Origin of the sequence: Variovorax sp. IB41 (assembly GCF_016405905.1) — a bacterium.
Taxonomy (GTDB): domain Bacteria; phylum Pseudomonadota; class Gammaproteobacteria; order Burkholderiales; family Burkholderiaceae_C; genus Variovorax.
Map to the genome: position 1 here is coordinate 111707 of NZ_JAEFCB010000015.1, position 49623 is coordinate 161329.

General features: G+C 68.2%; 50 protein-coding genes and 1 pseudogene (1 of these 51 running past the window's edge). 19 read left to right on the forward strand and 32 right to left on the reverse strand.

Features of this window, described 5'->3' with window-relative positions; all coding sequences use genetic code 11:
• The 7 genes from hisC to rpsP all read right to left on the reverse strand — a co-directional run.
• A protein-coding gene (gene hisC / locus JC881_RS23695; RefSeq protein ID WP_198788174.1) for a histidinol-phosphate transaminase crosses the window boundary here: on the reverse strand, window positions 1–551 show its 5' portion. It extends 535 nt beyond the left edge of the window; the window shows 551 of its 1086 coding nt (coding positions 1–551); it begins with the start codon at window positions 549–551; the stop codon falls past the left edge of the window.
• 10 nt (window positions 552–561) lie between these two features.
• Window positions 562–1563: a CobD/CbiB family protein gene (locus JC881_RS23700; protein WP_198788175.1), complete on the reverse strand. Its 1002-nt coding sequence runs from the start codon at window positions 1561–1563 to the stop codon at window positions 562–564.
• A gap of 41 nt (window positions 1564–1604) precedes the next feature.
• Window positions 1605–2345 (reverse strand): CoA pyrophosphatase, encoded by a 741-nt coding sequence (locus tag JC881_RS23705; protein WP_198788176.1) that lies wholly within the window; start codon window positions 2343–2345, stop codon window positions 1605–1607.
• 124 nt (window positions 2346–2469) lie between these two features.
• Window positions 2470–2853 (reverse strand): 50S ribosomal protein L19, encoded by a 384-nt coding sequence (gene rplS, locus JC881_RS23710; protein WP_042582524.1) that lies wholly within the window; start codon window positions 2851–2853, stop codon window positions 2470–2472.
• 113 nt (window positions 2854–2966) lie between these two features.
• Window positions 2967–3713, reverse strand: a complete 747-nt coding sequence (trmD, locus tag JC881_RS23715; protein ID WP_198788177.1) for a tRNA (guanosine(37)-N1)-methyltransferase TrmD — start codon at window positions 3711–3713, stop codon at window positions 2967–2969.
• Window positions 3714–3738: 25 nt separating this feature from the next.
• Window positions 3739–4293 (reverse strand): ribosome maturation factor RimM, encoded by a 555-nt coding sequence (rimM, locus tag JC881_RS23720; protein WP_198788178.1) that lies wholly within the window; start codon window positions 4291–4293, stop codon window positions 3739–3741.
• 16 nt (window positions 4294–4309) lie between these two features.
• Complete coding sequence (gene rpsP, locus JC881_RS23725; RefSeq protein WP_013540078.1) at window positions 4310–4573, reverse strand: 30S ribosomal protein S16; 264 nt, start codon at window positions 4571–4573, stop codon at window positions 4310–4312.
• Window positions 4574–4753: 180 nt separating this feature from the next.
• On the opposite strand from rpsP, the gene JC881_RS23730 reads away from it, so the two are divergent.
• Window positions 4754–5278 (forward strand): GNAT family N-acetyltransferase, encoded by a 525-nt coding sequence (locus JC881_RS23730; protein WP_198788179.1) that lies wholly within the window; start codon window positions 4754–4756, stop codon window positions 5276–5278.
• Entirely contained in the window at window positions 5275–5721 is a 447-nt protein-coding gene (locus tag JC881_RS23735; protein ID WP_013540076.1) for a hypothetical protein, read from the forward strand. Before JC881_RS23730 ends, JC881_RS23735 begins: the two co-directional genes overlap by 4 nt.
• A gap of 7 nt (window positions 5722–5728) precedes the next feature.
• On the opposite strand, the gene JC881_RS23740 is transcribed toward JC881_RS23735, so the two are convergent.
• From JC881_RS23740 to hda, 5 genes are all read right to left on the reverse strand, one after another.
• Window positions 5729–6739, reverse strand: a complete 1011-nt coding sequence (locus JC881_RS23740) for an inorganic phosphate transporter (protein WP_198788180.1) — start codon at window positions 6737–6739, stop codon at window positions 5729–5731.
• Between the two features lie 14 nt (window positions 6740–6753).
• Window positions 6754–7398, reverse strand: a complete 645-nt coding sequence (locus tag JC881_RS23745) for a DUF47 domain-containing protein (RefSeq protein ID WP_124463399.1) — start codon at window positions 7396–7398, stop codon at window positions 6754–6756.
• 182 nt (window positions 7399–7580) lie between these two features.
• The gene (folK, locus tag JC881_RS32485) at window positions 7581–8240 is read right to left on the reverse strand and encodes a 2-amino-4-hydroxy-6-hydroxymethyldihydropteridine diphosphokinase (protein ID WP_198788181.1); all 660 of its coding nucleotides are present in this window, start codon (window positions 8238–8240) and stop codon (window positions 7581–7583) included.
• Entirely contained in the window at window positions 8237–9880 is a 1644-nt protein-coding gene (gene pcnB / locus JC881_RS23755; RefSeq protein WP_198788182.1) for a polynucleotide adenylyltransferase PcnB, read from the reverse strand. The genes folK and pcnB overlap by 4 nt, the downstream gene beginning before the upstream one ends.
• Before the next feature lie 18 nt (window positions 9881–9898).
• Complete coding sequence (gene hda / locus JC881_RS23760; protein WP_332875280.1) at window positions 9899–10585, reverse strand: DnaA regulatory inactivator Hda; 687 nt, start codon at window positions 10583–10585, stop codon at window positions 9899–9901.
• 133 nt (window positions 10586–10718) lie between these two features.
• On the opposite strand from hda, the gene purM reads away from it, so the two are divergent.
• From purM to JC881_RS23785, 5 genes are all read left to right on the forward strand, one after another.
• Complete coding sequence (gene purM / locus JC881_RS23765; protein ID WP_198788184.1) at window positions 10719–11759, forward strand: phosphoribosylformylglycinamidine cyclo-ligase; 1041 nt, start codon at window positions 10719–10721, stop codon at window positions 11757–11759.
• Between the two features lie 49 nt (window positions 11760–11808).
• On the forward strand, window positions 11809–12894 hold the full coding sequence (locus JC881_RS23770) for an AI-2E family transporter (RefSeq protein ID WP_198788185.1): 1086 nt from the start codon (window positions 11809–11811) through the stop codon (window positions 12892–12894).
• A 115-nt stretch (window positions 12895–13009) separates the two neighbouring features.
• Window positions 13010–13576 carry a cysteine hydrolase family protein gene (locus JC881_RS23775; RefSeq protein ID WP_198788186.1) on the forward strand — a complete coding sequence of 189 codons (567 nt, stop codon included), beginning with the start codon at window positions 13010–13012 and terminating at the stop codon, window positions 13574–13576.
• Window positions 13573–14202, forward strand: coding sequence for a DJ-1/PfpI family protein (locus JC881_RS23780; RefSeq protein WP_198788187.1), 630 nt, complete (start codon window positions 13573–13575; stop codon window positions 14200–14202). The genes JC881_RS23775 and JC881_RS23780 overlap by 4 nt, the downstream gene beginning before the upstream one ends.
• Window positions 14169–15167, forward strand: coding sequence for a GlxA family transcriptional regulator (locus JC881_RS23785; RefSeq protein ID WP_198788188.1), 999 nt, complete (start codon window positions 14169–14171; stop codon window positions 15165–15167). The genes JC881_RS23780 and JC881_RS23785 overlap by 34 nt, the downstream gene beginning before the upstream one ends.
• On the opposite strand, the gene JC881_RS23790 is transcribed toward JC881_RS23785, so the two are convergent.
• A complete protein-coding gene (locus tag JC881_RS23790; protein ID WP_198788222.1) occupies window positions 15164–16390 on the reverse strand; it encodes an RNA polymerase sigma factor in 1227 nt (408 codons plus the stop codon). The two genes, JC881_RS23785 and JC881_RS23790, sit on opposite strands and share 4 nt — an antisense overlap.
• 89 nt (window positions 16391–16479) lie before the next feature.
• Between JC881_RS23790 and JC881_RS23795 the strand changes: the two genes are divergently transcribed.
• The gene (locus tag JC881_RS23795; protein ID WP_198788189.1) at window positions 16480–17460 is read left to right on the forward strand and encodes a formylglycine-generating enzyme family protein; all 981 of its coding nucleotides are present in this window, start codon (window positions 16480–16482) and stop codon (window positions 17458–17460) included.
• Between the two features lie 9 nt (window positions 17461–17469).
• On the opposite strand, the gene JC881_RS23800 is transcribed toward JC881_RS23795, so the two are convergent.
• From JC881_RS23800 to murJ, 5 genes are all read right to left on the reverse strand, one after another.
• A complete protein-coding gene (locus JC881_RS23800; RefSeq protein ID WP_198788190.1) occupies window positions 17470–17886 on the reverse strand; it encodes a YciI family protein in 417 nt (138 codons plus the stop codon).
• A gap of 28 nt (window positions 17887–17914) precedes the next feature.
• Window positions 17915–18343 (reverse strand): YciI family protein, encoded by a 429-nt coding sequence (locus JC881_RS23805; RefSeq protein ID WP_198788191.1) that lies wholly within the window; start codon window positions 18341–18343, stop codon window positions 17915–17917.
• A 129-nt stretch (window positions 18344–18472) separates the two neighbouring features.
• Entirely contained in the window at window positions 18473–18913 is a 441-nt protein-coding gene (locus JC881_RS23810) for a bleomycin resistance protein (protein ID WP_198788192.1), read from the reverse strand.
• Entirely contained in the window at window positions 18910–19764 is an 855-nt protein-coding gene (locus JC881_RS23815; protein WP_198788193.1) for a SirB1 family protein, read from the reverse strand. Before JC881_RS23815 ends, JC881_RS23810 begins: the two co-directional genes overlap by 4 nt.
• A 71-nt stretch (window positions 19765–19835) precedes the next feature.
• Window positions 19836–21389 (reverse strand): murein biosynthesis integral membrane protein MurJ, encoded by a 1554-nt coding sequence (gene murJ, locus JC881_RS23820; RefSeq protein ID WP_198788194.1) that lies wholly within the window; start codon window positions 21387–21389, stop codon window positions 19836–19838.
• A 117-nt stretch (window positions 21390–21506) separates the two neighbouring features.
• Here murJ and rpsT point away from each other — a divergent pair, with 117 nt between their 5' ends.
• Window positions 21507–21821 carry a 30S ribosomal protein S20 gene (gene rpsT / locus JC881_RS23825; RefSeq protein WP_007831346.1) on the forward strand — a complete coding sequence of 105 codons (315 nt, stop codon included), beginning with the start codon at window positions 21507–21509 and terminating at the stop codon, window positions 21819–21821.
• A gap of 133 nt (window positions 21822–21954) precedes the next feature.
• On the opposite strand, the gene JC881_RS23830 is transcribed toward rpsT, so the two are convergent.
• On the reverse strand, window positions 21955–22359 hold the full coding sequence (locus JC881_RS23830; RefSeq protein ID WP_198788195.1) for a DUF3579 domain-containing protein: 405 nt from the start codon (window positions 22357–22359) through the stop codon (window positions 21955–21957).
• Between the two features lie 171 nt (window positions 22360–22530).
• On the opposite strand from JC881_RS23830, the gene JC881_RS23835 reads away from it, so the two are divergent.
• The 9 genes from JC881_RS23835 to JC881_RS23875 all read left to right on the forward strand — a co-directional run bounded on the left by JC881_RS23835 (window position 22531) and on the right by JC881_RS23875 (window position 31454).
• A complete protein-coding gene (locus tag JC881_RS23835; RefSeq protein WP_198788196.1) occupies window positions 22531–23739 on the forward strand; it encodes an aspartate aminotransferase family protein in 1209 nt (402 codons plus the stop codon).
• Entirely contained in the window at window positions 23736–24671 is a 936-nt protein-coding gene (argF, locus tag JC881_RS23840) for an ornithine carbamoyltransferase (RefSeq protein ID WP_198788197.1), read from the forward strand. The genes JC881_RS23835 and argF overlap by 4 nt, the downstream gene beginning before the upstream one ends.
• A gap of 26 nt (window positions 24672–24697) precedes the next feature.
• Complete coding sequence (locus JC881_RS23845; protein ID WP_198788198.1) at window positions 24698–25051, forward strand: YkgJ family cysteine cluster protein; 354 nt, start codon at window positions 24698–24700, stop codon at window positions 25049–25051.
• 39 nt (window positions 25052–25090) lie between these two features.
• Complete coding sequence (kynB, locus tag JC881_RS23850) at window positions 25091–25738, forward strand: arylformamidase (RefSeq protein ID WP_198788199.1); 648 nt, start codon at window positions 25091–25093, stop codon at window positions 25736–25738.
• A gap of 133 nt (window positions 25739–25871) precedes the next feature.
• Window positions 25872–27149 carry a kynureninase gene (gene kynU, locus JC881_RS23855; RefSeq protein ID WP_198788223.1) on the forward strand — a complete coding sequence of 426 codons (1278 nt, stop codon included), beginning with the start codon at window positions 25872–25874 and terminating at the stop codon, window positions 27147–27149.
• Between the two features lie 14 nt (window positions 27150–27163).
• Window positions 27164–27661, forward strand: coding sequence for a hypothetical protein (locus JC881_RS23860; RefSeq protein ID WP_198788200.1), 498 nt, complete (start codon window positions 27164–27166; stop codon window positions 27659–27661).
• A gap of 16 nt (window positions 27662–27677) precedes the next feature.
• The gene (gene kynA / locus JC881_RS23865) at window positions 27678–28526 is read left to right on the forward strand and encodes a tryptophan 2,3-dioxygenase (protein ID WP_198788201.1); all 849 of its coding nucleotides are present in this window, start codon (window positions 27678–27680) and stop codon (window positions 28524–28526) included.
• A gap of 947 nt (window positions 28527–29473) precedes the next feature.
• Window positions 29474–30130 carry a reverse transcriptase domain-containing protein gene (locus tag JC881_RS23870; RefSeq protein WP_332875277.1) on the forward strand — a complete coding sequence of 219 codons (657 nt, stop codon included), beginning with the start codon at window positions 29474–29476 and terminating at the stop codon, window positions 30128–30130.
• A 73-nt stretch (window positions 30131–30203) separates the two neighbouring features.
• On the forward strand, window positions 30204–31454 hold the full coding sequence (locus JC881_RS23875) for an SMI1/KNR4 family protein (RefSeq protein ID WP_198788203.1): 1251 nt from the start codon (window positions 30204–30206) through the stop codon (window positions 31452–31454).
• 23 nt (window positions 31455–31477) lie between these two features.
• Here JC881_RS23875 and JC881_RS23880 read toward each other — a convergent pair whose 3' ends face one another.
• From JC881_RS23880 to JC881_RS23910, 7 genes are all read right to left on the reverse strand, one after another.
• Window positions 31478–32662 (reverse strand): FAD-dependent monooxygenase, encoded by a 1185-nt coding sequence (locus JC881_RS23880; protein WP_198788204.1) that lies wholly within the window; start codon window positions 32660–32662, stop codon window positions 31478–31480.
• 4 nt (window positions 32663–32666) lie between these two features.
• Entirely contained in the window at window positions 32667–32948 is a 282-nt protein-coding gene (locus tag JC881_RS23885) for a DUF6587 family protein (RefSeq protein ID WP_198788205.1), read from the reverse strand.
• A gap of 34 nt (window positions 32949–32982) precedes the next feature.
• A complete protein-coding gene (gene feoB, locus JC881_RS23890) occupies window positions 32983–34878 on the reverse strand; it encodes a ferrous iron transporter B (RefSeq protein ID WP_198788206.1) in 1896 nt (631 codons plus the stop codon).
• Window positions 34871–35176: a FeoA family protein gene (locus tag JC881_RS23895; protein WP_198788207.1), complete on the reverse strand. Its 306-nt coding sequence runs from the start codon at window positions 35174–35176 to the stop codon at window positions 34871–34873. The genes feoB and JC881_RS23895 overlap by 8 nt, the downstream gene beginning before the upstream one ends.
• Before the next feature lie 122 nt (window positions 35177–35298).
• Entirely contained in the window at window positions 35299–35763 is a 465-nt protein-coding gene (locus JC881_RS23900; protein ID WP_198788208.1) for a metallophosphoesterase family protein, read from the reverse strand.
• Window positions 35764–35778: 15 nt separating this feature from the next.
• Window positions 35779–38646: an aconitate hydratase gene (locus JC881_RS23905; protein WP_198788209.1), complete on the reverse strand. Its 2868-nt coding sequence runs from the start codon at window positions 38644–38646 to the stop codon at window positions 35779–35781.
• Window positions 38647–38808: 162 nt separating this feature from the next.
• Window positions 38809–39231: a hypothetical protein gene (locus tag JC881_RS23910; protein ID WP_198788210.1), complete on the reverse strand. Its 423-nt coding sequence runs from the start codon at window positions 39229–39231 to the stop codon at window positions 38809–38811.
• A gap of 154 nt (window positions 39232–39385) precedes the next feature.
• Here JC881_RS23910 and JC881_RS23915 point away from each other — a divergent pair, with 154 nt between their 5' ends.
• Window positions 39386–40237, forward strand: coding sequence for a helix-turn-helix domain-containing protein (locus JC881_RS23915; RefSeq protein ID WP_198788211.1), 852 nt, complete (start codon window positions 39386–39388; stop codon window positions 40235–40237).
• Here JC881_RS23915 and JC881_RS23920 read toward each other — a convergent pair.
• The 6 genes and pseudogenes from JC881_RS23920 to JC881_RS32880 all read right to left on the reverse strand — a co-directional run.
• The gene (locus JC881_RS23920) at window positions 40140–42434 is read right to left on the reverse strand and encodes an acyl-CoA dehydrogenase (RefSeq protein ID WP_198788212.1); all 2295 of its coding nucleotides are present in this window, start codon (window positions 42432–42434) and stop codon (window positions 40140–40142) included. The genes JC881_RS23915 and JC881_RS23920 overlap by 98 nt on opposite strands.
• Before the next feature lie 132 nt (window positions 42435–42566).
• On the reverse strand, window positions 42567–43184 hold the full coding sequence (locus tag JC881_RS23925) for a hypothetical protein (protein ID WP_198788213.1): 618 nt from the start codon (window positions 43182–43184) through the stop codon (window positions 42567–42569).
• A gap of 13 nt (window positions 43185–43197) precedes the next feature.
• Window positions 43198–44367: a DUF2827 domain-containing protein gene (locus JC881_RS23930; RefSeq protein ID WP_198788214.1), complete on the reverse strand. Its 1170-nt coding sequence runs from the start codon at window positions 44365–44367 to the stop codon at window positions 43198–43200.
• The gene (locus tag JC881_RS23935) at window positions 44364–45512 is read right to left on the reverse strand and encodes a DUF2827 domain-containing protein (RefSeq protein ID WP_198788215.1); all 1149 of its coding nucleotides are present in this window, start codon (window positions 45510–45512) and stop codon (window positions 44364–44366) included. The genes JC881_RS23930 and JC881_RS23935 overlap by 4 nt, the downstream gene beginning before the upstream one ends.
• A gap of 83 nt (window positions 45513–45595) precedes the next feature.
• On the reverse strand, window positions 45596–46483 hold the full coding sequence (locus JC881_RS32735; RefSeq protein ID WP_332875278.1) for a YadA-like family protein: 888 nt from the start codon (window positions 46481–46483) through the stop codon (window positions 45596–45598).
• Window positions 46484–47008: 525 nt separating this feature from the next.
• A pseudogene (locus tag JC881_RS32880) lies at window positions 47009–49623 on the reverse strand (hypothetical protein); the annotation flags it as partial.

Consider the following 49623-nt stretch of genomic DNA (forward strand, 5'->3'; position numbering starts at 1 on the left):
ACGCGATCGGGGCATGCTGCGAGCAGTCGTTCGATCTGCGACAGCGGCAGCCCGACGCCCGTGGGCGCGTTCGGATTGGCGATCACGATGCCTGCGCATCCACCGCGTGCACGGGCGGCAATCGCCTCGACGTCGATGCGCAGGCCCTCATCGACCGGCTGCAGCTCGCAGGCGATGCCGTAGAGCTGGGCATAGACCTTGTAGAAGCTGTAGCTCACATCGGGCATCAGCAAGGGCTCGGCCTGCTGGAAGAAAGCGAAGAAGGCGTGCGCGAGCACTTCGTCCGAACCGTTGCCCGCGAACACCTGGTCGACGGCGAGGCCGTGCCGCCGCGCCACCGCTTCGCGCAATGCAAGCGAAGTGGGATCGGGGTAGCGCTCCAGCCCGCTCGCAGCCGCCTGCTGGATCGCATCGACGGCCAGCGGCGAGGGCGGATACGGGTTCTCGTTGGTGTTGAGCTTGACGAGGTTCGCGATGCGCGGCTGCTCGCCCGGCACGTAGGGCTCGAGCGCGCCGATGCGCGGACTCCAGAAAGCCGGCACGGTGGTCATGTCGCGACCCTCAGCCAAGAAGGCGGGCGAGCGTCAACAGCGCCAGCAGCACCATCCACATCACGACCGAGCGCCAGACGAGGCCGACCACGCTGCGCAGATGGCCGGGCTCGGGCTCGCGCCCCGGCGTGCTGCCGCTGTCGGGCCTGCGCCCGTCGATCACGGACTCGCCGGCCTGCGCGCGCGGCAGCGGATCGGTGACTGGAATGGGGCTCAGCGAGCCGCCGCCCAGGCGCACATTCACTGCGCCGGAAGTGGCCGCGAGGATCACGCCGTCGTTCTCGTTGGGGAAACGGCGCGCATCGTTGCGCCAGCAATCGATGGCCTCCTCGAAGCTGCCGACCACCGCGAAACCCAGCGCCGTGATGCGCGCCGGCAGCCAGTCGATGCCGTGCCAGGCGCTCTCGGCGGCCTGCTGCACGGAGACGCTCGACGGTTGCACCGCGGCGCCGTTCTTGTGGGCCCAATAGCGCGCGACGAATTCGCTCATGCGGTAGAACACCGCGCCGGCCGGTCCGAGGCCGATGGCGGCGAGCACCGAGAACCAGGCCAGCACGCCGAACACGTGGCGGTGCGCGGCGATGACCGAATGCTCGATCACGTGGCGCACGATCTCGCTGCGCTTGAGTTCGGCGGCATCGACGCCCTGCCAGTGCGCGAGCAGCGAACGCGCGAGCGGCTCGTCGCCCTCGTCGAGCGCGTCGCGGATGTCGGTGAAGTGGTGGCTGAACTGCCGGAAGCCCAGCGTGACATAGAGCACCGCGATGCTCCAGAGCACCGCGAATGGCAGGCCCAGCGTGAGCACCAGCAGCCAATGCACGCCGAGCGCCACGAAGGTGGGCACGAAGACGGCGAGCCCCCAGGCGATCCATCCGTGGTGGGGCTTGCCCGCATCGAAATTGCGGCTGGTCCAGCGCGTCCACGCGAGAACGGTGCCGTACACGGGGTTGTGAGGGCCCAGCGGCCTCACTTGCTCGATCAGCAACGCGCACAGGATGGCAAAGAAGCTCATCCTTCGATGATAGCGAGAGAGCCCGCGGGTTCAGCCGGCATTCAGGCGCTGAGGAAACGGTAAAGATTGCGCAGCATGCCGGCGGTGGCGCCCCAGACGAAGCGCTCGTCGGCACCGTCCTGGTAAGGCATCGAGTACCACTGGCGCTTCGTCCCGTCGGGGGCGGGCACGGTGTGGTGGCGGTGGTTGGCCGGGTCCATCAGCCACGCGAGCGGCACTTCGAAGGCATCGGCGACTTCGTAGGGATTGAGGGTGAGTTCGAAGCCGGGCTGCACCAGCGCGACCACCGGCGTCACGATGAAGGAGGTGACCGTCGTGTAGGTCGGCAGGTTGCCGAGCACCTCGATGTATTGCGCCGAGAGGCCGACCTCTTCCCAGGCCTCGCGCAAGGCGGCTGCGGCGACGTTCGCGTCCTCCGGGTCGACGCGGCCACCGGGAAACGCCACCTGACCCGAATGGGTCGAGAGGTGCGCGGTGCGCTCGGTCAGCAGCACGGTCGCGCCTTGCGGGCGTTGCACGATCGGCACGAGCACCGCGGCCTGGGCGGGGGTGCGCTCGGTCATTCGCGGCTCGCGGCGCAGCTCGGGGGTCCAGACCGGCGGTGTCTCGAAACGCGCCCGCAGGGCCTGCGCCGTCAACTGGTCGTGCGGCACTGCCGGCAGCCCATCGTTCCTCACAGCGAAAGGCGCCTTGCGCGGATCGAACGGCGGCAGCGTGGACGGCGCCACGGCGTTGACGGGTTCGAGCGAGGGGTCCTGCGGGGAAGTGGATGAGGAGGTCAAGAGATGAAAAGTACCGGAGCCGGAATGAAGAAGTAGAGCGGAAAAACGAAAAGTTGTCTTTGGGCGGGAGCAACAACGCAAAAAGCCGCCAGAGCGGCGGCTTTTTGCACTGCAGGAAAACGGCTTACTTGGCGGCCGCTGCTGCTTGCGACTTGCCCGGCAGCTTTTCCTTGATACGTGCCGAACGGCCGCTGCGATCGCGCAGGTAGTACAGCTTGGCGCGGCGCACATCGCCACGACGCTTGACTTCGATGCCGGCGATCAGCGGGCTGTAGGTCTGGAACGTACGTTCCACGCCTTCGCCGCTGGAGATCTTGCGCACGGTGAAGCCGCTGTTGAGGCCGCGATTGCGCTTGGCGATCACGACGCCTTCGTAGGCCTGCACGCGCTTGCGGGTGCCTTCGACGACGCTCACGCTGACGATGACCGTGTCACCGGGCATGAAATCGGGGATCTTCTTGCCGAGGCGGGCGATTTCTTCCTGCTCGAGGGTTTCGATGAGGTTCATGATTTCCTGATATTCGATCGTGTCGGGCTACACAAAAGGCGCCGTTGGTATCTGTCACCCTGGGATGAGCAGAAGGCCAGGCGCGGCCGGGCAGAGGATCGGGGAGCCCGAGATTATAGCTTTTTTTTCAGCGCCGTCTCATCGGCCTTGTCCAGGCGGCCGGCAGCGCGAGCGGCGTTGATCAGGTCGGGGCGCCGGGCGGCCGTCATGGCCAGCCGCTGGTCCCGGCGCCAGCGCTCGATCTGCGCGTGGTGACCCGAGAGCAACGGTGCCGGAACGCCCTGCCCGTTCCACTGCTCGGGCCGGGTGTAGTGCGGGCAGTCGAGCAGGCCGTCGAGCGCGGGGTTGAAGCTGTCCTGAACGTGGCTGGCCTCGTCGCCGAGCACGCCGGGTTGCAGCCGCGCCACGGCGTCGAGCAGCGCCATGGCCGCGATCTCGCCGCCCGAAAGGACGAAGTCGCCCAGGCTGATCTGGTGGGTGACGCGCGCATCGATGAACCGCTGGTCGATGCCTTCGTAGCGGCCACAGACCAGCACCGCGCCCTCGCTGGCCGACCACTTCTCGACCGCCTCATGGCGCAGCGCCTCGCCGATGGGAGAAAACAGCACGATCGGCGCATCCGCCCCGCGCGCGGTCAGCGCCGCATCGAGGCAGGCCGAGAGCGGCTCGGCCATCATCACCATGCCGGGGCCGCCGCCGAAGGGCCGGTCGTCCACGCGCTTGTAGTTGCCCTGCGCGAAATCGCGCGGATTCCAGAGCACGACCTCGACCTGCTTGGATTCGTAGGCGCGACGCGTCACGCCGCTGGCCATGAAGGGCGCGAACAGTTCGGGAAAGAGCGTGAGGACGTCGAAGCGCATGCGCGCAATGCCGGTATCGGCGGGATCAGAAATCGGGTTGCCAGTCGACCGTGATGAGACGGCCATGCAGGTCGACCTTGTCGACGAAGACAGCGACGAAAGGCACCATCCGCTCGACGGCCTTGCCGTCTTCTTGAGCGGCAAGCACCAGCGTGGTCTGCGGGCCGGTGGCGAGCAGTTCACGCACCGTGCCGAGCGCGACGCCTTCGCGGTTGACGACCGACAGGCCGATCAGGTCGACCCAGTAGTACTCGTCGTCGCCGGCCGTGGGAAAGCTGGAGCGCGGCACGAACACGCGCGCGCCGCGCAGGGCCTCGGCCGCATTGCGGTCAGGCACCTCTTCGGACGAGGCGACGATGCAGTCGGAATGTTCTTTGGCTTCGCGGATCGCGAGCCGGAAAGCGGCGTTCGCCGAGGCTCCGGGAGCCTGCAGGAACCAGCGCTTGGAAGAAAAAAGCGCCTCGGGCTGGGCGCTGTGGGGCAGGACCTTGAACCAGCCCTTGATGCCCCATGCATCGGCGATGCGTCCTACCTCGATCGCATCCGCCGGCAATTCGGCGGTTTCGAGTGCGGGCAACATCGCCGTGCGTGACGGCTTAGGCTGCCGCCTTGGGGGCTGCGGCTGCAGCTTGCTTGATCAGGCGCAGGACCGTGGGCGAGGCTTGGGCGCCAACGCTCTTCCAGTAGGTCAGGCGATCCTGGGCAATGCGGATGCTTTCTTCGTTTTCCTTGGCGGTCGGGTTGTAGAAACCCAGGCGCTCGATGAAACGGCCATCGCGGCGAACGCGCTTGTCCGACACGACGATGTTGAAGAACGGACGGCCTTTGGAGCCGCCGCGGGAGAGTCGAATGACGACCATGATTTATCCTTGGGTGGTCAGCGAGCCAGTTGGATGAGAAAGAGGCCCGCTCACAATGTTCTTCCAGCGTCGAGACACGCGACATGGCCACCCGGCCAGCGACACGCTGAAAAGCCTGCGATTATAGCCCGCTACGCGTTTTCTCCGAATTTTCGGCCCCGCGCCGTCTCTTTTTCACCCATGACCCTCTCCATCCGCCCCAGCCGCGACGACGACGTCGCGGCCATCACGGCCATCTATGCCCACCACGTGCTGCGCGGCACGGGCACCTTCGAGACCGAGGCGCCCTCGGCCGCCGACATGGCCGCGCGCCGCGCCGACGTGCTGGGCAAGAACCTGCCCTACCTGGTCGCCGAGGAAGACGGCCAGGTGCTGGGTTTTGCCTACTGCAACTGGTTCAAGCCGCGCCCGGCCTACCGCTTCTCCGCGGAAGACTCGATCTACATGGCCGAGTCAGCACGCGGCAAGGGTCTGGGCGCCAAGCTGCTGTCCGCGCTCTCGCAGGCCGCCGAAGCCGTCGGCGTGCGCAAGCTGATCGCGGTGATCGGCGACTCGGCCAACGCCGGCTCCGTCGGCGTGCACCGCACCCAGGGCTTCACGCACGTGGGCGTGCTGAAGGACTGCGGCTGGAAATTCGGCGAATGGCGCGACGTGGTCCTGATGGAAAAGGTGCTCGGCGAAGGCAGCACGACAAAACCCGAATGAAAAACAAAACTACCGCAGCGTGGCTCTCCTTCCTCGGTGGCCCCCTGGGCCTGCACCGCTTCTACCTGCGCGGCATGGGCGATTTGCTGGGCTGGCTGCTGCCCATTCCGACGGCGCTTGGCATTTATGGCATCGAGCGCGTGCGCATGTACGGCGTGGACGACGGCCTGAGCTGGGCGCTGATTCCGCTGCTGGGTTTCACCATCGCAGGCTGCGCGCTCACAGCCATCGTCTACGGCCTGATGGCGCCCGAGAAGTGGAATGCCCGCTTCAACACCAGCGCCCCTGAAGACGCCGCGCCGGGCCAGACGAACTGGTTCACGATCGGCGCCGTGGTGCTGTCGCTCTTCTTCGGCAGCACGATCCTGATGGCCAGCATCGTGTTCAGCTTTCAGCGTTACTTCGAGCACCAGATCGAAGAAGGCCGAAAGATTTCGCAGTAGCCGCCGGTCAGAACAGCTGGATGCTGAGCCAATAGGCCATCGCGGCCACGAAGGCCGAGGCCGGGATCGTGAAGATCCACGCCCACACGATGTTCCCCGCCACGCCCCAACGCACCGCGCTCGCGCGCTGCGTGGAGCCCACGCCGACGATGGCGCCGGTGATGGTGTGGGTGGTCGACACCGGAATGCCCAGCGCCGTCGCCAGGAACAGCGTCAGCGCGCCGCCGGTCTCGGCGCAGAAGCCGCCCACGGGCTTCAACTTGGTGATCTTCTGGCCCATCGTCTTGACGATGCGCCAGCCGCCGAACATGGTGCCCAGCGCGATGGCGGTGTAGCAGCTCACGATGACCCAGGTGGGCGGCGCCGCGTCGCCGGACGACGCGTAGCCGGTCGCGATCAACAGCATCCAGATGATGCCGATGGTCTTTTGCGCGTCGTTGCCGCCGTGGCCCAGGCTGTAGGCGCCGGCGGATACGAGCTGCAGCCGCCTGAACCACCTGTCCACCCGCGAGGGCGTGGCGCGCCGGAAGCCCCAGGCCACCGCGATCATCATCATCGAGCCCAGGAGAAAGCCCAGGAGCGGCGACACGAAGATGAACGCCACCGTCTTCCAGATGCCCGAGGCGACCAGGCCCGTGGTGCCGGTCTTGGCGATCACCGCGCCCACGATGCCGCCGATCAGCGCGTGCGACGAGCTGCTCGGAATGCCGTAGTACCAGGTCACCAGGTTCCAGCTGATGGCGCCAATCAGCGCGCCGAACACCACGTGCACGTCGACCACACCGGGCTGGGCGATGCCCTTGCCCACCGTGGCCGCCACGCTCAGGTGGAAGATGAAGATCGCGATCAGGTTGAAGAAGGCCGCGAACACCACGGCCTGCCCCGGCTTGAGAACCCCGGTGGAGACCACCGTCGCGATCGAATTGGCGGCGTCGTGGAACCCGTTCATGAAGTCGAACAGGATCGCGAGCACGACCAGCACTATCACCACCCAGAGGGCGACCTGAACCGTTGCCATCGGTTGCTACCCGCTCAGGAATTCTCGAGGACGATGCCCTCGATCACGTTGGCCACGTCCTCGCACTTGTCGGTGATCGTCTCCAGGAGCTCGTAGATCGCCTTGAGCTTGATCACCTCGCGCACATCGGGCTCCTCGCGGAACAGCTTGCTCATGGCGCTGCGCATCACGCGGTCGGCGTCCGATTCGAGGCGGTCGATTTCCTCGCAGGTCTTGAGCACGGCCTCGGCCACGGCCGGATCGGCGATCTTGCCGAGGAACTTGACGGCGTCCTTCAGGCGGTCGCAGCACTTCACGCTCAGGGCCGTCAGGCGCACGATCTCGTCGGTCATGTGGCGCACGTCGTACAGCGCCATCGTCTCGGCCGAGTCCTGGATCAGGTCGGCCACATCGTCCATCGTGTTGATGAGCTTGTGGATCTGCTCGCGGTCGATGGGCGTGATGAAGGTCTTGTGGATCAGCCGGTTGACGTCGTGCGTCACGCGGTCGGCCGCGCGCTCGGCGTTGTCGACGTCGCGGTTGTACTGCTCCCGCAGGTGCACGTCGCTGTAGTTGGCAACGAGTTGCTCGAAAGCCCTCGCCGCCTCCACGATGCGCTCGGCGTGCTGGTTGAACATCTCGAAGAAATTGCCCTCGCGGGGCAGCAGCTTGCCGAACATGGAAACTCCTGGGGTGTGCCAACCACAACTGGATGACACCTTCATGAAAAACCGGCGAAGTTTAACGGGCGCGGCGATTGTGTCCGGCCCGGCGCGCTTTTCGGGGCCGCTGAATGGCGGAAATCAGTCCGCGAGCCCCGACACGGCGCAAGGCCAAGCGCGCCCCTTGCCGCGCGGCTCTTTCAGACGATGCGCTTGACCACCTGGCCCGTGACGCGTGCCAGCGCCGCGCGCGGCACCTTGTCGGGGGCGATCTCGGCGAGCGGCTTCAGCACGAAGGCGCGCTCGCGCATGCGGGGATGCGGCAGGGTCAGCGTGGGCGTGTCGATCACCGAGTTGCCGTGCATCAGCAGATCGAGGTCGAGCGTGCGCGGCGCATTGGGAAACGGCCTTTCGCGGCCGGCCTGCGTCTCCAGGCGCTGCAATGCCACGAGAAACTGCTCGGCATCCAGCCCGGTGCGCACGGCCACCACGGCGTTGACGAAATCGGGGCCTTCGGCATCCACCGGCTCGCTGCGATAGAGCGACGAACGGGCGGTCACCGTGGTGCGCTGCAGCGCGCCGATGGCAGCCATGGCGGCCTTCACGGAGGCCTCGGCATCGCCCAGGTTGGCGCCGATGGCGACGAAGGCCTGCACGGTCGGGTAGTCCTCGCGCGGGCCGCGGGGGCGGCTCGTGGGGGCACGGGCGGGCGCACGGCGTGCGGGCGAACCGCTGGGCGGCCCTTTTCTGGCGCCGGCCGGCGCGGGCCTGGCACCGCCCGCGCGCGGCGGTGCGGCCTTGGCCTTGTCACTGGACCTGGGGGGCTTCTTGCCGTCCTTCGGCTGGTCGGACGCGCTCATGCGCCCTCGGCGCTCCCGCCGCCCTCATCACCACCGCCACCACCGGTGCGGGGCTTGCGGCGGCGCCGGCGCTTGCGCGCCGCGGGCGCCTCGCCATCGGGCGGCACGGCACCGGCCTCGACTTCGACTTCCTCGTCCTGCTCCGAATCCTCGGCCTGCTGGGCCGGGGCCTCGCCATGACGCTGCCGGCCGCCCGGCTCGCTGCGGGGCTTCGGCGGCGGGGGCGTCTCGCGCACCCGCACGCGCTGACGGGTCTTCTGCTCGTCGCGCACCTGCTCGAGCAGGTCCTGGCGGCGCACGTCGTCGGCGGTGCTGAATTCCTGCCACCACTCGGCAATCGCCTCATTGACTTCGCCCACATCGGCGCGCAGCCGCATGAAGTCGAAGGCCGCGCGAAAGCGCGCCTGCTCGACCAGGCTGTAGGGCGTGGAGCCGGTCCGCTTGTCGAAGCGCGGCTGCATCATCCAGATCTCGCGCATGTCGGCGGCCAGCTTGCCGCGGCCCGACACGTCGCCGATGCGCGAATTGAACACGTCGTCGATCGCGTCCTGCAGCGCCGGGAACGGCGGCTGCGGGCGCTGGCCGTGGCGGCCTTCCTGGCGCTGGGCCCAGCCGTCGCGCACGTCGGCCCACAGCACGCAGGCCAGGAGGAAACTGGGCGCCACGGGCTTGCCTTCGCCCACGCGGCGGTCGGTGTCCTGCAGGGCCGCTTTCACGAACGGCTGGTCGGCGCGCTCGACCACCACGTCCAGCAGCGGATAGATGCCGGTGGCCAGCCCGAGCTTGCGCAGCTGCTCGATCGTGGCGATGGCATGGCCCGTCTGCAGCAGCTTGAGCATCTCGTCGAACATGCGGCTTTGCGGCACGTCGGCCAAAAGCTTGCTCGACTCGATCAGCGGCGCGGCCGTCTTGGCTTCCATCTTGAAGCCCAGCGCCGCGAGCTTGGCCGAGAAGCGGATCGCGCGAATGATGCGCACCGGGTCTTCGCGGTAGCGCGTGACCGGGTCGCCGATCATGCGCAGCGTGAGCTTCTGGGCGTCCTTGATGCCGTTGTGATAGTCCACCACCACCTGGTTGGCCGGGTCGTAGTACATGGCGTTGACGGTGAAGTCGCGGCGCGCCGCGTCTTCCTCCTGCGGACCCCAGACGTTGTCGCGCAGCACGCGGCCGCTGGCGTCCACGGCGTGCTTCATGCTCGCGAGCTCGCCCTTGCTGGTGCGCTCGTTGCCGGCCACCTGCTCGGCGGCGGCGCTGTCCATGTAGGCGCGGAAGGTCGAGACCTCGATCACTTCATGTTCGCGGCCCCGGCCGTACACCACGTGCACGATGCGAAAGCGCCGCCCGATGATGAAGGCGCGGCGGAACAGCGACTTGACCTGCTCGGGCGTGGCGTTGGTGGCCACGTCGAAGTCCTTGGGGCGCAGGCCCAGCAGCAGGTCGCGCACCGCGCCGCCCACCACGTACGCCTCGTAGCCCGCCTGCTGGAGCGTGGTGACCACGTTCTTGGCGCGTTCGTCGACCAGGGCCGGATCGATCTTGTGAACCTCTGCCGGCACCTCCTGGCGCTTGCCGAAGCGGCTCTTGCCCTGTGTGCCGCCGGCGGATTTGCCCAGCAGCTTGTCGATGAATGTCTTGATCATTGGTTGTGAAAGCTCTTCTTATTCGTTTTCGAGCATGGATCGGATGAGCGGGATGGTGATCGCGCGTTGTGTCTGGAGCGCGTAGCCGTCGAGCTGCGTGAGCAGTTCCATCAGGCTTCCGAGGTCGCGGCTGAAGCGGTGCAGCATGAAGTCGAGCACGTCGTCCGACAGCATCACGCCGCGCGCATCGGCCGCCTGGCGCAGCACCGCGCGGCGCTCGGTTTCGCTCAGCACATGCAGGTGGAAGACGTGGCCCCAGCCCAGGCGGGTGCGAAGGTCTTCCCGCAGCGGCAGGTCGGCCGGCGGCAGCGCGCCGGCGGCGACCACGCCGCGCTGCAGCGTCTGGGCGTTGACGAACCAGTTGAAGGCCGCGTGCTGCTGCACGGCGGTGTAGAGGTGCACGTCATCGAGCAGCACGGCGCCCCAGCGCTCGTCGAACTCGGGCGGCTCCAGGAGGCCCGCGTGCAGCCAGCCCACGCTGGCGCCCTGCTCGCGCAGTGCGACGCGCACCGATTCGAGCAGATGGGTCTTGCCACTGCCGCCTTCGCCCCACAGATAGGTAGGCACCGGCGAGTGCAGCGCAGGGCTGCCGGCGCTGCCCACCCACACTTGCAGGTGGCGCAGCGCCGCCTCGTTGGGGCCGGCAAAAAAGGCGTCGAAGCTGGGGCCCGTCGCAATGCCGATATCGAGCGCGAGCTGTTTCATCCCGGGAAGGTTCATGGAGGGGGCCGCTGGGGCCCTTAAAATCAACAGGAATTCTATCGGCCCGGCCGCTGCGGTTGCCGGCGCCTCTACCACCCCGCCTCTTGTGGGCTCTCTTGTTGGCTTTCGCACACCCATGACTTCCCCTACGCCCACCCCGCTCAGCTACAAGGATGCCGGTGTCGATATCGATGCCGGCGACGCGCTGGTCGACCGCATCAAGCCCCTGGCCAAGAAGACCATGCGCGAGGGCGTGCTGGCCGGCATCGGCGGTTTCGGCGCCCTGTTCGAGGTGCCCAAGCGCTACAAGGAGCCGGTGCTGGTGAGCGGCACCGACGGCGTGGGCACCAAGCTCAAGCTGGCCTTCGAGTGGAACATGCACGACACCGTGGGCATCGACCTGGTGGCCATGAGCGTCAACGACGTGCTGGTGCAGGGCGCCGAGCCCCTCTTCTTCCTGGATTACTTCGCCTGCGGCAAGCTGGACGTGGACACGGCCGCCGCGGTGGTCGGCGGCATCGCCCGCGGCTGCGAGCTCTCGGGCTGCGCGCTCATCGGCGGCGAAACCGCCGAAATGCCCGGCATGTACCCGGCCGGCGAGTACGACCTGGCGGGCTTCGCGGTCGGCGCGGTCGAAAAATCGAAGATCCTTACCGGCCAGGACTTGAAGCCCGGCGACGTGGTGCTGGGCCTCGCCTCGGCCGGCGTGCATTCCAACGGTTTCAGCCTGGTGCGCAAGGTGATCGAGCGCGCAGGCGCCGAGCTCCCCGCCACGCTCGACGGCAAGCCCTTCCGCGAAGCCGTGATGGAGCCCACCCACCTCTACGTGAAGCCGGTGCTCCAGGCGCTGGCCAAGCACCCGATCAAGGCGCTCGCCCACATCACCGGCGGCGGCCTGCTGGAGAACATTCCGCGCGTGCTGCCCGAAGGCACCGCAGCGCACCTGAAGAAGGGCAGCTGGCCGCAGACCGAGCTCTTCGCCTGGCTGCAGAAGGTCGCGGGCATCGACGACATCGAGATGAACCGCACCTTCAACAACGGCATCGGCATGGTCGTGGTCATCGACGCGGCCGAAGCCGCCGCCTGCGCCGCCACGCTGCGCGCCTCGGGCGAGCAGGTGCACGAGATCGGCGTCATCGCCGAGCGCGGCGAAGGCGCCGCGGTGGTCGTGGGCTGATCGCCCCAGGCTCCGCACTCGCTCCCGAGCAGCCGCACCCGCATCCCGGATGGCCAAGAAGCCGCAACCCACCTTCACCGCCGCTGCACCCGCGGCGCCCATCGTCCGGCCGACGGCCTCGCGCGGCGTCATGCTCGCCAGCTACCTGCTGATGCTGGGCGCGCTGATGCTGGTGATGTGGGAGCACCTGCTGCCCGGCCTCATCTGCGTGTGCATCGGCTTCCTGGTCACGCGCTGGCTCGCCCGCCTGCTCGAAAGGGGCCTGCTGCGCATCCCCGCCATGCGCTCCGGCGCCGCTGGCTGGGCCGGCGTGCTGGCGGTGATCGTGGTGCTGCTCGCGCCGATCGCGCTGGTCACGCTCGGGCTGTCGCAGGCACGCGAGTACATCGTCGATGCGCCCGACCAGTACCGCGAACTGCTCGACTACACCGCCCGCACCGTGCTCGAACTGCGCTCCAAGCTGCCGCCCGACATCGCGACCTACCTGCCCGAAGGCGCCGCCGAAATCCAGCGCGTGATCGCCAATTACCTGCGCGCGCAGGCCGGCGCGCTCGCGATGGCCGGACGCGCCTGGCTGCACGGGCTGCTCTTTTCCTATGTGGGGCTGATCGTCGGGAGCCTCGCCGCCGTCGCGGCCGCGCCGCTGCGGCGCAAGCCCCTGGCCGAGCAGTTGCACCAGCGCGTGGAGACTTTCGGCGAGGCCTTCGCCCAGATCGTCGCGGCCCAGTTCTGGATCGCCGCCTTCAACACGCTCTTGACCGCCATCTTCCTGCTGTTCCTGATGCCGCTCTGGGGCGCGCACCTGCCCTACACGCCGGCGCTCATCACGCTCACCTTCCTGGCCGGACTGGTGCCGATCGTGGGCAACCTGGTCTGCAATTCGGTGATCACGCTGGTGGGGCTGTCGGTTTCGCCGGTCACGGCGGCGGCCTGCCTGATCTTCCTGATCGTGATCCACAAGGCCGAGTACGTGATCAACGCCAAGGTGGTCGGCGCGCGCACGCAGATGAGCGTGTGGGAGCTGCTGGCGGTGATGTTCGTGGCCGAGGCGGTGTTCGGGCCGGCCGGGCTGGTGGCGGCGCCGCTGTACTACGCGTACCTCAAGAAAGAGCTGCAGGCCGCATCGCTGGTCTGACGGCTTGGCAGGACAACGATGTCCTGATCTGATCGGTTCTGGTCCGCATCGGCGCGGACCGGGGGCCGGGGTCGCAGAAGAATAGGCGGCATCATTCACTATGCCTTTCACCGCGATGAAAACCTGTCTGATTGTGATCGACGCCCAGGAATCGTTCCGCCAGCGCGCCTACTGGAACGAAGGCGTTGCGGCGCCCTATTTCGCCGCCCAGAACGCGCTCGTCGAAGGCGCGGGCGCGGCCGGCCTGCCGATCGTGCGCATCTTCCACGTCGACGAACCCAGCGATTCGAGCAACCCGTTCGCCATGGAATCGGGCCATGTCCACCCCATCGAGGGGCTCGCGCCCTTCAAGGCGGCGGCCACGTTCACCAAGCACCGCCACAGCGCGCTGGTCAACAGCGGCCTGGATATCTGGCTCACCGAGAACGGCGTGCGCCGGCTGATCGTGAGCGGCATCCGCACCGAGCAATGCTGCGAAACCACCACCCGCCACGCCTCCGACCTGGGCTGGGAGGTCGACTACGTGACCGACGCCACGCTGACCTTCGACATGGTGCAGCCCGACGGCCGGCCGCTGCTGGCGGCCGACATCAAGTCGCGCACCGCCGCCGTGCTGGCCGGGCGCTTCGCGACGATCTGCAGCGTGGCGCAGGCGCTGGAACGCGCGGGCGCGGCGGCATGACCGCTTTGCGCGTGCTGATCCTGGCCTACGACGGCGTCGAGGCGCTGGATTTCGCCGGCCCCTTCGAGGTGTTCACCACGGCGAGCCGGGTCAGCCAGCGCATGCAGCCGGGCACGGCGGCGCCGTTCGACGTCGCTTCGGTCGCGCTCGCGCCGAGCGGCCAGCCCGTGCAGGCGCGCGCCGGCCTGCAACTGCTCGCCGACCGCACCATCGCAAGCGACCCGGCCGCCGACGTGCTGATCGTCCCCGGCGGCGTGGTCGATGCGCCGATGGCGAGCCGCGAAACCCTGCGCTGGATCGCCGATTGCGCGACCGGCGCGCAGCTCGTCGCGTCGGTCTGCACCGGTGTCTTCCTGCTCGCGAAGAGCGGCGTGGTCACGCGCGAGGCCGTCACGACGCACTGGGAAGACATCGCCGACCTGCGCGCGCAGTTCCCGAAACTGGACGTGCGCGACGACGTGCGCTGGGTCGACACCGGCCGCATCGTGAGTTCCGCCGGCATCAGCGCGGGCATCGACATGAGCCTGCACCTCGTGGAGCGCCTGGCCGGACGCGCGCTGGCGGAACGCACCGCACGCCAGATGGACTACGCATGGACCCACAACACCAGCCACCCATCCGCGTAGTCTTCGTGCTGCTCCCCGGCAGCCTCGTGCTCGACTGGGCCGGGCCGGCCGAGGCGCTGCGCATCGCGAACCAGCGGCTGGTGGCGTCGGGCCAGCCCGAGCGTTTCGCGATCGAATTCGCGAGCCCGCGGCCGACGTCCATCGCCTCGGTCGGCGTCGCGCTCGCGGGGCTCTCCCCCCTGCCCACGCAGTGGCACGGGCCGGCCTGGGTGGTGCTGGTCGGCCTGCCCGGCGACACCATCGCCATCGACAACCCCGAGACGCAGGACCTGCTGCACTGGCTGCGCGGCCAGCGCTTCGAGCGCGGCCGCGTCGAGTTGGTCACGGTCTGTGCGGGCGCCGTGCTGGCGGCGCACGCCGGCGCGCTCGCGGGACGGCGCGCCACCACGCACCACCACCACCTGGACGAACTGCGCGCGGTGGAGCCGCGCTGCGACGTGGTGAACAACCGCGTGTTCGTGATCGATCCGCCGCTCTACAGCAGCGCGGGCGTCACGACCGGCGTGGACCTCGTGCTGCACCGCATCGCCGAGACCTGCGGCGAAGCGCTCGCCGCCCAGGTGGCGCAGACGATGGTGGTGGCGCTGCGGCGCGGCCCCCACGACCCGGAGCTCTCGCCCTTTCTCGCCTACCGCAACCACCTGCATGCCGCGCTGCACCGCGTGCAGGACGCGGTCAGCGAACAGCCGCAGGCCGACTGGAGCGTGCCGCGCATGGCCCAGGTCGCCCACACCTCGGCGCGGCACCTCACGCGGCTCTTCGTGGAGCATGCGGGCGTGGCGCCGCTGGCGTATCTGCGGCGGCTGCGGCTCGCGGCGGCGCAGCTGGCGCTCTCGTCGGGCGCGAGCGTCACACGGGCGGCGGAGCTCTCGGGCTTCGGCTCCGACACGCAGCTGCGCCGGGCGTGGCACCAGTTCGGGTTGCCCGGTTCGCCGTCGGAAGCGAACACCGCACTGAAGACTTAGGCCGTGCAGGCCCGTGCGCGCGCCCGCAGCAACGCCTGCTCGCGCGTGTTGCGCGTGAGCGCGGCGGCGCGGTCGAACTCCCTGCGGGCCTCGTCGCGGCGGCCGAGCTTGAACAGCAGGTCGCCGCGCACCGTCGGCAACAGGTGATAGCCCTTGAGCGCCGGCTCGTCCATGAGCGCATCGACCACCTCCAGCCCCGCCGCCGGCCCGAAGGCCATCGACAGCGCGACCGCGCGGTTGAGCTCGACGATGGGCGACGGCGCGAGCTCGGCCAGCGCGTCGTAGAGCGCGGCGATGCGCGGCCAGTCGGTTTCCTCGGCGGTGCGCGCGCGGCCGTGGCACGCGGCGATGGCGGCCTGCAGCGCGTAGGGTCCGAGCACGCCGAGCGCCTCGGCACGCGCCAGGCCCGCAAGGCCACGGCGGATCAGCAGCTGGTCCCAGCGCGCGCGGTTCTGCTCGAGCAGTAGCACCGGCTCGCCCGAGGCACCGACGCGCGCGGCGGTGCGGGAGGCCTGGATTTCCATCAGCGCCACGAGGCCGTGCACTTCCGACGCATCGGGCACGAGCCCGGCCACGATGCGGCCCAGGCGCATCGCCTCGTCGCAGAGCGCGGGGCGCATCCAGTCGTCGCCGGCGGTGGCCGCGTAGCCCTCGTTGAAGATCAGGTAGAGCACTTCCAGCACCGAGGCCAGGCGCGCTGCGAGCTCGTGCCGGCGCGGCACTTCGAAGGGCACGCGCGCTTCGAGCAGCGTGCGCTTGGCGCGCACGATGCGCTGCGCCACGGTGGCTTCGGGCACGAGGAAGGCGCGGGCGATCTCGTCGGTCGTGAGGCCACCCATCAGCCGCAGCGTGAGCGCCACGCGCGCCTCGGTCGAGAGCACCGGGTGGCAGGCGGTGAAGACGAGACGCAAGAGGTCGTCGCCGATGTCGTCGTCCAGCGCCGCATCGACCGCTTCGGCGAAATCGACCTGCGCCATCTCGTGCTGCGCGTCGAGCTCGCGGCCGATCTCGGGCGCCTTGCGCTCGGCCAGTTGGCCGTGGCGCAGGCGGTCGAGCGCGCGGTGCTTGGCCACTTGCGTGAGCCAGGCGGCGGGGTTGTCGGGCACGCCGGCGCCGGGCCATTGCTCCAGGGCGGCAACCAGCGCGTCCTGCGCCAGTTCTTCGGCCAGGCCCACGTCGCGCACCATGCGCGCGACGGTGGCGATGATCTTGGCCGATTCCATGCGCCAGACGGCGTCGATGGCGCGGTGGATGGCGGCTTGGTGGCCGGCGCTCACTCGACCGCTCCTTTCCCGCTCGCTAGCATGCGGCCATGACACGATGTCTCCTGATCCTGTGCCTCATCGCGGGCTGCGCCCAGGCTGCCGCCGAGATCGAGGTCGAACGCAACAGCCTGGGCATGGCCTTCGTCAAGGTGCCGGCCGGCGAATTCACGATGGGGAGCGACGAGGCGCCCGAGACGCTGGCCGCTGCGTATCCCGAATTGCCGAAGGAGCGTTTCACCCAGCTGAGTGACGAGGGGCCGGCGCACCGCGTGCGCATCACGCATTCGTTCTGGATGGGCCAGCACGAGGTGACGGTCGGCCAGTTCCGCCGCTTCGTCGAGGCCTCGGGCTACGTGCCCGAATCGGTGGCCGACGGCACCGGCGGCTACGGCTGGCGCGCCGACTACGACCCCGCCACGACGAAACGCGGCGATGCCTTCGAGGGGCGCGACGTGCGCTACTCCTGGCGCAACCCGGGCTTTGCGCAGGGCGACGACCACCCGGTCGTCAACGTCACCTGGAACGACGCACAGGCGCTGGCCGCGTGGCTGAGCAAATCCGAGGGCCAGCGCTACCGGCTGCCGACCGAGGCCGAGTGGGAATACGCCTGCCGCGCCGGCACCCGCACGCGCTACAGCGCGGCGGACGATCCGCAATCGCTGCTGCGCACGGCCAACGTGTTCGATGCGCGTACCGCAGGCTATTGGCCGCGCTGGGCGCCAATGGCGCTCAAGGGCGACGACGGCTTTGCGTTCACCGCGCCGGTCGGCAGCTTCGCGCCGAACGCCTGGGGCCTCTACGACATGCATGGCAATGCCTGGGAATGGGTGGCCGATTGGCATGGCGAGGAATACTACGCGCGCTCCCCGGTGGACGACCCGCAGGGCCCGGCCGAAGGCACGGTGCGGGTGCGCCGCGGGGGCTCCTGGCACACCTGGCCGTTCTATGCGCGCGCCGCCTACCGCAACTGGAATGCGCCGGACACGCGCTACACGCTGGTGGGCATCCGGCTCGTGCGCGAACAATGAATCAGGCTGTTATTTCTTCACCGTCTGCATCGACGGGAAGCCCTCGGCCACGGCCTGCAGGTCGGGCGAGAAATCCTCCAGCTCCTGGATCTGGCGCACCTCGATGACCTCGTTCTCGCCGCCCGGGCAACGCGTGGCCCATTCGATGGCCTCGGCGCGCGAGGCGACCTCGATGACCCAGTAGCCGCCGAGCACTTCCTTGACCTCGGCGAAGGGGCCGTCGACCACCTTTGCCTTCTTTCCCGGAAAGCTCACGCGCGCGCCCATCGAGGGCGGGTGCAGGCCGTCGCAGCTGATCAGCACGCCGGCTTTCTGCAGGGATTCGTTGTAGGCCATCATCGCGGCCATCGCCTCGCGGTCCTCGGGCATCGTGCCGGGCGCGGCCGTCTCGTAGCCGTGGGGAATCATCAGCATCATGAATCGCATGGTGTTTTCTCCTTGGGATGCGGTGGGCTCAGCCGGCGGCGCCGGTGCGCTTGGCGGATTCGGCGCGCAGGCGGTCTTCCTGGGCGAGCAGTTCGGGCGTCATCGAATCGCCGAAATCGGTGGCTTCGAACACCTGGCGAATCTCGATCTCGCCTTCCTGGAAGGGGCTGCGCTTGATCCACTCGATGGCCTCTTCCTTGGACTTGACCTGCAGCAGCCAGAAGCCGGCCAGCAGCTCCTTGGTTTCGGCGAAGGGACCGTCGATGACGGTGCGCTTCAAGCCTTCGCAGCGCACGCGCGCGCCCTTGGCGCTGGGGTGCAGGCCTTCGCCCGCCAGCATCACGCCGGCCTTGACCAGCTCTTCGTTGAACTTGCCCATTTCCGTGAGAATTTCGGTGCTGGGCATCACGCCCGCTTCGGAATCCTTGTTCGCCTTGACCAGAATCATGAATCGCATGTCGTTTCTCCTGAAGGTTGATGAAATCGGGAGCCGCTGAATTGGCGTGCTCCTGTACTCACGTCGGACGAACGGAAGCGGGATCGACACGTTCGCATCGGTCCAGATGTAATTTTGTGTTTCAGAAATTCAGGGCAGGTAGCCGCAGAAGCGCAGCACGTGGCCATCGGGCTCGCGGATCGCGAATTCGCGCAGGCCCCAGGGCTGGGAGATGGGCGGCTCGATCACCGTCACGCCGCGCTTCACATAGGCGGCGTGCAGGCCGTCGATGTCCTTGCCCACGTGGATGACGATTTCGCCGCGCCAGGGCGGCGTGCCGCGCGTGTTGCATTGCCACAGGCGCAGGTAGACCGGATCGCCATGGCTGCCGTCGCCTTTTTTTACTCGCGCGTAGCTGGGCGGCTCGCCGGCGATGAAATCGAGCTCGAAGCCCAGCACGTCGCGAAACCAGCGCGCGGCCCGCGTGACGTCCGAGACCGGCAGCACCGGCTGCATGCCGTGGAACTGGTGCAGGGTGCCCAGGTCGGGCGCCGCGCCGCCAACGCCACTTACGCCGGCCTCGGCGGTCATCCGTTGGCCGTTCGGCGCAGGGCGGCCACGCGCTCGGCGATGGCGTCGATGTCCAGGGCGTCCTCGGCATTGGTCAGATAGACCTCCAGGTCGCGCACCGCCAGCGCCGTGTTGCCCTGCTCGGCGTGCGCGATGCCGCGGTCGCGGTACTCGCCCCAGGCGCTGGGCAGGAGCGCGATGAGGCGGTCCTGCACGGCGATGGCGCGCTGCCAGTCTTCCTGCGCGCGGTGCACTTCCTTCAGGTTGCGCAGCATGCGGCTGATGATCTCGCGCGAACTGGCCGGCTGCAGGTACAGGCCCAGGGGCACGTCGAAATCGCCGACCAGCCCGTTGCTGCGCTTGTAGGGCTCCAGCCGTTCGCCGAGTTCTTCGCGCGAGAGCGACTTGCCGGTGAACGGATCGATCACCACCTGGCCCTTGGGCAGCGTGACCTTGAGCATGAAGTGCCCCGGAAAACCGATGCCGCGCGCCTGCAGCCCGAGGCCCTGCGCGAGCTCCATCCACAGCACCGCGAGCGAAATCGGGATGCCGCGGCGGGTGCGCAGCACGGCGTTCAGGTAGCTGTTGTCGGGGTCGTAGTAGTCGTTGACGTTGCCGCCGAAGTTCAGGTCGTTGAAGAAGAACTGGTTCAGCGCGCGCAGCCGGGCGAGCGGTGCGGCATCGGCCGGCAGGCGGCGCTTGAGGCGGGCCAGGATCTGGTCGACGTCGCCCAGGACCTGCTGGACGTCCAGCTCGGGGTACTCGTCCTGCGCCAGGCTGGCGGCGGCCTCGAGCAGCGGGAATTGGTCATCGCTGCGGACGAGCGATTCGAAATATTCCAGAGCGGTGGGGACCTGAAATGTGAACGTCATGTGTCTTTGTAGAGGAGCATCCGGGGAGCGTCAAGGCGGGACACACGCGTATTGCCAAGCGGCCAAACGACTCACCGGCGCATGAAACTGCGCAGCCGCACCCCGACCGCCGCCAGGATGGCGAAATAGATCAGCGCGGCGCCCGCGACGAGCGCGGCCAGCAGGCCGATACGGTGCAGCGGCTGCGCGCGCAGGCCGATCCAGTCGAAATAGCGCGCCCCCCACGCGAGGAACGCCGCCAGCACCAGCGTGCCGGCCAGCACCTGCAGCGTGAACTTGCCCCAGCCGGGCTCGGGCGCGTAGCTGCCGCGGCGGATGAGGCCCACCAGCAGCCAGGTCGCATTGACCAGCGCGCCGATCGCGATGGTGAGCGTGAGCGCCGCATGCTGCAGCACCGGCACCAGGAAGAAATTGAGCACCTGGGTGAAGACGAGCACGCCCACGGCGATCAGCATCGGCGTGCGCGTGTCCTGCTTGGCGTAGTAGCCGGGCGCGAGGATCTTGATGGCCACGATGCCGACGAGGCCCACGCCGTAGCCCATCAATGCCAGCGTGGTGCGCTTGACGTCCTCGTCGCCGAAGGCGCCGTTGTGGAAGAGCACGGCGACCAGCGGCTGCGCGAAGAGCAGCAGCGCAATGGCGCACGGCGCCGAGAGCAGCACCACGAGGCGCAAGCCCCAGTCGAGCAAAGCGGAATAGCGCGCGTCGTCCTTGGCGGCGCGGGCGCTGGACAGCTGCGGCATCAGCACCACGCCGAGCGCGACGCCGAGCATCGCGGTGGGGAATTCCATCAACCGGTCGGCGTTGACCACCCAGGTCACGCTGCCGGTCGCCAGGTGCGAGGCGATCTGCGTGTTGATGAGCAGCGAGATCTGCGCGACGCTCACGCCCAGCAAGGCGGGCAGCATGAGCTTCATCACCTTGCGGGTGGTCGGATCGGTCCAGGCGGTGCGCAGCGCCTTGAAGCTCGCGCCGAGGCGCGGCATCAGGTTCAGGGCGCGCAACGCCGGAATCTGCAGCGCCAGCTGCAGCACGCCGCCGACCAGCACGCCCACGCACTGCGCATAGATCGGCTCGATGCCGTAGCGCCGGAACAGCGGCGCGCCGACCACGATGGAAAAGATCAGCGCCAGGTTCAGCAGCACGGGCGACGCCGCCGGCACCGCGAACTTGCGCCAGGTGTTGAGGATGCCGCCGGCCAGCGCCACCAGCGACATGAAGCCGATGTAGGGGAACATCCAGCGCGTCATGACGATGGCCGCGTCGAAGCCTTTCAGGCCGCTGGCCATGGCCCAGACCAGCAGCGGCGCGCCGACCACGCCGGCCACGCAGACCGCGAGAAGCGTCCAGGTCAGCAGCGTGGCGACGTGGTCGATCAGCTCCTTGGCGCCCTCCTCGCCGCCTTCGGTCTTGCGCGCGGCCAGCACCGGCACGAAGGCCTGGCTGAAGGCGCCTTCGCCGAAAACGCGACGGAACAGGTTCGGGATGCGGAAGGCGACGTTGAAGGCGTCGGTGAGGGCGCTGACGCCGAACACCGAGGCGAAGAGCACGTCGCGCACGAGGCCCGTGATGCGCGAGGCGAGGGTCAGCAAAGAGACGGTGGAGGCGGATTTGAGCAGGGACACGGGGGCGAGTGTAGGGCCCCGAAAGTGCCCGAAAAGGCCCGATTCGGAGGAAAAGCCGACCCGGCCTATAATGGAGGGCTTTGCTGCATCATCCTCAGACACCTAAGGAACTAAATCATGGCATCCGCCAAGCCCAAGAAAAAGAACCCGCGCCTCGCCTCCGGCCGTAAGCGCGTCCGCCAGGACACCAAGCTCAACGCTGCGAACACCTCGCTGCGCTCCAAATACCGTACCGCGGTCAAGAACGTCGAAAAGGCTGTTCTGGCTGGCGACAAGACCAAGGCAAGCGAACTCTTCGCGAAGGCCCAGAGCATCGTCGACACCGTCGCCGACAAGGGCATCTTCCACAAGAACAAGGCCGCCCGCGACAAGAGCCGCCTGTCGGCCAAGGTCAAGGCCCTCGCCCTCGCGCCTGAAAAGGCCGCCGCCTGACACCTGTCAGGCAAGCCCGGACCGGAATTCTCCAGTCCGCCGTTTGATCGGGGTGCGCTGCAGCAAAGTGTAAAAAACCGCCTTCGGGCGGTTTTTTCATGGGCGCTCGGTTTGTCGGGCCCGGTTTGTCGATTCAGTCGGCCTTGGGCGGCTCGACGGGAATCACCGGTGCGGCGGGGTCCGAGCGCACCACTGCCGCCACGGGCGTCTGCGCCGCCTTCGGCACGGCCGGTGCAGGTGCCGCCGGGCACACCTCGGAGACCTGCAGGTCGTTGTCCTTGGCGAAGTTCACGCAGAAGTCCCAGGCCATGGGCTCGGCATCGCGCAGGTCGCGGTTCACGATCACGCACTTGACCCCGTTGATGGTGGTCGGCTCGCACCACGGCGAATAGCTCAGGTAGCTGCCCGGAAAGGCGCCGCCGGGCCGGAAGGAGCTCATGACGCCCGCCAGCCGCTCGGCCCAGTCGCTGGGGCGGAAGGTCCGGCCATCTCGGGTGATGCCCTGGATGAAGATTTCTTTGGCAGTGGGGGAAATCATCGTTGAGTGAGGCGACCGACGCGCGACCAAGACGGGGTGCTGCGGTGCAGCAACAGATTCTATCCGGGGCACTTTTTGCATCCTGAACGGAGGCATTGCTGTAATGCGAAATCCTCAACGAAGCCGTCAAATCGCACGCCTAGAATCCGCGTTCCCTATCTGGAGAACCCAATGAGCGCTACCGCCCAACCCACCTCGCCCCACGTCATGAACACCTACGGTCGCCTGCCGATCGCACTGTCGCATGGCCAGGGCTGCCGAGTCTGGGACACCGCGGGCAAGGCCTACATCGACGGTCTGGGCGGCATCGCCGTCAACACGCTGGGCCACAACCACCCCGAGCTGGTGCCCGCGCTGCAGGACCAACTGACCAAGCTGATCCACAGCTCCAACTACTACCACGTGCCCGGCCAGGAGCAACTGGCCGCCAAGCTGACCGAGCTTTCGGGCCTGACCAACGCCTTCTTCTGCTGCACCGGCCTCGAAGCCAACGAAGCAGCCTTGAAGCTCGCGCGCAAGTTCGGCCACGACAAGGGCATCGAGCGCCCCGAGATCGTCGTCTACGAAGCGGCCTTTCACGGCCGCAGCATCGCCACCCTGTCAGCCACCGGCAACCCCAAGGTGCAGGCCGGCTTCGGCCCGCTGGTGGAGGGCTTCATCCGCGTGCCGCTGAACGACATCGAGGCGCTCAAGAAAGCCACCGAAGGCAACCCGAACGTGGTCGCGGTGTTCTTCGAGACCATCCAGGGCGAAGGCGGCATCAACCCGATGCGCGTGGACTACCTGAAGCAAGTGCGCCAGCTCTGCGACGAGCGCGACTGGCTCATGATGATCGACGAAGTGCAGTGCGGCATGGGCCGCACCGGCAAGTGGTTCGCCCACCAGTGGGCGGGCATCAAGCCCGACGTGATGCCGCTGGCCAAGGGCCTGGGCTCGGGCGTGCCGATCGGCGCCGTCGTGGCCGGCCCCAAGGCCGCCAACATCTTCGGCCCGGGCAACCACGGCACCACCTTCGGCGGCAACCCGCTCGCGATGCGTGCCGGCGTGGAAACCATCCGCATCATGGAAGAGCACAAGCTGCTGGAGAACGCCGCCACCGTGGGCGCGCACCTCAAAGCCGCGCTGGAGCGGGAAATCGGCGGCCTGCCGGGCGTGAAGGACATCCGCGGCCAGGGCCTGATGCTGGGCATCGAGCTCGACCGTCCGTGCGGCGTGATCCTGAACCGCGCCTGCGACGCCGGCCTGCTGCTGAGCGTGACGGCCGACAAGGTGATCCGCCTCGTGCCGCCGCTCATCCTGAGCATTGCCGAGGCCGACGAGATCGTCGCGATCCTCGCGCCGATCGTCAAAAACTTCCTGTCGGAGCCTGCCGCGCAATGACGACCGTCACGACACCGCCCACCATCCGCCACTACTTGCAGTTCGCCGACCTCACGGCCGACGAGTACGTCTACCTCTTCGATCGCATGGCGATCATCAAGAAGAAGTTCAAGACGTATGAAAAGCACCAGCCGCTGACCGACCGCACGCTGGCCATGATCTTCGAGAAGGCCAGCACCCGCACCCGCGTGAGCTTCGAGGCCGGCATGTACCAGCTGGGCGGCAGCGTGGTGCACCTGACCACCGGCGACAGCCAGTTGGGCCGCGCCGAACCCATCGAGGACAGCGCCAAGGTCATCAGCCGCATGGTCGACCTCGTGATGATCCGCACGTTCGAGCAGACCAAGATCGACACCTTCGCCGCGCACTCGCGCGTGCCCGTCATCAACGGCCTCACGAACGAGTTCCACCCTTGCCAGATCCTCGCGGACATCTTCACCTACATCGAGCACCGTGGCTCGATCCAGGGCAAGACCGTGGCCTGGGTGGGCGACGGCAACAACATGGCCAACACCTGGCTGCAGGCGGCCGAGATCCTGGGCTTCACCGTGCACGTGAGCACCCCCAGCGGCTACGAGGTCGACCAGTCGATCGCCGGCATCCGCTCGGGCGACAGCTACAAGGTCTTCAAGGACCCGATGGAAGCCTGCCGCGGCGCCGACCTCGTCACCACCGACGTCTGGACCAGCATGGGCTACGAAGCCGAGAACGAGGCGCGCCGCAAGGCCTTCGCCGACTGGTGCGTCGACGAGGACATGATGCGCATCGCCCAGCCCGGCGCCCTCTTCATGCACTGCCTGCCCGCACACCGCGGCGAGGAAGTGCAGGCCGAGGTCATCGACGGGCCGCAGTCGGTGGTGTGGGACGAGGCCGAGAACCGCCTGCACGCACAAAAGGCCCTGATGGAGTTCCTGCTGCTCGGAAAGCTCTGAGCCCCTGACGAAGAAGGCGCGGCCGCGTGTCCCCTTGCCAGCAATGCGGCGCCTGCTGCGCCGCCTACCGCGTCGACTTCAGCGTGCATGAGCTCGACGACAACGGCGGCCGCGTGCCGTCCGGCCTGGCGGTCGAGGTGAACAACGCCCTCTGCCGCATGCGCGGCACCGACCACACGCCGATGCGCTGCGCAGCGCTCACCGGAAAGATCGGCCAGTCGGTGGCCTGCGGCATCTACGAGTGGCGCCCCAACCCGTGCCACGAGCTGCAGTCCGGCAGCGACGCGTGCGAGCGGGCGCGCGCCCGGCACGGGCTCCCGGCGCTCTCATCGCTGGATTCCGGAGGCACATCATCTGGTCACGTGGAGTGTTGGAAATAACCGACACCACGACCCCTCGCCCGGCGCTAACTTCGCGCCATGCGTTCTCTGCAACCCCAACCCCGCGTCTGGGACATCTCCCCCCCGGTGCATGAAGGCGCGCCGGTGTTCCCCGGCGACACGCCCTACCAGCAGCGCTGGGCCGCGACCATTTCTCCGGACTGCCCGGTCAACGTCAGCGAGATCACGCTCTCGCCCCACATCGGCGCGCATGCCGACGCCCCCCTGCACTACGACCCCGAAGGCCAGACCATAGGCCACGTCGATCTCGCGCCCTTCCTCGGCCCCTGCCGGGTGATCCATGCCATCGCCAAGGGCCCGCTGATCGAGTGGGAGCACATCGCGCATGCGGTCACGAGCGACCTGCCGCCCCGCGTGCTGGTGCGCACCTACGCCGCGATGCCCGTCGGCCATTGGGACCCGCAACTCGCGGCCTACGCGCCCGCCACCGTCGAGCGCCTGGCAGCGATGGGCGTGAAGCTCATCGGCATCGACACCGCCAGCATCGACCCGGCCGACAGCAAGACGCTGGAGAGCCACCAACGCATCCGCCGCCTCGATCTGCGCGTGCTCGAGAACCTCGTGCTCGACGACGTGCCCGAGGGCGACTACGAACTCATCGCGCTGCCGCTCAAGCTGGTGAGCGCCGATGCCTCCCCCGTTCGCGCCGTGCTGCGCAGTCTATGAATCTCCCCCAGTCTTCGCGCACTTCGTGTCGCTACGCCAACCCCCTCGCCGGGGGCAACACCAGCGGCCCGGCAAAGCTGGTTCCGCGGTGTTCCACGACCGAAGCATCGCCAACCCCGATCCCACAAGACCCATCATGACCCTCGACGATTGCTGCGCGCTCGACGCGCAAGACCCGCTGCGCGCCCTGCGCGACCAATTCATCCTGCCCGAGGGCGTGCTCTACCTGGACGGCAATTCGCTTGGCGTGCTGCCGAAGGCTGCGCCCGCGCGCATCGCCGAAGTGGTGACCAAGGAATGGGGCGAAGGCCTCATCCGCTCATGGAACACCGCGAGCTGGTTCGACCTGCCGCAGCGCCTGGGCGACAAGGTGGCGCGGCTCATCGGCGCCGCGCCCGGCGAGGTGGTGTGCACCGACAGCACCTCGGTCAACCTCTACAAGGTGCTGTTCGCCGCGCTCTCCCAGCAGAAGGACAGCGGCCGCAAGCTGGTGGTGAGCGAGCGCAGCAACTTCCCGACCGACCTCTACATCGCCGAGTCGCTCTGCCGCGAGCGCGGCTTCACGCTCAAGCTGATCGATGCGAGCGAGCTTCCCGCGGTGCTGAATGAAGAAGTGGCCGTGCTGATGCTCACGCACGTCAACTACCGCACCGGCGCCATGCACGACATGAAGGCCATCACCGCCGCCGCGCACGCTGCGGGCGCGCTCACGGTGTGGGACCTCGCGCACAGCGCGGGCGCCGTGCCGGTTGCGCTCAACGACAGCAACGCCGACTACGCGATCGGCTGCGGCTACAAGTACCTGAACGGCGGCCCCGGCGCGCCGGCCTTCGCATGGGTCAACACCCGGCACGCAGGCCAGTTCGAGCAGCCGCTGTCGGGCTGGTGGGGCCACGCCGCGCCGTTCGAATTCACGCCGCACTACCGGCCCGCGCCGGGCGTGGGCCGCTACCTCTGCGGCACGCAGCCGATCATCGCGCTCGCAGGCCTCGAATGCGGCCTGGACACCGTGCTCGCCGCCGAAGCCTTCAACAAGGACCAGGGCGCGATGGCCGCGCTGCGCACCAAGTCGCTCGCGCTCACGGACCTTTTCATCGCGCTGGTCGAAGAACGCTGCGCGAATCAAGGCCTTTCGCTCATCACGCCGCGCGACCATGCGAAACGCGGCTCGCAGGTGTGCCTCAGCCGCGAAGAAGGCGCCTACGCCATCGTGCAGGCGCTGATCGCGCGCGACGTGATCGGCGACTACCGCGCCGGCGATTCGCAGATGCCCGACATCCTGCGCTTCGGCTTCACGCCGCTGTACCTCGGCTTCGAGGACGTATGGAACTCGGTCGAACACCTCGTGCAGGTGCTCGAATCGGGCGAGTGGAAGCGCGAAGAGTTCAACCGCAAGAACGCAGTGACATGAGCAGCGCCCGCCCCATGAAACACCGATTGATCGCATCCATCGCTTCGCTCTTTCTCGCGGCCGCCCCGGCCTTCGCGCAGCAGCCGGCCTTCACCCTGCCACAGCTCAGGGCCTTCGCCGCAATGGCGCCCGATGCCTTCCGCCAGGAGATCAAGCGCCAGGGCTTCTCCTACAGGGACAAGACCGTGACCGAGGAGGTCAGCATGATCGAGTACGAGAAGTTCGTCGACGGCGAGACCACGAACCTCATGAAGTCCACCTACGTGGAAAGCCGTGCCGGCGAGAACACCATCCAGCTCTCGACGACCGACAAGGCCGCGTTCGAAACGCTGGTGAAGGAAGCGCGCGGCGCGGGCTACGCACCGGCCGACAAGGGCCGCATCCCGGGCGGAGAGACCTATCAGGAGTTCAAGCGCAAAAGCGTGGGCACCGGCGAGGTCGTGCGCTTCGTCTACCCGAAGAAAGAGTCCGGCATGGGCCGCGTTTCCTATACCGCCGTCGTCTGGCGATGACCGGCCTGCGCACACCATGAGCACCGACAAATCCCCCGAGCACATCGTCCACGACGAGAAGGCGCAGCTGGACTTCAGCAAGTCCATGAGCTACGGCGACTACCTGCACCTGGACGAGATCCTCAACGCCCAGCATCCGCTCTCGCCCGCTCACGACGAGATGCTGTTCATCGTGCAGCACCAGACCAGCGAGCTCTGGATGAAGCTCATGCTGCACGAGTTGCGCGCCGCCACCAGCTGCATCGCCGGCGAGAAACTGGCCGACGCCTTCAAGATGCTCGCGCGCGTGAGCCGCATCATGGAACAGCTGGTGAGCGCGTGGACCGTGCTCTCGACCATGACGCCGCCCGAGTACACGGCGATGCGTCCGTACCTCGCGAACTCCAGCGGTTTCCAGAGCGCGCAGTACCGCTGCATCGAGTTCGCGCTCGGCAACAAGAACGCCGCGATGCTCAAGCCGCATGCGCACCGTGCCGACCTGCTCGCGCAGGTCGAGGAGGCCTACCGCTCGCCATCGCTCTACGACGAGTCGCTGCGGCTCCTCGCGCGCCACGGCCTGCCGGTGCCGGCCGACCGGCTGGAGCGCGACTGGACGCAGCCCTACGAATCGAGCGACGGCGTCGAGGCGGCATGGCTCACGGTCTACCGCAACCCGCACGATCACTGGGACCTTTACCAGCTCGGCGAAAAACTCACCGACCTGGAAGACGCCTTCCGCCTCTGGCGCTTTCGCCACGTGACCACGGTCGAGCGCGTGATCGGCTTCAAGCGCGGCACCGGCGGCACGGGCGGCGTGAGCTATCTGCGCAAGATGCTGGACGTGGTGCTGTTCCCCGAGATCTGGAAGCTGCGCACCGACCTCTGAGCGTCACGGGCCGCGTGCAACAATCGCCGCGGCACCGGACCTTCAAGACTCGACAAGGCAGGCGATTCGTCGCTTTCCTTGTGCTGCGGGGCACCCCCGCGGTCGATGGATGGGTACGCATTTCGGCGCGTGAGCGGGACTGCGCTGTCGCGCAGCGCAGCTGGCGCATCACCGGCTGGTTGAAGGGCCGGTTGCCACCTCGTTCCACTTCACCGCCTTCATGACGCGCGAACCGAGCTACAGGGAATGGATTGCACGCGGCCTCGCGCACGCCCTGCTGGCCGACGCGCTGCAGCCCGGCGGCACCGCGCCCGATGCGCTGCGTGCGCGGGCCGAGGCCGCGCTGGGCGCCAGTCCCCCGTGGCTCAAACTGCTGGCCGAAGAACTCGGCACACGGTCGCTCGCGACATGGCAGCGCACCGATCTGCAAGGCCTGACCCAGACGATCCTCGACACGCCGGCGCTGGAAATGGCTTTCGAACAGGACGAATTGCCGCGCATTCGCCGGCTCATCCTGCGGCCGGCCGAGATGCTGCCACGCCCGATGGGCCTGGACGATTTCGCCCTGCCCCGCCTGCCCACGCTGGCCGATCTCGCGCAGTGGCTCGAACTCGAACCCGACCGCCTCGCATGGCTCACCGCGGCATCGCAGGCCTTCCGCGCGCCAGACGCATCGCGCCCGCGTCCCGCATCGCACTACCGCTACCAGCTGCAGCCCAAGCGCCTCGGCGGCCTGCGGCTGCTCGAGATTCCGAAGGCAGACTTGAAGCGCGTGCAGCGCCGCATCCTCGACGATCTGCTCCAGCGGGTGCCCGTGCACGAGGCGGCCCATGGCTTCGTGCAGGAGCGCTCGGTCGCGAGCCACGCGGCCGCACACGTCGGCCAGGAGGTGGTGATCGGCTTCGACCTGCGCGACTTTTTTCCCAGCGTTCGCGCATCGCGCGTGCATGCGCTGTGGCGCACGCTGGGCTATCCCGACGGCGTGGCGCGCGCTCACCGCGCTGTGCACGCACCGCACGTCGCCAGCGGTGATCGATCGTCTTCGCGACGACGGCGGGCTCGACTGGATGGGCGCCAAGCGTCTGGCCGAGGCGCATCTGCCGCAGGGCTCGCCGTGCTCGCCCGCGCTCGCGAACCTCTGCGCCTTTCGCCTCGACCTGCGGCTCGAAGGGCTGGCGTGGGTCTTCGGCGCCACCTACACGCGCTATGCGGACGATCTCGTGTTCTCGGGGCCCGCATCGCTGCGCGCGCAATTCAACGCCCTGCGCGCATGGGTCGAAGGCATCGCCGCCGACGAGGGCTTCGCGCTCCATCCACACAAGGTGCGCTGCATGCCGCGGCACCACCAGCAGCGCGTGACGGGCGTGGTCGTGAACGAAAAGGCGAACACGCCGCGCGTCGACTTCGATCGACTCAAAGCCGTGCTGCATCAGTGCGTGCTGCACGGCCCCGCCAGCCAGAACCGCGCGAAGGTGATCGACTTTCGCGGCCACCTGCTGGGCCACATCGCGTGGATCGGCCAGTTCAATCCGGCGCGCAAGACGAGACTCATGCGCCTCTTCGAACGCATCGAATGGCCGGCGGCCGCGCCGCCGCCGGGCTGAACCTTCGAATGTAGTGCTTGCTACGCCTGCGCAAAGCGCTACATTTTTGGCAACAACGACGGAGGCGACTGCCATGCACAACATCCGGTTCTCACCCGACGAGATCGCCACCTTGCGGGCCCACGGCGTCGTGCTGTTCGCGGACCGCGTGATCTTCGATGCGCAGCCGCCGATGCCGGCGCAGCAGATCGCGGCCGTGCAGGCGCTTTGCGCAGGGCCGATTCCCGAAGCGCTGGTCGCGCTGTGGCAGGAGACGGCGGGCGGGCGCCTCGACTACGACCTCGCGCTGCCGATGAACGGCAACATCGAGAGCGTGAGCTGGTCGGAAATCTTCTGGGACGGCAGCGACGGCTACCGCGACCTGCAGGGCTGGATCGAGCATGAGCAGGAACTGGCGCAGGACGCCGCAGTGGACGGCGGCGCACCCTGGAGCGGCAAGCTCACCCACCTGCCCTTCGGCGGCTTCGAGTACCTGGACCGCGTCTACGCCGTGGTCGAGCCCGGCGAGGCCTACGGCCGGGTCATCGCATGGAAGCAGGGCCTGCCGCCGGCCTGGACGCACGCGCTGCACGAAGACACGCTGAGTGCCGTCGCACCGGACCTGCACGGCGCCTTCGCCGCATTGCACCTGGACGAAGACCCGCTGGCCCCCACGAGCGACTACTTCTCGGGGCAGACGCTGCTGCAGTACCTGGACGACCGCCACCAGGACCACGGGCTGGACCTCGACCTGATGGACAAGCTGGTCACCTTCTACTGCCGCGCGGTGGTCGACTGGCGCACGCCGCTCGCGGACGGCACGCTGCGCCATCACCCGGCGCTCGCGCGCGCGGCGCTGCACCACGCGATCGCGACGGACGATGCGCCGCTGGTGGTCGAGCTCGCCGCCTCGGGCGTGCGCTTCGACGGGCCACAGCAAGGCAGCGCGCTCGCGACCGACGTGGCGCTGGGCCAGAGCGCCTTCGCAGCGACCGCGGCCCTGGTGCGCGCGGGCGCGCCGGTGGCGGCCGATGCCTTGCGCAACGTCGACGGACAGATCGCGCCCGAGCTCACGAGCGCACTGCTGGCCAACGGCGCCGAGCCGAGCGTCGCGGCAATCGTCAAGTGCGTGGCCTGCGGTGCGCCTGCGAGCGCGCATCTCATCGCCGATGCCTGTACGGAAACCGGCATCGACGTGCCGCCGGCCTTCGTGGCCGAACGCGACGCGATGCTGGCGGAACTGGAGACGACGCTCGTGAAAGTGCGCGATGGCTCGCTCGGGCACTACCTCGGGCCGGAAGGGCTGGCCGAACGCATCGAGCACCTGCAAACCTTCAGGCTCTGAAGGTCGGGGCGCTCAACCGCCGCTCACGCCCCGTACAGCCAGGGCTGGTCGAGCAACCGCGCGCCGAGCGAGCGCATCGCGAGGTCGCGCCCCACGCGCATCACGCCGGTGGCATGGAAGACCTCGCCATTGCGCCGCGCACGCGCCTGCACCTGCGCATTGCGCTGCCAGCGCGCCTCGGCGTAGCGCGCGAAGGCTGTGGGCACATCGGCCGCGCTGCCATCGCCGAGCGCATCGGCCAGCGCGACCGCATCTTCGATCGCCATGCCGGCGCCCTGCGCGAGGTACGGCACCATCGGGTGCGCCGCGTCGCCCACCAGCGCGACGCGCTCATGTGCCATGTCGGCAGCGGAGGTCAACGGCGCGCGGTCGCTCAACGACCAGGCACGCCAGCCGGGCATCGCTTCGAGCAGCGCCTGCAGGCCGCCGCCGCTGCGGCCCGTGGCCCGTTGCAGGGCCGCGATGCTGCTGGACTGGTCCCAGTCGCGCGCATCGCCGGCCGGGGCGGATTCGGCGATCACCACCACGTTGAGCCACTCGCCGCCGCGCACCGGGTACGCCACGGCATGCAGGTGCGGGCCCAGCCAGACGTCGACTTGCTGGCGCCGCAATGCAGCGGGCAGATCGCTTTGCAGAGCCAGCGCGCGCCACGCCGTGTGGCCGGTGACGCGCGGCGGCTCCGCAGCCGAGGGGGTGTCGAGTTGGCGCCGCACCAGGCTCCACAGGCCATCGGCACCCACGAGCGCCTCGCCCTCCCAGGCGCGCGCGTCGGTGCTCGAGACGCACACGAGGTCGTCGCTGGTCTCGATCTGCGTGATCTGCGCGGCGGTCACCAGCGCGCCGGTGCCACGCGCGCGCACCGCTTCGAGCAGCAGCGCATGCAGGTCGGCACGGTGGGCGCAGAAATAAGGGGCGCCGTAGCGCTGCTGCATCGCATCGCCCAGCGGCAGGCGGGCCAGCACGGCGTCGCTGCCAGCGCTGCGGACCACCAGCGCATCGGGGCGCGCCGCGATCTTCGCGAGGCCCGAGCCCAGGTCCAGTTGTTGAAGACGCCGCGTGACGTTGGGCCCGAGTTGCACGCCGGCCCCGATCTCGCCGAAGGCGCTCGCCTGCTCGAAGACGTCGGCGCGATGCCGGCCCCGCGAAAGCGCCAGCGCCGTGGCCAGCCCCCCGATGCCGCCCCCGGCGACGAGGATGTGCGTGGGCATCGGCTCAGAGACTGTTCGAGAGGGCCTTGTCGGCTTGCGTGGCGTTGGTGTTGCCGGGTTTCTTGGGAGCGCAGCTGCCGCAGGTGTCGCACGAGCCGCAGCCCGAGCTCTTGGCGAGCGATGCGGCCAGCTGGTTGGCGCGCTCCTGGTCGACCAGGCCCGCGCGCTGCGAGCCGGCCGCGAGCTTGTAGGCGGCGCTGCGGCGCCAGCCTGCGGGCATCCAGCGCCACACCGCATAGAGCGCGGCCGCTGCGACGATCAATCCGACGATCAGTTGCTGTGCCATTTCTTCTTCAAACCTTTCAGCGTCAGGAGCGGTTTTAACCCGCGCCCAGTGCCACTGCAACGTGGTAGGTGATGAAACACGCGGCATAAGCCAGCGCGAACAGGTAGCCCGCCATGATCCACACGTACTTCCACGAGGCCGTCTCGCGCTTCACGGCGGCCAGCGTCGAGATGCATTGCGGCGCGAACACGTACCAGACCAGCAGCGACAGCGCCGTGGCCAGCGACCAGCTGCCGGCGATCAGCGGCTCGAGCGCGCCCGCCACATCGTCGCCGGTGGCCGACAGCGCGTACACCGTGCCCAGCGCGCCCACCGCCACTTCGCGCGCCGCCATGCCGGGCACCAGCGCGATCGAGATCTGCCAGTTGAAGCCGATGGGCGCGAAGATGTATTCGAGCCCGCGGCCGATCATGCCGGCCAGGCTGTACTGGATGGCCGGCCCCGTGGCGCCTTCGGGCGGCGACGGGAAGGTCGAGAGGAACCACAGCAGGATCGTGAGCGTGAGGATGATCGTGCCCACGCGCTGGAGGAAGATCCATGCTCGTTCATAAAGTCCCACAACCAGGTTTCGAGGGTTCGGCCAGCGGTAGGCGGGCAGCTCCATCAGCAGCGGCGAATGCTGCGTGTTGTCGCGAAAGCGCTTCATCACCCAGGCCACCGCCATCGCCGAGACGATGCCGAACACGTACAGCGCGAACAGCACCACGCCCTGCAGGTTGAAGACGCCGCCCACCGTGCGCGCCGGAATGAACGCCGCGATCAGCAGCGCATACACCGGCAGCCGCGCCGAACAGGTCATGAGCGGCGCGATCATGATGGTGGTGATGCGGTCGCGCCAGTTGCTGATGGTGCGCGTGGCCATCACGCCCGGAATGGCGCAGGCGAAGCTGGAGAGCAGCGGAATGAACGAGCGGCCCGACAGGCCCACGGTGCCCATCACGCGGTCGAGCAGGAAGGCCGCGCGCGGCAGGTAGCCGGAGTCTTCCAGCGCGAGGATGAAGAGGAACAGGATCAGGATCTGCGGCAGGAACACGATCACGCCGCCCACGCCGGCGATCACGCCGTCCACCAGCAGGCTCTGCAGCATGCCCTCGGGGATGGCTGTCTTGAGCAGGCCGCCCAGGGCCTCGGTGCCGGCCTTGATGGCGTCCATCGGCACGTTGGCCCAGCTGAACACGGCCTGGAACATCAGGAACATCGTGACGGCCAGCACCACCATGCCCCACACCGGATGCATCACCACGCGGTCGATGCGGTCGCTGGTGGCAAGGCTGCCGACCGGCTCCTTCACCGCAAGGCCCAGGATGCGGCGCACCTCGCGCTGCGTGGCCAGCACGTCGTCCAGGCCCGGCGCCTGCCAGGGCTGCGGCGCTGCGGCGGCGACCGGTGCGTCGAGCGCTTCGAGCAGGTTCTTCGCGCCGCCGGTGTGGACGCCGACGGTCTCGATCACCGGCACGCCCAGTTCGCGCGAGAGCACCGCGGTGTCCACCGCGATGCCCTGCTTCTTGGCCATGTCGGTCATGTTGAGCGCCACCACCATCGGCAGGCCGAGCTTGCGGGCCTCCAGCACGAGGCGCAGGTTCAGGCGCAGGTTGGTCGCGTCGGTCACGCACACCAGGAGGTCGGGCAGCGCTTCGTTGCTCTGGCCGGTGACGATGTCCCGGGTGACGGCCTCGTCGGCGCTCAGCGCATTCAGGCTGTAGGCGCCCGGCAGGTCGAGCACGAAGACGCGGCGGCCCGTGGGGGTGCGGAGCGTTCCTTCCTTGCGCTCGACGGTCACGCCGGCGTAGTTGGCCACCTTCTGGCGGCTGCCGGTCAGGAGGTTGAAGAGCGCGGTCTTGCCGCAGTTGGGGTTGCCCAGCAGCGCGATGCGCCCCGGCTGGGCGGTGGGGGCGAAACCGCCCGGTCCCTGGATGACGGCTTCAGCCATGATTGGCGGCTCCGGGTGTGACGTGGATCAGCGCGGCCTCGTGGCGGCGCAATGCGAAGGTGGTGTGGCCCAGCCGCACCGCCAGCGGCTCCCGGCCCGGGATGCCGCTCGCGACGATGCGCACAGCTTCGCCCGGAACGAAGCCGATTTCGGTCAGGCGCAGCACGAGTTCGCGGTCGTCCGCGCCCTCGGGACGGGCCACGTCGATCACGGTGGCCCATTGGTTGTTGGGAAGCTGGTCGAGGCGCAGAGCGACGGCGGTGGAGGCCGGCGCGGTGCCGAAATCGTTGGTTCGCACGGTGGGGCGGCGCCCTGGAGACCGGGACGCACCTGTAAGCAAAACCTAGATGCTATCAATTCTCAATTGGCGTCACCTGACTAAAGCCCTATGACCACGCGGATCGCGTCTTTTGCGCGCAGTCAGGTCACAGCCAGTTCGATGGTGCGTGCGGTGATCGAATCGCCATCGACGATGAGCTCGGCGACGGCGATTGGCAATTTGAATCGGCGTGGGCCGGCACTGCCCGGGTTGACGTAGAGCACGCCGTCGCGCTCCTCGATCTTCGGTTTGTGGGAGTGGCCGGAAATGACGACGCGCACGCCGGCCGCGGCGAGATCGATGTCGATCTGCGAGAGGTCGTGGATGGCGTAGATGATCACGCCGCCGACCTTCAGGAATTCCGTCTCCGCGATGCCATCGGCCCACGGCTCGCGATCGTTGTTGCCCCGCACGACCGTCAGCGGCGCGATGGCCGCGAGCGCCTCCAGGATGCCGGCATCGCCGATGTCCCCGCCGTGCACGATGAAGTCGCACCCCTGCAGAGAAGCCACGGCCTGCGGGCGCAGCAGGCCGTGGGTGTCGGAGATGAGCCCGACGCGGATCAAGCCTTGATCCGGAGCTCAGGCGGCCAGCAGCTGCCGCAGCACGAACGGCAGGATGCCGCCGTGCTTGTAGTAGTCCACCTCGATCGGCGTGTCGATGCGCAGGCGCACCGTCACCTCCTGGTGCGTGCCGTCGGGGCGGTGCACGACCAGCTTCACGTCCATCTGGGGCTTGAGTTCGCCGCCGATCACCACGTCGATCTGCTCGTCGCCCGTCAGGCCCAGCGTCTGCCACGAATCGGCGCCGCGGAACTGCAGCGGCAGCACGCCCATGCCCACCAGGTTGGCGCGGTGGATGCGCTCGAAGCTGCGCGCCACCACGGCCTTGATGCCCAGAAGCTGCGTGCCCTTGGCCGCCCAGTCGCGCGAGGAGCCCGTGCCGTATTCCTCGCCGCCGAACACCACCGTCGGGACGCCCTGTTCCATGTACTTCATGGCGGCGTCGTAGATGAACATCTTCTCGTTGCCCGGCTGGAAGCGCGTGACGCCGCCCTCTTCCTGCGTGCCGTTGGCGTCCGGCGGAATCATCAGGTTCTTGATGCGCACGTTGGCGAAGGTGCCGCGCATCATCACGTCGTGGTTGCCGCGGCGCGAACCGTAGCTGTTGAAGTCGGCCTTGGGCACGCCGTGCGCCTTGAGCCAGATGCCCGCGGGCGAGCTTTCCTTGATCGAGCCGGCCGGCGAGATATGGTCGGTGGTGATCGAGTCGCCGAAGAGCGCCATGATCCGCGCGCCCTTGAAGCCCGCGTCGGTGGCGTGCGGCTTCATCTTGAAGCCCTCGAAGAACGGCGGCTCGGCGATGTAGGTCGACTTCGGCCAGTCGTAGACCTGGCCGTCGGTGCCCTTGATGCTGTTCCAGAACTTGCCCGGGTCGGTCTTGACCTTGTCGTAGTTCGCGCGGAACGACTTGGCGTTCATCGCGAAGCGCAGGTTCTCGTCGATTTCCTTGGGGCTCGGCCAGATGTCGCCCAGGTACACGTCCTTGCCGTTCTTGCCCTTGCCCACGGGCTCGGTCATGAGGTCGGTCATCACGTTGCCCGCGATCGCGAAGGCCACCACCAGCGGCGGCGAGGCCAGGAAGTTGGCCTTCAGGTTCGGATGGATGCGCGCCTCGAAATTGCGGTTGCCCGACAGCACGGCCGCGCCGATGAGGTCGTTCTTGGTGATGGCTTCGTTGATCTCGGGCGTGAGGTCGCCGGCGTTGCCGATGCAGGTGGTGCAGCCGTAGCCCGCGAGATAGAAGCCCAGCTTCTCCAGGTACGGCAGGAGGCCCGCTTTCTCCAGGTATTCGGTCACGATGCGCGAGCCCGGCGCCAGCGAGGTCTTCACGTGCGGCTTGACCGTAAGGCCCGCCTCCACCGCCTTCTTGGCGAGCAGGCCCGCCGCGAGCATCACGCTCGGGTTGGAGGTGTTGGTGCACGAGGTGATGGCCGCGATCAGCACGTCGCCGTTGCCGATGGTGACCTGGCCCTTGGGCGCCGGCGGCGCGGTGGCGCTGGTGTGCGCCGCGGCCTTGGTCGAGCGGTTGGCCACCATCTCGACCAAGTCGCGCGGCGAGCCGGGGGCGGGAGCGGCCGCCTCGTCGTCGGTGCTTGCGCCGGCGATGGCGAGCGGGTAGCGCAGCTTGAGCTTGTCGGCCGGCTGGTTGAAGCCGTTGGCGTCGTTGGGCTTGCTGTAGAGCTCGGAGAACTTGGTGGACAGGTGGCCCAGGTCGATGCGGTCCTGCGGGCGCTTGGGGCCGGCCAGGCTCGGCGACACGGTGCCCAGGTCGAGCCGCACGATCTTGGTGTAGTCGATGTCTCCCGGCGCGGGCATGCCGAACAGGCCCTGCGCCTTGTAGTAAGCCTCGAAGCGCTCGACCTCCTCCCTGGTGCGGCCGGTGCCCTCGAAGTACGCCACGGTCATCTCGTCCACCGGGAAGAAGCCCATCGTCGCGCCGTATTCGGGCGCCATGTTGCCGATGGTCGCGCGGTCGGGCACGGCGATCGATGCGGCGCCGGGGCCGAAGAATTCGACGAACTTGCCCACCACTTTCTCGGTGCGCAGGATCGCGGTGACGTACAGCACCAGGTCGGTCGCCGTCACGCCTTCGCGCAGCTTTCCGGTGAGCTCGAAGCCCACCACGTCGGGCGTGAGCATGTAGACCGGCTGGCCCAGCATGGCCGCCTCGGCCTCGATGCCGCCCACGCCCCAGCCGACCACGCCGATGCCGTTGATCATGGTGGTGTGGCTGTCGGTGCCGACCAGCGAGTCGGGGTAGTAGGTGGGCGTGTCTGCCTTGTCGTGCGGGCTCTTGTAGACGCCGCGCGCGAAGTATTCGAGGTTCACCTGGTGCACGATGCCGAAGCCCGGCGGCACGACACGGAAGGTGTCGAAGGCCTGCATGCCCCACTTCATGAACTGGTAGCGCTCGTTGTTGCGCTGGAACTCCAGCTTCATGTTCAAGTCCAGCGCCTTGGGGGTGCCGTAGTAGTCGACCATCACCGAGTGGTCGACCACCAGGTCCACGGGCACCAGCGGCTCGATGGTCTTGGGCGACTTGTTCAGCTTGGCGGCCACGCTGCGCATGGCGGCCAGGTCGGCCAAGAGCGGCACGCCGGTGAAGTCCTGCAGCACCACGCGGGTGACGACGAAGGGGATCTCGTCGGTGCGCTCTGCATTGGGTGCCCAGTGGGCCAGCTCTTCGACGTGCTTGGGCGAGACCTTCTGGCCATCGCAATTGCGCAGCACCGACTCGAGCACGATGCGGATCGACACGGGCAGCCGCTCGATCGTGGGGTATTGCTTGGCCAGCTCCTTCAGGGACCAGTACTTGCCGGACTTGCCCGATGCGGTCTTGAAGGTCTTGAGGGTGGACGCAAAGGCGTGAGCCGGTGCTTTGGCCATAGGGGAACTCCTGTTGTTTCGTGGAAGCTCCTCAAGGATAGCGAGGTTCGATGTCAATCGCTGTAGTCGGTCTTCCCTGCCGCGCTCTCTCCGCGCTATGTTCCTCATAGCGAGAAATGCCGGGTAGACGGGCGTTGCCGGCACCTCTCGCGTCGCCTGCGGTCAGGCCCGCGCCATGCCGGCGCGACTGCCCGTGCGGCGCGTACGGCGCAGGCCCGTCCATTGCAGCTCGGCCAACACGACCACGCACAGGGCCTGCGCAAGCACCCAGGCCATGCCCAACGCGGTGACCGCGAACACACCACTCACCAGCAAGGCGGCACAGGCCACGGCCCAGCCGAAGTTGCCGGCGATCACCAGGCCGATCAGTGCGCGTGGCGGCGTGCTGCGGGTGGCCATGAAGGCGGCAAGCGCCGCATAGGCCAGCAGGAACACGCCGGTGCCCATCAGCAGCGCCGCGGGCAGCCCGGTCAGCTGCGCCAGCGCGTCGGTGAAAACCACCTGCAGCGCGCCGGTCGCGGCGCAGGAGGCGGCGTCGGCCCACATCACGTTGGGCAGGAAGCGGGGGGAAGCGAAGACGGACATGTGAATCTCCTTGGGGTGATCACCGGGTGATCACTGGTGGATACGCCGCAAGCCAGTCCTGCCGCGTTGGAGCCAATGATTCCGCGAGGCATGCATCGCGTCGATGACCTGGGAGGTCATGGCGCCGCGCCGCCGCCACGCCAGAATGCGGGCCATGAACACCACCCGCAGCACCCATTCGTCCAAGGCCAGCCAGCCCGGCGCGCGCGATCCGTTCGGCGCGCACCTGCGGCACTGGCGCACCCACCGGCGCCTGAGCCAGCTCGACCTGGCGCAGGAGGCCGAGGTCTCGACCCGGCACCTGAGCTACGTGGAGACCGGCCGCGCCGCCCCCAGCCGAGAGATGGTGCTGCGCCTGGCCGAGCGGCTCGAAGTGCCGCTGCGCGAGCGCAATGCGCTGCTGGTGGCCGCGGGATTCGCGCCCATGTACCGGCAGCGCTCGCTCGACGACCCGGCCATGGCCGCGGCGCGGCGTGCGGTCGACCTGGTGTTGAAGGGGCACGAGCCCTTTCCCGCGCTGGCCGTGGACCGACACTGGAACCTGGTGGCGCACAACGCGCTGGTGCCATTGCTGATGGAAGGCGCTGCGCCCGAGTTGCTGAAGCCGCCCATCAATGTGCTGCGCCTGAGCCTGCATCCCGAGGGCGTGGCACCGCGCATCGCCAACCTTGCGCAATGGCGCACCCACCTGCTCGAGCGGCTGCTGCAGCAGATCGCGGCCACCGGCGACGCGACGCTCCAGGCGCTGCACGATGAACTGGCGGCCTACCCCGCGCCCGCCGTGAGCCACGACGCGCCCGCCATCGACACCGCGCTGTCGGCCGTGGCCGTGCCCTTTCAGGTGGTCATGCCGAGCGGCGTGCTGAGCTTCATCAGCACCATCACGATCTTCGGCACGCCGGTCGATGTCACGTTGCAGGAACTCGCGGTGGAGTCGTTCTTTCCGGCGGACGAGCAGACGGCGGCGGCGTTGACGGCACTGATGGCGGCGCAGCAGGCGGGTTGACGGACGAGCCGGCAGGCCGGTCGAGATCGGCCCGGCCGTCCGCGTTGCGTGCCGGGCCTTCGAAGTCGTCCACCTGGATGACCTTGTCGGCGGCGCGCAGGTAGGCCAGCGCCAGTTCGGGGTCGGGCGCCGAGCGCGCGGCTTCCTCCAGCGAATTCGTGCGGCGCAATACCTTGTTGAGCGCGGCCGTCGTATCGCCCGCATCACCCAGTTGCGCGCCCAGCTCCATCGCATGCATCAGGTCGCGCAGGCCCCCGGCCGCGGGTTCGCTGAGGTCGGGCGCCAGGCGCTCGACGATGCGCGGGTTCGTGCGCAGCAGGTCCGCCAGTTCGATGAGCTGCACGTCGCGCAGCGGCGCCAGGTGCGCGGTGCGGCGCAGCACCAGCGCGCCGATCACGCGGCGGCCGGCCGTCGGCAGGTTGGCATAGAGGTCGCGCAGGATCTTGCCCGCCTCGTCCAGCTGCAGCCGGATCGCGGCCTGCGCGAACGGCAGCAGCTCGGGCGCCGCTTCGACGCGATAGCGCCACACGCACGCGCTCGCCAGGTACAGGTGCGCGAGCACGTCGCCCAGCCGCGCCGAGAGCAATTCCATGCGCTTGAGCTTGCCGCCGAGCATGCCCATCGCGAGGTCGGCGGTGAGCGCGTACTTGGCGCTCATGCGCGCGATGAGGCGCGCCTCGCGCTCCAGTTCATCGGGCGGCGTGCCGAGCACCGGCGCGCCGAAAAGGCTGTGCCACAGGTTGACCATCACGTGCTTGCCGTGCGCGATGAGCGCCTTGCCGAGCGCGGTTTCGTCGTTCGCCTGCACGGCCGCCATTTCATCGAGCACGTGCGGATGGCAGCGCACCGCGCCCTGCCCGAACACGATCAGCGCGCGCGTGAGGATGTTCGCGCCCTCCACCGTGATGGCGATCGGCGCCTGCCGGTACGCCACGCCCAGCAGGTTCGACGGGCCCGAGATGATGCCCTTGCCGCCGAGGATGTCCATGCCGTGGTTCACCGCGCGGCGCCCCGCCTCGGTCAACTGCACCTTGAGGATCGCGCTCGCCACGCTGGGCCGCTCGCCCTTGTCGAGCGCGGCGGCCGTGAAGCGCCGCGCCGCATCGCTCGCGTAGAGCTCGGCCGACATCTGCGCGACCAGCCCCGCGATTGCATGGAACTTGCCCACCGGCAGGCCGAACTGCTCGCGGATCTGCCCGTAGCCGTTGCTCACGTACAGCGCCGTCTGCTGCATCGAGGAGCCGAGCGCGGGCAGCGAGATCGCGCGGCCCGCGGCCAGGCACTCCATCAGCATGCGCCAGCCCTGGCCGACCTGTTTTTCGCCACCGATGATCCAGTCCATCGGCACGAAGACCTGCCGCCCGTGGATCGGGCCGTTCATGAAGGCGCTGTCCATCGGGCGATGGCGCCGGCCGATCTCCATGCCGTCGTGCGGCACGGGAATCAGCGCGCAGGTGATGCCGAGGTCTCGCTGGCCTTCGGGGCGGCTCTCGTCGATGGCATGGAAGGCCAGGCCCACCACGGTGGCGACGGGCGCGAGCGTGATGTAGCGCTTATCGAAATCGACCAGGAAGCCGCGCGTCAACTTGCCGTTGAACTCGCGCTCCACGATCACGCCGCGGTCGGGAATCGATGCCGCGTCGGAGCCCGCATAGGGCGACGTCAGCCCGAAGCACGGCAGCTCGCGGCCATCAGCCAGGCGCGGCAGGTAGTGCTCCTTCTGCGCGTCGGTGCCGTAGCGCAGCAGCAGTTCGGCCGGGCCGAGCGAGTTGGGCACCATCACCGTGACGGCCGTGGCCACGTTGACGGTGGCGATGCGCGCGACCACCGTGGCGTGTGCGTAGTGGCCGAAGCCCAGGCCGCCGAACTCCTCGGGAATGATCATTCCGAAGAAGCGCTTCTCGCGCAGGAACCGCCACACCTCGGGCGGCAGGTCGTGCGCCTGGTCGATGGCGTGGTCGTCCAGCATGCGGCAGAGCGCGCGCACCTCGTTGTGCAAGAAGGCCTGCTCGCGCTCGGTGAGCTGGTTGGGGCCCATGGCCGTGAGCACGTCGAAGTCCGGGCGGCCTGCGAAGAGCTGGCCTTCGAAGCCGACGGTACCGGCCTCCAGCGCGGCGCGCTCGGTGTCGCCCAGCGGCGGCAGCGCCTTCGAGAAGGGCTGCATGGCCCATCGGCCGATCAATGAAGCCAGAGGCATGGGGTCTCCTTCGCCGCGACGGTTGCGCGGCTCGGGTTCCATGCTGGGCTTTGCCGCCCCTCTGCGAGGCCGGTCAAGGGCGTTCCTGCGTGTCGGATGCGGGCGCGCCCCTGGCGCCTGCAAGCGCCCGGGTCAGCGGCGCTTGGGGGCCTGTCCGGCGGGCGCAGCGGGTGCGGCAGCGGCCGGCGCCAACGGATCGCGCCAGCCGTATTCGACATAGCGGCGGATCACCAGGCAGCCCGGCGGCGAATCGATCAGCGAGACCGACGAGGTCGGCTCCTTGTCGTCGGTGTAGACCGCGTAGATGGGCAGGAGCCGCGTCATCTTGTAGCTCTTGAGCTCCTGCTCGGCCACGCTCGCGCAGGTGAAGGGCGCCACCGAGATGCGCTCGGCCGACACGGTGCAGGTGCCGCCGTCGCCGGGAATCGCGGTGATCGAGGCGGCCACGCCGGCGTTCGGGTACTGGATGCCGACCAGCGAGAACATCGGGCCGTCGTCGGGGCGCTTGCGGTCCCAGTCGAGCAGCACGTCGTGCCCGCGGCTGCCCTGCACGGTGAGCGTCGCGAGCCGCGTGATGGCGGGCAGGCAGCGCTTGATGCCCACGCTGGTGGCGGCGCGCGTGAGCGTGTCCTGCGGCGGCGCGGCCGGCGCCTGGGGCACCAGCACGCCCTGCGCGAGCGCCGTGCCGGCCAGGGCCCAGGCGGCCATGGCGGGGAGCAAGCGCGCGAATCGTTGTGTCGATGTCTTCATGCGGTGTCTCTTCTCACGCGTAGAGGTTCTCGATGGCGGCGGTGTAGATGCGCACGTTCTCCTCGCCTTCGGGGTCGAGCTTGGCGAGGAGCTTGCGTGCGCGCTCGCGGTAGGCCGGCAGGTCCGCATCGTGTTCGGCAAAGGCCTGCTGCAGCGCGCGGCCGCCCTCTTCGCAGTCGAAGCCGTGGTAGCGGTAGCCGCAATCGCCGATGAGGTGCGAGTTGTGGATGAGCGGGTAGCCGCCGTAGAGCGCCTCGTAGTAGAGGTAGTTCTGCGCGTTCTCCCAGTGGTGCGCGAAGACCGCATCGACATTCCCCGGCAGCACCTGGTACAGCGGAAAGCGCCCCTCGAAAGTCGCGAGGCCGTGCTGCACGATGTCCAGGCTCTGCGCGAAGCCGACGAAGAGCGGCTTCTCCTTCAGGTGAAAGCTGTTGTAGACCCACACCCGCTCCAGGAGCCTGGGCTGCGCGCGGTGCGCCGCCTCGCAGCCGAGCATGGGGATGAAGCTGGTCTTCACCATGCAGATGTTGGGCTCGAAGATGGCCACGCGCCAGCGCTTGCGGCCGGGCTCGTAGTCGAAGCGCTTGGCGCTGCCATCGGCGTTGGTTCCGGCGCGTGCCATGGCCTTCTCCAGCACCATCGGGCTCCAGAGGTGCGGCATCAGCCGCACCGGCGCGCGGAAGGTGCTCGCGAAGTACGGCTTGCACGACACCTCGTATTCCGGCAGCGTCCAGACCTCGTCGTAGGGCGCGCCCGAGACGAGCATGCCGTGCGGCTTGTCGAAGATCATCCGTTCGATGTCGATCACGTAGTCGTTGCCCACGCGCATCGAAACGATCTTGCCGCCGCGCGCCTTGAAGGCCTCCGACCACTCGCGCGCCAGCTGCGCGCTCATCTCGATCATGAGATCGAGCTCCTGCGCGGCGGTGGCCATGTCGATGATCGGCACGGGCGAATCGGCCAGGAAGTTGGTGGCGTCCGCCGGACCGCCGTCGCCGCCGCCCGCCACCAGCACGGTGCTGGCCACGCGCGGCGAACGCATCAGCAGCATCACTAGGAACAGGCAGTTCTGGTAGACGCCGTTTTCCCAGAGGCTCTGCTCGCCCTTGCGGATGAAGATGGAAACGCCGACCTTGAGTTTCGCGGGCATGACGGACGAAGGGGTGTTCTGCACTGCGCTCATGCGGTCCTCATGCCATCGGCACGGAATGCGGGGTCGCCGCCCACGAGATGCAGCAGGCGCTGCGCGTAGGCATCGACGTTCGCCTGGTGGAGTGGATCGATCGCATCGAACATGCGCTGGCTGCGAAGGCGGTAGTCATCGAGTTGCGCATCGTGCCCGCGCACCGCCTGCAGCAGCTGCTCGGCGCCGGCGGCGATGTCGAAGTCGGGGTAGTAGTAGCCGGCATCGCGCAGCCACGGCGAGTTGTGCACCAGCGGGTAGTTGCCGTAGAGCGCATCGAGGTAGCTGTAGTTCTGGTCGTTCTGCCACTGGTGCGACACCACGGCATCGGCGAACTGCACCATGAAGCCCGCGAAATCGTGTCGCCCGTGGAACACCGCCTTGTGCCCGCGCACGAGGTCCAGCGAGTTGGCCATGTAGAGCATCGTCGGATGGTCCTTCAGGTGCAGGGTGTTGAGCACCTGCATCGAGGTCACCGCGTTCGGGTCGGCGCGGTAGGCGCCGTCGCAGATCAGCATCGGCACGCTGCTGGACTTCACGACCGAGATGTTGGGCTCGAAGATCGCCACGCGGAACCCGGGCTGCTCCGCGGTGCGCGGCGCGTAGCCGAAGCGGTAGCCCGACGCCTCGACCTCGGCGACGCGCTGGGCCAGGAACTGCGGCGACCAGAGGTAGGGCACCTCATGCACCGGGCGGCGGTGCAGGGTTCGCATCATCGGGGCGAAGACGGCGTCCTTGGGCAAGAGCCACACCTCGTCGCAACGGTCGGGCTTGCTGAAGTGGCCCTTGTCGCTGAAGACGATCGGCTCGGCCAGCGCCACGAAGGGCTGTCCCACGCAATGGAAGGCCGAGCGCCCGCCGCAGGCACGGAAGTAGGAGAGCCATTGCACGTCGAGCGCGCCGGCCATCTCGATGACCACATCGAGCACGTCGGTCAGCTCGCGGGCGCGGCCGAACGCGAGGCCCATGGCCGAGAGATCGACCTGCGGCGGCATGGCCTGCTGGTCGCCCGCATCGACGAGCGTGACGGATTCGACGAAGTCGATGCGCTGCAGCAACCGGGCGAGAAACAGGACGTTCTGCCCCATCCCGTTTTCCCAGATGTTCTGCCCCGCGTGGGTGAGGACTGAAATACCAATGCGCATGGGGGTGAGTGTGTACCAAAAAAAATGGCTCCCGCACCATCGGCACGGGAGCCACGCCGCGGCTGCGGCGCCGATTCAGTGGCTTATTTCCACTTCCAGCCGATGCCTGCGTTCACGCCCCACTCCTTGCCGGTGGTGGACAGGCCCGCACCCCAGGACATCTTGCCGTCGTCCGACAGCGCCTTGAAGGTCAGCGCCACGGCGCTGTAGCCCTTGTAGCTGCCGAAGCCCACGCCCACGGTCTTCTCGCCGGGGTAGAGCGTCGGCAGGTAGGTGCCCGACATCGCGAAGGCCATCGCGGAACCCGAGTAGGCGATGCGCGCCACGTCGCCGACCTGGCTTTGCACCTGGTTCAGCTGCGTCATGTTGACCGCGTCGGTGGGCAGGATGCCCGGCGCCACGTTCGAGATGCGCGTGCCGCCCGGTGCCTGGCCTGCGCCCAGCGTGACCTGGTTGTAGTTGACCGAGCCGTCCGGGTTGGTCGCGTACTGCACGCTGCTGGCCTTGGCCGATGCGGAGGCCGCCTTCAGCTGGGCCACGTTGGTGGCATCGCTGTCGGCCGAGCCCGCGGCCACGCCGGTGATCTGGCGGAACTGGTTGTTGGCTGCATCGCCCACGGACACCGCGGCCTGCGTGCTGGTCGTGGCGCGGATGGCCGCTTCCTGCTGCGCATTCGCGCTGCCCGGGATGTAGCCGACCGCGCCTGCCGCCGTCGATGCCACCGAGTTCGCGCCCAGCGCCACGCCACCGCTCTGCGTGACCACCGCGCCGAAGCCGATCGCCGTGCCTTGCGAGATGTTCTGCGCCTTGCTCAGCACCGTGCCGCCAGCGTCGGCCTTGTCGCCCAGGGCCACGCCGCCGCCGCCTGCGCGGGAATCCACACCGATCGCCTGCGAGCCCGTGGCCAGTGCGCCGGTGCCGATGGCGATGGCGTTGGCACCCGTGGCCTGTGCGCCGAAGCCGATGGCCACGGCGCCTTCGGCCGTCGCCTTCGCGCCGTTGCCGGCGGCGAAGGAGTTGGCGGCGCTGGAGACCGAGCGCGGGCCGATCGCCACGGAGTCCACGCCGCTCGCGTCGGAGTCGGCGGCGGTGGAGCCCGTGTGGAAGTACTTCGTGCCCTTGTCGTTGATGGTGTTGACCGTCGTGCTCAGGCTGCCGATGCTGCTGGTCGCCGTGCTCAGGCCGGTCGAGGTCGAGGTCGACAGGCTCGCGATGCCGCTGGTCGCGCCGCCCACGCTGGTGGACAGGCTGTCCAGGTTGCTGTTGGTCGTGCTCAGGCCGGTCGAGAGGCTGGAGATACCGCTGGTGGCGGTGCTCAGGCCGGTCGAGGTCGACGTGGACAGGCTGTTGACGTTGCTGTTCGTCGTGCTCAGGCCGGTCGACAGGCTGTCGACGCTGCTGGTCACGGTGCTCAGGCCGGTCGACAGGCTGCCGATGCTGCTGGTCGCAGTGCTCAGGCCGGTCGAGGTCGAGGTCGAGAGGCTGTCGACGCTGCTGGTCACGGTGCTCAGCGCCGACGACGTGGAGGTCGACAGGCTGCTCACGCTGCTGTTGGTGGAGCTCAGGCCGGTCGAAAGGCTGGAGATGCCGCTGGTGGCGGTGCTCAGGCCCGACGAGGTCGACGTCGACAGGCTGCTCACGCCGCTGTTCGTGGAGCTCAGGCCGGTCGAGAGGCTGGAGATGCCGCTGGTGGCGGTGCTCAGGCCGATCGAGAGGCTAGAGATGCCGACGGTGACGGTGCTCAGCCCGACCGAGAGGCTGCCGATGCCGCTGTTCGCAGAGCTCAGGCCCGTGGAGAGGCTGCCGATGCTGCTCGTGGCGGTGCTCAGGCCGGACGACGTGGAGGTCGAGAGGCTGCTGACGGTGCTGTCTGTCGTGCTCAGGCCGGTCGAGAGGCTGGAGATGCCGCTGGTGGCGGTGCTCAGGCCGGACGAGGTCGAGGTGGACAGGCTGTTGACGTTGCTGTTGGTCGAGCTCAGGCCGGTCGAGAGACTCGAGATACCGCTGGTCGCGGTGCTCAGGCCGGACGACGTGGAGGTCGACAGGCTGCTGACGCTGCTGTTGGTCGAGCTCAAGCCGGTCGACAGGCTGGAGATGCCGCTGGTGGCGGTGCTCAGACCCGTGGACAGGCTGCCGATGCTGCTCGTTGCAGTGCTCAAGCCAGACGACGTGGAGGTCGAGAGGCTGCTGACGCTGCTGTTGGTCGAGCTCAAGCCGGTAGACAAGCTGGAGATGCCGCTGGTAGCAGTGCTCAGGCCCGTGGACAGGCTGCCGATGCTGCTGGTCGCAGTACTCAGACCCGATGACGTCGAAGTCGACAGGCTGCTCACGCTGCTGTTGGTCGAGCTCAGGCCAGTCGAGAGGCTCAAGATACCGCTGGTGGCGGTGCTCAAGCCAGACGAAGTCGAAGTCGACAGGCTGCTGACGTTGCTGTTGGTCGAGCTCAGACCGGTGGACAGGCTCGAGATGCCGCTGGTTGCCGTGCTCAGCCCCGTGGACAAGCTACCGATGCTGCTCGTTGCGGTGCTCAGGCCGGACGAGGTAGAGGTCGACAAGCTGCTCACGCTGCTGTTGGTCGAACTCAGGCCCGTGGACAGGCTGGAGATACCGCTGGTCGCGGTGCTCAGGCCCGACGATGTGGAGGTCGAGAGGCTGCTCACGCTGCTGTTGGTCGAACTCAGACCTGTCGAGAGGCTGGAGATACCGCTGGTAGCAGTGCTCAGGCCGGACGACGTGGAAGTCGACAGGCTGTTCACCGTGCTGTCCGTCGTGCTCAGGCCGGTAGACAGGCTGGAGATACCGCTGGTCGCGGTACTCAGACCAGAGGACGTCGAAGTCGACAGGCTGCTGACGCTGCTGTTGGTGGAGCTCAGGCCGGTCGAGAGGCTGGAGATGCCGCTGGTCGCCGTGCTCAGACCCGACGACGTCGAGGTCGACAAGCTGCTCACGCTGCTGTTGGTCGAGCTCAAGCCAGTCGACAGGCTCGAGATGCCGCTGGTGGCAGTACTCAGACCCGACGACGTGGAGGTCGACAGGCTGCTCACGCTGCTGTTCGTCGAACTCAGGCCAGTCGAGAGGCTGGAGATGCCGCTGGTGGCGGTGCTCAGGCCGGACGACGTGGAGGTCGACAAGCTGCTCACGCTGCTGTTCGTCGAGCTCAAGCCAGTCGAGAGGCTCGAGATACCGCTGGTCGCCGTGCTCAAGCCGGACGACGTCGAAGTCGACAGGCTGCTGACGTTGCTGTTGGTCGAGCTCAGACCGGTGGACAGACTCGAGATGCCGCTGGTTGCCGTGCTCAGCCCGGTGGACAAGCTACCGATGCTGCTCGTTGCGGTGCTCAGGCCGGACGAGGTAGAGGTCGACAAGCTGCTCACGCTGCTGTTGGTCGAACTCAGGCCCGTGGACAGGCTGGAGATACCGCTGGTCGCGGTGCTCAGGCCAGTCGACGTGGAGGTCGACAGGCTGCTCACGCTGCTGTTGGTCGAGCTCAGGCCGGTCGAGAGGCTCGAGATGCCGCTGGTGGCAGTACTCAGGCCCGACGACGTGGAGGTCGAGAGGCTGCTCACGCTGCTGTTGGTCGAACTCAGGCCGGTCGACAGGCTCGAGATGCCGCTCGTCGCAGTGCTCAAACCGCTGGACGTCGACGTAGACAGGCTATCGATGCTGCTGGTTGCAGTGCTCAGGCCAGACGAAGTGGAGGTCGACAGGCTGCTCACGCTGCTGTTGGTCGAGCTCAGGCCAGTGGACAGGCTGGAGATACCGCTCGTCGCAGTGCTCAGCCCGCTGGACGTCGACGTGGACAGGCTGTCGATGCTGCTGGTCGCCGTGCTCAGACCGGACGAGGTGGAAGTCGACAAGCTATTGACGCTGCTGTTGGTCGAACTCAGACCTGTCGAGAGGCTGGAGATACCGCTGGTGGCAGTGCTCAGGCCGGACGACGTGGAAGTCGACAGGCTGTTCACCGTGCTGTCCGTCGTGCTCAGGCCGGTAGACAGGCTGGAGATGCCGCTGGTCGCGGTACTCAGGCCAGAGGACGTCGAAGTCGACAGGCTGCTGACGCTGCTGTTGGTCGAGCTCAAGCCAGTCGACAGGCTCGAGATGCCGCTGGTGG

Excerpts from the sequence above, each read along its gene's own strand:
- JC881_RS23700 (WP_198788175.1), bottom strand. The coding sequence starts at position 1,563 with ATGAGCTTCTTTGCCATCCTGTGCGCGTTGCTGATCGAGCAAGTGAGG.
- rplS (WP_042582524.1), bottom strand. The coding sequence starts at position 2,853 with ATGAACCTCATCGAAACCCTCGAGCAGGAAGAAATCGCCCGCCTCGGC.
- trmD (WP_198788177.1), bottom strand. The coding sequence starts at position 3,713 with ATGCGCTTCGACGTCCTCACGCTCTTTCCCGAACTGTTCGCGCCCTTC.
- rimM (WP_198788178.1), bottom strand. The coding sequence starts at position 4,293 with ATGTTGCCCGCACTCGAAACCGCCGAATTGCCGGCGGATGCGATCGAG.
- rpsP (WP_013540078.1), bottom strand. The coding sequence starts at position 4,573 with ATGGTCGTCATTCGACTCTCCCGCGGCGGCTCCAAAGGCCGTCCGTTC.
- JC881_RS23730 (WP_198788179.1), top strand. The coding sequence starts at position 4,754 with ATGACCCTCTCCATCCGCCCCAGCCGCGACGACGACGTCGCGGCCATC.
- JC881_RS23735 (WP_013540076.1), top strand. The coding sequence starts at position 5,275 with ATGAAAAACAAAACTACCGCAGCGTGGCTCTCCTTCCTCGGTGGCCCC.
- JC881_RS23740 (WP_198788180.1), bottom strand. The coding sequence starts at position 6,739 with ATGGCAACGGTTCAGGTCGCCCTCTGGGTGGTGATAGTGCTGGTCGTG.
- JC881_RS23745 (WP_124463399.1), bottom strand. The coding sequence starts at position 7,398 with ATGTTCGGCAAGCTGCTGCCCCGCGAGGGCAATTTCTTCGAGATGTTC.
- folK (WP_198788181.1), bottom strand. The coding sequence starts at position 8,240 with ATGAGCGCGTCCGACCAGCCGAAGGACGGCAAGAAGCCCCCCAGGTCC.
- pcnB (WP_198788182.1), bottom strand. The coding sequence starts at position 9,880 with ATGATCAAGACATTCATCGACAAGCTGCTGGGCAAATCCGCCGGCGGC.
- hda (WP_332875280.1), bottom strand. The coding sequence starts at position 10,585 with ATGAAACAGCTCGCGCTCGATATCGGCATTGCGACGGGCCCCAGCTTC.
- purM (WP_198788184.1), top strand. The coding sequence starts at position 10,719 with ATGACTTCCCCTACGCCCACCCCGCTCAGCTACAAGGATGCCGGTGTC.
- JC881_RS23770 (WP_198788185.1), top strand. The coding sequence starts at position 11,809 with ATGGCCAAGAAGCCGCAACCCACCTTCACCGCCGCTGCACCCGCGGCG.
- JC881_RS23775 (WP_198788186.1), top strand. The coding sequence starts at position 13,010 with ATGAAAACCTGTCTGATTGTGATCGACGCCCAGGAATCGTTCCGCCAG.
- JC881_RS23780 (WP_198788187.1), top strand. The coding sequence starts at position 13,573 with ATGACCGCTTTGCGCGTGCTGATCCTGGCCTACGACGGCGTCGAGGCG.
- JC881_RS23785 (WP_198788188.1), top strand. The coding sequence starts at position 14,169 with ATGGACCCACAACACCAGCCACCCATCCGCGTAGTCTTCGTGCTGCTC.
- JC881_RS23790 (WP_198788222.1), bottom strand. The coding sequence starts at position 16,390 with ATGGAATCGGCCAAGATCATCGCCACCGTCGCGCGCATGGTGCGCGAC.
- JC881_RS23795 (WP_198788189.1), top strand. The coding sequence starts at position 16,480 with ATGACACGATGTCTCCTGATCCTGTGCCTCATCGCGGGCTGCGCCCAG.
- JC881_RS23800 (WP_198788190.1), bottom strand. The coding sequence starts at position 17,886 with ATGCGATTCATGATGCTGATGATTCCCCACGGCTACGAGACGGCCGCG.
- JC881_RS23805 (WP_198788191.1), bottom strand. The coding sequence starts at position 18,343 with ATGCGATTCATGATTCTGGTCAAGGCGAACAAGGATTCCGAAGCGGGC.
- JC881_RS23810 (WP_198788192.1), bottom strand. The coding sequence starts at position 18,913 with ATGACCGCCGAGGCCGGCGTAAGTGGCGTTGGCGGCGCGGCGCCCGAC.
- JC881_RS23815 (WP_198788193.1), bottom strand. The coding sequence starts at position 19,764 with ATGACGTTCACATTTCAGGTCCCCACCGCTCTGGAATATTTCGAATCG.
- rpsT (WP_007831346.1), top strand. The coding sequence starts at position 21,507 with ATGGCATCCGCCAAGCCCAAGAAAAAGAACCCGCGCCTCGCCTCCGGC.
- JC881_RS23830 (WP_198788195.1), bottom strand. The coding sequence starts at position 22,359 with ATGATTTCCCCCACTGCCAAAGAAATCTTCATCCAGGGCATCACCCGA.
- JC881_RS23835 (WP_198788196.1), top strand. The coding sequence starts at position 22,531 with ATGAGCGCTACCGCCCAACCCACCTCGCCCCACGTCATGAACACCTAC.
- argF (WP_198788197.1), top strand. The coding sequence starts at position 23,736 with ATGACGACCGTCACGACACCGCCCACCATCCGCCACTACTTGCAGTTC.
- kynB (WP_198788199.1), top strand. The coding sequence starts at position 25,091 with ATGCGTTCTCTGCAACCCCAACCCCGCGTCTGGGACATCTCCCCCCCG.
- JC881_RS23860 (WP_198788200.1), top strand. The coding sequence starts at position 27,164 with ATGAAACACCGATTGATCGCATCCATCGCTTCGCTCTTTCTCGCGGCC.
- kynA (WP_198788201.1), top strand. The coding sequence starts at position 27,678 with ATGAGCACCGACAAATCCCCCGAGCACATCGTCCACGACGAGAAGGCG.
- JC881_RS23870 (WP_332875277.1), top strand. The coding sequence starts at position 29,474 with ATGCGCTGTGGCGCACGCTGGGCTATCCCGACGGCGTGGCGCGCGCTC.
- JC881_RS23875 (WP_198788203.1), top strand. The coding sequence starts at position 30,204 with ATGCACAACATCCGGTTCTCACCCGACGAGATCGCCACCTTGCGGGCC.
- JC881_RS23880 (WP_198788204.1), bottom strand. The coding sequence starts at position 32,662 with ATGCCCACGCACATCCTCGTCGCCGGGGGCGGCATCGGGGGGCTGGCC.
- JC881_RS23885 (WP_198788205.1), bottom strand. The coding sequence starts at position 32,948 with ATGGCACAGCAACTGATCGTCGGATTGATCGTCGCAGCGGCCGCGCTC.
- feoB (WP_198788206.1), bottom strand. The coding sequence starts at position 34,878 with ATGGCTGAAGCCGTCATCCAGGGACCGGGCGGTTTCGCCCCCACCGCC.
- JC881_RS23905 (WP_198788209.1), bottom strand. The coding sequence starts at position 38,646 with ATGGCCAAAGCACCGGCTCACGCCTTTGCGTCCACCCTCAAGACCTTC.
- JC881_RS23910 (WP_198788210.1), bottom strand. The coding sequence starts at position 39,231 with ATGTCCGTCTTCGCTTCCCCCCGCTTCCTGCCCAACGTGATGTGGGCC.
- JC881_RS23915 (WP_198788211.1), top strand. The coding sequence starts at position 39,386 with ATGAACACCACCCGCAGCACCCATTCGTCCAAGGCCAGCCAGCCCGGC.
- JC881_RS23920 (WP_198788212.1), bottom strand. The coding sequence starts at position 42,434 with ATGCCTCTGGCTTCATTGATCGGCCGATGGGCCATGCAGCCCTTCTCG.
- JC881_RS23925 (WP_198788213.1), bottom strand. The coding sequence starts at position 43,184 with ATGAAGACATCGACACAACGATTCGCGCGCTTGCTCCCCGCCATGGCC.
- JC881_RS23930 (WP_198788214.1), bottom strand. The coding sequence starts at position 44,367 with ATGAGCGCAGTGCAGAACACCCCTTCGTCCGTCATGCCCGCGAAACTC.
- JC881_RS23935 (WP_198788215.1), bottom strand. The coding sequence starts at position 45,512 with ATGCGCATTGGTATTTCAGTCCTCACCCACGCGGGGCAGAACATCTGG.